The organism is Leptolyngbya sp. FACHB-8 (genome assembly GCF_014695575.1).
Lineage (GTDB): Bacteria > Cyanobacteriota > Cyanobacteriia > Elainellales > Elainellaceae > Vacuolonema.
The window spans coordinates 1-54,628 of sequence record NZ_JACJOO010000070.1 but is presented as its reverse complement, the minus strand read 5'-3'; the positions used below and the strand labels follow the sequence as shown (position 1 = coordinate 54,628).

Here is a 54,628-nt window from a genome sequence, read left to right as displayed (position 1 = left end):
TGTTACTCCAAGTCGGTCGAGATGTTAACCCTCTCAGTCCAGTTACTCATTTACTATCTCAAGCATCATCGGATTCCAGTATTTACTTAAATCATTCTCTACTGTGCAACGCCAAATTTCCAGTAATGAAATTACCCCCAGAATGTTGGTGCTTTGCCCGCTTCGCGGGCAAAGCACCAACATTCTGGGTAAATTCTTATGCAGAAACCTCCTTAGGCCGTGCCCCTTCCACTACACCTTTTATTTATACAGCCCAGCATAGTAGTGACTTAAAACGCTGGGAAAAACACAAAACCCGGTGTTTTGGAAAACACCGGGTTTCTAGTAGCTGGCAACTTTGCTTAGATCAGGGAATTATCCCTCATTGAAGGGCTCACTCTGTATCGGGCGGCAGCTCCGGTTTGGGATACTCAGGATGATCTAACAAGTTTTTCTTAGATTCCCGTAGGCGATCCCAAAGAGTACGAATCTCTTCGTAGGCTTGCTCGGGACTTAGCTTGCCACCCGTTTCAAGATTGCAGACAAACCCAACACGTTGGGCAAACTCTTGCAGATTCGCGTTGAACGTAACGTTCTCCAACGAAAATTCACCCCGGTAGTGACCGGCCGGATAAAGAAATTGATTTTTTTCAGGTTGAGACGACTGTTCCAAAACGACCACCTCCGGTACGAATCTAGCAAACTTGGCACACTCAAATGAGCGAGCCTCTGAGCTCATCCATCTCTATTCTCACCATACCTCTCTCATAGAAGTAACGGCCACACAGCCCAAGAGAGCACACCAACTTTTTGAGCGTGACTTCTACCCCAAGAATGCCGAAGAAGCGCTCTTCTGTAGGGATCGCCACAATACCCTTCAGCAACTATAGACTAACTACGAGGTAGGAGCCGAATTTCATCTAATAGAATTAAATGGTTCTGACCACCTTCATCCTTCATTGTCTTATTGCCTGACGTTAAGAAACACTCCTGTTTCTCTCATATTTCCCCGTGAGAACCCATTTCACGGTTCCCTACCGTGAGGGGCTCATGCCCTACACCTGCTCAAGCTCTGATGTTGAGTGAAGTTCAACGGTTTACTTACCTACGTCCAATTAGCCTAGTAGGTTGAGGGGAAATCCATCACCTATGTTTTTGTGTAGGGTGCTTCGCACCCTACACAAAAACATAGGTTGCGAACTTAGGCCGCAACCTACTAGATATCAAAGGCCGAGTCGTTTGCCTGGAAAATAACTTCATCCACCCCATACATTGGCTGGGTCAGCAAGGTTTCTCGGATTGCTTCAAACAGGCTGTATTGATTCGCACTGCTGAGGCTTTGGAAAACTTCGCTGCTTTGGTTAGGTTCCAGTTCAAAGTTCACTTCAGCTTCCCGTGCTTGGGGATTCACGCTGACTTCGTAGCCTGTGATGCCTACATCCTGCCCCTCGTAAGCTTCGACAATTTGCCCAACTGCCATTACTGCGGGGGTGTCAGAGGTAACCAACACTGACTGAGGTACCAGCTCTTGGGTTGCCGGATCGGGGACATAAATGATGGCAGGCTCGTATTCCCGAGTAACGGAGGTGTCAATATCAGGGGTGGCTTGGGCGATCGCTCCCGCAGCATCAGATGCTACAGGAACAGGATTTGCAGTCGCCCTTTCTGGAACCAGACCCAAACTGACTAAGGCCAACAGGGTGATGGATAACTTTGCAATAGGATTTACGGTTAATGCTTGAGGGTTTAAATGGTGGAGGGGAAAAACCATAACTGTTCCTCTTTAATGCCAATTTTTGTCTAGTGATTGGATCGCGGCCTTTAGACCTATCAGCATGCCTGGGACCTCACTTTTTAATTGGGCTTTTATAAGACCGTTGGCCCCTCAAATCAGGAAACACAGGATTTAGTTCTATTATTGCACAGGCCCCTTAAACGGAAGAAATATCACATTTTTCTATGCAATTAGTAATGCGAAAAAATGTCTTCTCAAGGGCATTTTTTGAATAAATATCAGGTTTCTTTTAAGGATTACCTGAATCTGCAGAAATTGAGCCTTAAATTACAAAGATGACCAGTGCAACACCAAGATCAGGCAATTTCTAGAATCTCCCGAATGCGTCCGATCGCTTCCTCTGGTTGGTGCACAGAATACAGGTGCTCGGTACCTAGACTATAAAAGAACGCCTCACTCTCGGCGTCTGGCTTCAGGAGGATGATAGGCTTTCCGGTTTTGAGGGCGATCGCCACTTCTGAAGCAGTACCGGCTCCCATGCCACAGGCCACTACTACCCGGCTGGACAATATATTGATGACATTGCGGGCATGGCCCATCCCTGTGTAGATAGGGATGTCCACGTACGGCGAAGTTCGCCTCTCTTCGCTATCCGGCAGGATTCCAATCGTCAGACCCTGCGCAGCCTTTGCGCCCCGGCAGGCTGCATCCATCACCCCTACATTACGCCCTCCCGTCAACACCACCCATTCTGCCTGGGCAACCTGGAAGCCTAAGTTATAGGCATCCTGGTACTGTTCTGCTGTAGCAGCATCTCCTGGCCCCATTACACCGATGAGAATGTGAGACATATACAGCCTTAGATAACCTGAGTTCGGGTTAAGGGCGTTTTCGAGTGCCGCGTGTTGCGCGGCACTCGAAAACGCTTATTTTGGCGTGCGCAAAGCACACGCCAAAATAAGCACTTCAGCTTATCCCGAACTGAAGTTAGATAATTAAGCTGGGACAGATTATTTTTGAAAAGTAGCAATGGGCTGTACTTATTTCACCTTTCAAAACCTGTTTCATACCCATTTGAACGGAACCCAGTGCAGGTGTTTGTAAGGAAATGGCTCGACGAGCCATTTCCTTACAAACATCTGCCTAGTTTGGTTTTTAAATTGGTATCACAAACTATACGAGAATGCCGGAACCCAAATTTGGCATTAACAAATGAGGTATAAAAATAGCCCATGGAACGTAAGTTTCATGGGCTATTTTTATACCTCATTTTGAGTGAGAAGCGTTAGTCAATTAATCCGGCAGGGGGCGTAATTTCCACAATGCCACGATCGATCGCCACTACAGGCACGATCGCCTCTACAAAGGGAATCAGCACATCCGTTGTTTTGTCCCGAGGCGTGTCTAGCTTTACCTGAAGCAGGTCATTACCAGCCGGGAGGACGTTGGTCACAACCCCAACTTGAGCTTGGGTTGATTGGTCAATTACCCGCAGGCCAATGAGATCAGCCACATGGAATTCGCCCTCTTCCAGGGACGGGCGATCGCTCTCAGGAACCAACAGCAGACAATCCCGTAGGGCTTCAGCATCATCGCGATCATTGATGCCTTCGAGTTTGACGACAAAATTACCCTTACCCGGTTGCAGCCAGCCCTCCTCCAGTTGAATGGGGGTTGGTGTATCGCTACCGGGGCGCTGAAGCCAACGCTGTCCTGCTTCCAAAAATCGTTCTGGAAAATCTGAGGTGGGATAAACGCGCACCTCCCCTCGTAGACCATGGGCACCGACAATGGTGCCAATTTCCAGCCAGCCCTCCGGAGGTACCGGAAGTTGTTTAACCAACGGTTTGGACTTCTTCGTAGTATCGGCCATTGTCATCCAGACATTCCCGCATGAGGGGGTTCACATTACCAGAATAGTCGTTGCTGAGGGCGTATGGCTGAAGCTGGTGCAGTGGTCCGGCCAAAATTCTGCCCAGTTCCTCCTGATAGAGCCGCTCCTCGGTTTCGTTAACTTTATAAAAGTCATTATTGCTGCGATCGCGCGATATGGATGCCGTCACCAAACGGTTGTTAGAGAAGCTTTGAAAACAGAGGCGATCGCCCTGCGACCGAATGTCAATAATGCGGTTGCGGTTACTATAGGTGCCCGCTTGCAGTGGAATAGCCAGAGCCACCTGCGGTAAAGCTACCGCAACGAGAGTTATACAGGCGATCGCGTACCGTTGGATCATAAGTTTCCTCCACGCACACCAAAAACCACCTCAACAATAAACCAAAAAAATTCCGTTATGAACAGGATTGAGCTATTGATGCGAAAAACTAACTTAACCCTGCACTGACTGCTGATAGACCCTTTCGACCACCTCTGCAAGGCGTTCCATTGCAGTCGTCAACTCGTTATCACTCGCTGTTAAGCTGATACGGAAACACTCCCGAGTATGCTGCCAGGGTTCCTGTAAGCCAGGGAAGAAGGCACTGCCGGGAACCACTATCACACCCGCCTGCTTCAATTCCTGGTAAAAATCCCAGTCGCTGATAGGCAAATCCTTCAACCACAACCAGGCAAAGATAGCCCCCTCGCCACGGTGCAAGAACCAGGGCAACGATTCTGGCATAGCTGCATCCAGAGCATTCTCAAGTAAATGAAATTTGTTCTGATAGTGGGGACGGATGACCCGCTCAGAAATCTCAGCTAAGCGGCCCGAGCGAATAGCACGAGCCGCGATCGCCTGCCCATAGCGTGAAGAATGCAGACAAAGATTTGTCAAAAAACCCTCTAATACCTGAATCACAGCCGCATCTCCCAGCGCAATGCCCACCCGCTCACCGGGCAACCCTACCTTAGAAAGGCTGAGGCAGTGCACGATGTTGGGGCCAAAAATGGGAGTCATCTCAGTAAAGTTGAGGCTGGGAAAGGGGGGTGCGTAGGCCGAATCTACGAATACGGGCACGTTATGAGCAGCAGCGAGGTGGGCGATCGCCTTCACATCCTCATCCGACACCACATTTCCCGTCGGGTTACAGGGCCGCGAAAACAGCACAAATCCCGTTTGCTCACCAATCGTTAAATGATCGAGATCAGGCCGATACTTAAAGCGATGAGCAGCGGCATCAATGTTCAATTGTGGCTTACAAGCCGACAGGGATTCGGGAATTAGCGTTACGCCACCATAGCCTGTGTAATCCGGGCAGAGGGGCAGCAGGATCTTTTTCAACACACCCGTCTTGGTATAGCCACCTAAAGCGTTCGCTACGAGAAAGTAAAGCGATTGGCTCCCCGGTGTCACCAAAATATTGCGCTCCGTCAGGTTCAACCCATAACGCTGGTTGTAATCGGCCAGAACCGCCTCCATCAGCGGTTCATAACCCCGACTGGAACCATAACGGCACACCACCTCGCTAAACTCGGTACTGGCCAGAAGCTCTTGAGTACAATCCCGCCACAGTTGGTCTACCTCCGGTAGAATCACCGGATTGCCAGCGCTCAAGTTAATAAATTCCTGCCCCGCTGCTTCACCCAAGGTCTCTCGAATGTCTTTCATGATGGCACGAACGCCTGTCAAGCAAGACATCTGCTCACCAAACTGAGTCAGAGAAGGAATCATAAGCAGCTCCGGCAACGAGGACTAGATAAGAGCAAGAGGATAGCGATCGCTCCTATCACATTCTTCCTACCGTTGGGTGAACTTGCCCACGGAACGGCTTCCGGGTGCTGATGTTGCACGGCAATCGGAAACACCTTTAAGCCAAACGATAGCGCTGTGCACATTGATTAAGTACAGTGGTGTGGCGCACTTCGGGCTCCACACCACTGTACTTAATCAATGTGCACAGCGCTATAACGTCAAAAAAAAGGGAGCTGAAGCTCCCCTTAAGTACGTTGGAAATCTGTTACAGAGCTATAATTCCAAGATTTTTTGCACCCTCTTTAGTTTGCAAAAAAACCTGAATATACCATTTACACAGCCGCGAAGAACTCTTTAGACTTCACAGGGTCAGGGTTCATAGTCTTATCACCGGGCTGCCAACCAGCGGGGCACACCTCATCGGGGTGAGACTGTACATACTGGATAGCTTGCAGTACCCGCAGAGTTTCATCAACGCTACGACCGAAGGCCAGGTTGTTAATGGTGGCATGCTGAATCACACCATCTTTGTCGATGATGAACAGACCACGCAGGGCAATACCAGCTTCGGGATCGAGAACGTTATAGGCAGAGCTAACTTCTTTCTTGATGTCAGCTACTAGAGGATAGGCCAAGTCACCCACGCCACCACTCTTGCGGTCGGTCTGAATCCAAGCCAGGTGAGAGAAAACACTATCCACAGAAACACCCAGAACTTCGGTGTTGATAGCCTTAAACTCTTCGTAGCGATCGCTAAAGGCAGTAATCTCTGTGGGGCACACAAAGGTGAAGTCTAGCGGGTAGAAGAACAGCACCACATACTTGCCACGGTAGTCCGACAGCTTAATAGTCTTGAATTCTTGATCCACAACGGCTTCAGCGGTAAATTCGGGAGCCGCTTGCCCAACGCGCAGGCAATCGTGATGAGTCATAAAATCTACACTCCTAAAGGGTCTGCAAAGCTGCAACAACTGTGTCAATGTGGAACACTGGCAATCGCCCAGAACCTTGCACAGCAAAGCTCCGGCAACTACGACCAGAATTCTTACGAACTGTTACGACTATATCACAGGAAGACACTCTTTGTAGTCGTTATGACTTTAATATTCCTCTCCGATGGGGGAGCTGTCATCAGAAATGGTGTGGCCTTTAGCACCATGCCATCCCCCCTGGGTATAGCCCTTCGATTGGAGGCCCTATAACTTGATTGAGCGCAGCTCTGTGAGAGGTTAGGTATGCCCGCATGACATCAACCCTTACACAAAACGAGTCAATTACGCGGTATACGAGTAACACCATTAGCCAGGAGTTGTGCTGTTCCCATAACTACTGCTTCTATAGCCTTTGTTGTGTTAGTTAGCCTCAATTTTGGATAAGCCCAAGAGCCCATTTCGGCGTGTGCAGAGAGCACGCCAAAAGTTTTTTTGAGGGGCGCTTTGCGCGTCCCTCAAAAAAACTTCAGGACATCAGGAGCGAGTTGCGTTAGCCCAAGGTAAAGATCCATCCTGCTGTAGATGTGGGCTGTTATACCTCTGAGCAATGCTTAGACATCCAAATTTCTTAGACATGATATAGCTATCATTCCTAAAAGATTACGGATGAGTCGGCTAGGTCTTGTAAGGGAGGGGGAAATGCCGATAGCGATCGCACGGCGACGGCGACGGCAGGCGTGGAAAGCCGAAGCGGAAGACCTGGTACGCGGAGCATGTGGGGGTTTTCTGTTTGGGATTCCACTGCTCTACACCATGGAGATGTGGTGGATCGGGTCATTCGTAAGCCCGCCCATGATACTGGGTGCCCTGGTCGTAACCTATATCGTGGTATTTCTGCTCAACCGCACAGAAGGTTTTCGACATGTGCAGGGCAATGGCTCTCGGCAGGCTGCTATCGATAGTGTGGAGGCGATCGCTCTAGGCCTGCTTTGTACGGCATTAATTCTGGTGCTACTGCAGGAGATTACCCTGCGAACCCCAATGGACGAGGCATTAGGGAAATTGGTCTATGAAAGCCTACCCTTCACCTTGGGAATAGCCCTGGCCAATCAATTTTTGCGGGGCGATCGTAATACTGAATCTAACTCCAACACCCCGGCTAGCACCGCTCAACCTTCCGGTGAACTGTATGCAACCTTCTCAGACATTGGTGCAACTCTGATTGGCAGTACCATCATTGCCTTTAACATTGCTCCCACCGATGAAGTACCGATGCTAGCAGCCGCAATACCAATCCCCTGGTTGTTGGGCATTATTGTCATTTCGCTGCTGATCTCCTACGGCATCGTGTTTGAAGCGGGCTTTGCCAAGCAGCAACAACGGATGCAGCAGAAAGGAATCTTTCAACGCCCCTTAGGCGAAACCATCGCGGCTTATCTGATCTCCTTGGCCGCCGCCGCCGTTATGCTGTGGTTCTTTCAACAACTGCAGTTTAGCGACCCCTGGAGTGTATGGCTACGCTATACCCTTGTTTTAGGACTGCCTGCCACCATCGGCGGCGCTGCCGGGAGGCTAGCAATATGAGCCAGACAACGGAGACAACTCAGGCAGAACAGAAAAACACGCAGGGCGATCGCTCTCTCCCTGAGCGGGTGAGCTTCGGCATTGCTCTCACCATTCTGGCCAGCATCGTCGGCCTGGTGATTTACCTCTGGGTTAATAAGGAAGGCGATCGCCCTCCCGAACTCTCATTAGAACGTCCCGAAGATATTCGAGAAGCCAACGGCCAGTATTATGTCCCTTTCGAACTCACCAATACAGGCGGCGGCACTGCTGAGTCTGTGCGAGTTCTGGCCGAGCTGCGCATCAATGGTCAGGTCGCTGAGTCTGGCGAACAAGAATTTGACTTTCTCTCTGGCAATGAGAGTGAAGAAGGGGCGTTTGTATTTTCTAAGAATCCGCGATCAGGGGAGTTAACGTTGCGAGTGACAGGGTACAAATTGCCTTAAGCTCTTAGACCCCTTGCCAGTTCATAGGACTTACGCCTGTGTGTAGTACACCACACACAGGCGTAAGTCCTGCCTAAAGAGTAGAGGTATGGGAGAGGGGTGTGAATCGTTGTCCCACACTCCTCTCCCATGCCTCACTAAGGAGGTTTCTGCATAAGAATCTACCCAGGATGTTGGTGCTTTGCCCGCTTCGCGGGCAAAGCACCAACATCCTGGGGGTAATTTCATTGTTGGAAATCTCCTAAATTAGAAGATATTGTATTAACTCTTCTTCTCAACCCTCGCCTTTCGCTGCTGCGTTTGCGCTTGATTCGGATCGCGCTTCACAGTCTTGGTGTAATTGACGCGGCGAAAACGCAGAGCTGACCAATCGGCGTCGAGCGCCACTTGGCGTACACCTTCGAAACCCAATTCACCGAGGGCGGCCCAGCCGGTGTCGCGGTCAAAGTCACAGCGATAGCGTTTTGAAGTGATTTTGGGATAGGCAAACCAGATAATGGCATCTGCCTGGGCTTTGGGGGCGATCGCCTCAGCAGCAGCTTCCACCTGGGCCTCCGACATCACAAAGACTAGGGCGAAAGCAATCTCATCGATATCTCGCACATCATCGTAGACAGGAACGTCATCCAGAGCCTCCACTTCAGCCTCAAAGCTGTCGGGGGCATCGAGAACCAGAACCTCGGTTTGCTCCTTCAGGTTAAGCCTTTTGAAAAGGGCGGTAACAGGCATGATTGGGTCTCCGTGGCAAATAGAGGAAGCCTGATGGGTGTAGCACTAAGGCGATATCGAAAGAGAATGCACCCGGCATCCGTTCTCTATTCTCGCAGAGGCTGCCATTCTCTGCCGACTCATATGTAACGTCAGTTTGGATCAACTCGTATTCGACGGCCTAAGATCTGTTTTAAGAGTTATTTTTTGTGCATTTAGCGCAAAAAAATAACTCTTTCAGCTAGTTTTAAAACACGGCCTAAGTCAGTTCACTTTTAAACATAAGTTGATCTCTTGTGTTAACCTTGGGCGATCGCAGCGCATTCAGAAACTTGATTCACATTCATACAATTTTAAGTAATTACTAATACAGACCATATAACAAACAACAATTGAATTTACATAAATAGATTCCGTACAAAATATTGTGTCTCATGCTTAACTCATGCAACGTATACAGCACAACAAATAAACAATTCAACAGGTTCTACAGATTTCAATACCTTAAACGATCCTTTTGAAGTGGGAAAAGGTACAAGTGTCTTTTCTCTGTGCATACAGATTTAGCGCGCTCCCAACATCTGGAAAGACGGATCAGTGGGAATCGAAAGGAGTTCACTTCAACTCACCGAAGGAACTCCAAAAAGGTTTTAGAACAACGGTTTTGGATGTGGGAAAAATAGCTTGAGAAGATTTTGTAATGTTTTGTGTGGCTGATCTACCACCTAAGAGAGAGCGCCTAGACTGAGATGGATGAAATCGCCATGTCTATTTGTAACGTATGACCTCTGACCCCTCTGATCTAAACCCTATAGCGGCAACGAGTGATTCCCCTGGAGATGGCACCCGCCCCCTTCTGATCGAACTTTCTTCACGACGACGCTTTGTCCTTGGGTATGTGGCCGTCACAATTATTTCGTGGCTAATTGCCCGTTATCTCTGGCCTCTTCCGCTTCGGGCAATTCCCCTGAGTGACGACATGGTGAAGGGGTTAGTTCAGGGGTTGCTGACAGGAGCAACAGTCGGACTGGGACAATGGCTGGTGTTACGCCGCTACATCCCTACCTGGCATTGGATTGCAGCCAATGCCCTAGGGCAAATAGTCATTAATTTGGGGAATGAGCTGTGGACCAATTACTTGATTGCTCAATCCCAGAAAGACCCCACAGCTTTTCTAGAAACTTTTGGGGGAAACTATGCCATGCCGCTGCCCCTGGCAATCGCGGGAACGTTACCCCTGCTGTTTTTTCAATGGCTTGTGCTACGCCGCTATCTTCAAAGAGCGTATGCCTGGGTGCTGACTCCGTTTGCAGTAACCCTCCTCTCTATAGTGTTTTACATCTTCACGGGATTGTTGGGTTCTAAGACCAACTTGCCCATTCGCTTCGCAACCCCTATTTTGATTCCGGGCTTAGGTGGAATAGTGCAAGCGATCGCCTTCTGCCTGTTTCGCAGCAAGCGTGGGGTTTCTCTCAGCGAACTGGCAGAAGATGCGCGTCCAAATGGCAAGGGTAACCGGGATCTTCTACCGCTGCTTCGTCTAGCCCTGATTACACTGCTAATCCTGGCCGGGATCGCTGCCTTGGTGGGCAGTGCGGGAATAATAATCGAGAAAATCCAATTGCGCAGCTAACTTTTTGCCCAAACACCCACATTTTGTACATTTCCCAAAACCCTTGTTGAGTACACAAAATGCTCGCAATTAGGGGTTTCAGAACATTGCAGGATTCACGTATTAACGTCAGGTGTAAAAACGTAAACCCGCCACACCTGACATTCATGCTTCATATAGGAACTTACACAAGCTGCATTCATAAAAAAAGGGGATGAATTGCCAGCGATTGACCCCCACTGACCTTCTCTTCCCCTAGATCTACACTAACGCATTATTTGCCTAAAACTTTTTAGGGTTACAAATATTTGTACTCCAGCCTCTGGAACGTCGGCTCCTTATGCTTTTGAGCAGAATATTTAATTTAGTTACAAGTGGCCTCGTCTCTACCTAATTATTGAGGTCAATTTGGGAAAGATAGGCTAGAGCATGCAAAAATTGGCTATTTACTCCCCTGATCCACACCGCGATGAAAAGTACGTTGCTGGCAATCCTCCACGAGAACCTGCCCGAATCCCTTCATTACCTGCTGGATGGCCGCCGCATTGAGCGATGGGGTCGATCGCTCACCATTACTGCTAATACTGCCAAACTGGCTAAGCGCACCTGCCGCCTGGCTCGCTGGGTTGCTCCAGCCCTGGAGGCTTTGTGTTGCGATCGCCTGGAGATTACTGATGGACGCTCGTACAGCCGGGATTACTCCCGGCGTTGTTGTCAGCGCTTACAGGATGATCTATTGAAGCGTGAGGATGAGCGCCTACGGTTTAATCTAGTGCTATCAACGTTGCCCGAAGCGATTCAGGAATCGCTTGCCGCTTCTCGGGTGTTGACGGTACAGGGGCAAATTTACATTTATGTCAGCAACCCAGACGACTTTGAACGAGCGACTGGGATTGCGCTCTGGTTCAGCGAATTGGGAGACTATGGGTTTAAGGCGCTTGTAATCTCGGAACTGGGTCAACGCAGAACTCGCTTAACCGCTGAAGTACTGCAAAATTCCTGGGACATTGAGCGTAAAACCTGGAGCTTGAAAAATCCAGGATGATGGTGATGCTTTGGTATTTTATTTGACACTTACCTGTACCAAAACTTGGAACCCTAATTGTACCGCGGCAAAGCAGTGACACAATTAGGGTTCTAAGTTTTGCTTAGTGCCTGTTCTAAATTCCATCCTCACAAAATCCTCACATTTTTTTGTTCCAATACAATTAAGAGAATTTCAATTGACCCCACTGGCTGAATCCGCTATCCCCTTGACACCCAACCTATGAATAACCTCTTCCTGTCCTATCAAGACGCAGCCCTACTGATTGCCGCTTTAGATGAACTGGCATTGCACATTAAACCTGGGCCAGAGTTTTATTACCAGTACGACAGAATTGAGACGGTACAAAGCCAGATTGAATTGGCGATGGGTATTAATCGGGCACAGATTCGGGAAATGGAATGGGGGCGATCGCCCTCTCCTGAAGTTGAGGCTGCTTTAAGTGCAATCGAACAAGACCTAGCCATGGAATAATCTTTCCCTTGAGATGCGCCCCCTTAAGGTGAACAAAAAATAACTCTATTACGAACTGCTCTGACTGTGCGCTAACAGAAACTCTAGTGCCTCATCCAGGGTTTTGCAGATAGCGATAGGCTGTTCTGCATTCAGGTGCGCTAGAGCATATCCACCTCGACTACTAGAAACTCCTCCCAGAAACTGGTAACCAGCACTGGCAGCAACTTCTAATACTTTCTCTACGGTGATCATGGTTTTCACTCCCAACAACTTGCCTGAATGAGATAGATCAAAACCTTTTCAGAACAGATTTTGAATATCTATTGAGATATATTTCTTGAGCGGGAGTCTGGGAATGGCAAAATGCCACTTTTAAAGCTCTGAAATGCTTTGACAGCAAACAATACAGGTATTGCATGGGCGTGTCTATACCAGTTATTTACACGCTCCTCTGTCCCTAAGTGGGCCTGTAGTTCTATCAAAGGTTTGAAGACGAGGGGAATGGTACTCCTCCTTTCGTACTATGCCGCCAGTCGTAATTCTCTATAAATGATTTTTTTAGGGGGCCAATCTTAAGAGATACCCCTTAAGTCATAGACTCTAGACACTATGGAGTTGACCAGCCCTGACGATGGGAGGCCAACTCCATGCGATGAATTCGGTTTAGCGATCGCCTACTTACTCCTGCACCCCCTGCTTGCTTTCGTACCATTGCATCAAAGGAGTAGCGCTAATACCATGTAGCACAACGGAAACCAGAATAACGCTATAAACAATCCAGGCTGTTTTTTCGGCTAGCGGGCCTTCAAACCCTTTCCCCATGGCGTAGGCCAAATAGTAAATAGAACCCACACCACGGATGCCAAACCAACCCATGAGCCATTGGCTGGTGCGAGGCAATCCACTGCCGAGAAGACTGAGCCACGTGCCCAGGGGTCGCACAATAAACAGCACCGCCACAACCATCACAAATTCGGCCCAAAAATTTTCTGCAATGGACGTAAATTGAAGCATCGCCCCCAGGATTAGGATGGTGCCCACTTCTAGAAGTTTTTCAATTTGCTCCGTGAAATAGAGCTGAGCCATGCGTTTTTCTGAGTCGTAGGAGTAGCTCTTGCGAATGGTAACCCCTGCAACGAATACAGCCAAAAATCCATATCCATTAACAATTTCGGTCAGCGTATAGGTGATGAACACAATGCTGAGGGCCAGCAGTTCCATTTCCCCTTCCTCCTGCTGGTGGCGGGGCAGGCGTCTGTTTAACCATAAAATTCCTTGGGCAACGATGTAGCCCATCACGAGACCAGCGGCGATCGCCCACAGAAGGTCCACCGCGACCCATTCCCGAAACCAGTTGTCCCACGACCCTTTGGTTAGGGCGTACAGCCCAAAGTAAACAAAGGGAAAGGCCAGAGCATCATTCAGCCCCCCTTCAGAGGTCAGGCCAAAGCGAACTTCATCATTGTCATGGGGGTGGTAGAGTTGAACTTCCGATGCTAACACTGGGTCTGTGGGCGACAAAATTGCACCCAATAGAACAGAGGTTCCCCAGTCGAGCCCCACGAGCCAATGAGCGACTGCGGCGATCGCCAGAATCGACAATGGCATCAGAAAGCCGATCAACCGAATGGTGGTTTGCCAGGCTCCCAGTTTTAGAGGGCGATGCATTTTGAGACCGCAGCTAAAGACTGAGATAATCACCACCAATTCGGCCAGACGTTCCACAAACTCGGCATTCGGTCGGAGTTGAATCCAACTCATCCCATGGGGACCCAAGGCGATCCCCACAATCAAATTAATCAGTGCATAGGATAGGGGTAACCGCACAATCCACCCCGAACCCAGGGTAATTAAGAGGAGGAGTAACCCCACGGTCAGGAGTAAAGGAATGTATTGCACAGGCTTTAACTGGAAAATGACATCCCAGTCTAGGCTTCAGATTCAGCCCAATTCATCCCCTCAAAGCCAGAGCAGTCTTCAATCACATGGCATATAGCCACGCCAGTGTTCTACACTCATAACCCCATATAACGGCGCACAAAACTCTCCAGGCTTTCTAGCTTGAAACCATAGACCGACTCTAGCCGCTCTACTTCAGCAGGGGTGGTATAAAACTCATGGGCGAGTAGAGTGCGGAAGGTGCCGAGAGCAGCTTTCGCTCCTGGATTGAAGACACCGACAAGAGAACGAATGCCATCTACAGCCAGGAGAGGCGGATTGAGCAGAATGGGCTCTTTTTTGAAAATGCGCCCAAATATTTTAGGAATCTCACCCCGCTCTAAAACTTCAGGCCCACCGACAGCAAATACTTGATTGCGCGCCCCTTCGGTCGTTGGAGAAGCCGCCGCAATGCGGGCCAAATCATCGGTACTAACAATAGACGAGCGGGAAAGGGGATCGCCAATTAGCACGTAAATTCCGGTTTGCTGAAAGCGTTCTGCTAGAGGCAGTAGATTAGAAGCAAAACCAGAGGGCCGCAAAATTGTATAAGGAACGCCGCTATTTTCGAGATACCGCTCTACAGCTCGCTTTGCCTTAAAAACCGGGGCATCTTCATAGTTGCGATCGGCCCCCAGCACAGAGATGAACACGAAGTGCTTCACACCGTTCGCTTTCGCTTGATCAATCAATTCAATGTTGGCGCGATAATCAAGGGCTTGCGCACTACCACTCACTTCATTAGAGCCGTGAGCACTGATGATGTAATCTACACCCTGGCAAGCTTTTTGAAGATCTCGCTCTTGTTGTAGATCGCCAATAAAGACTTCGGCTCCGCGCTGTTCCAGGCTGCTGTATTTCGAGGTAAGCCGCACAAAGGCTCGCACGGAGCTACCTTGTTCTCGCAGCACCTGCACAATGCGCCGCCCCAGTCCTCCGGTTGCTCCTGTGACGAGATACATAGGCTACTCCTCATCTATAAAGATCAACAGTTTAGAGTCCCAAATCAAACGCCAGAACGTCGGTTTGTGAACGGTCACAGTACATTAGACTAACGGTTTGGGCCGTCCTTGGGTTCATCCTAACGAATCCTTAGAAGTTGTGACGGAAGGCTCACGACACCCGATTTATCAGCAGAAGGCGTATGAATCATCAGGCATCATCAACGCATCAGTGGCTGGCAGGGCAAGTGGTTGCCATCACGGGCGCATCCGGTACTCTGGGGCGATCGCTCACCCGTACCCTCCTCCAAGAAGGAGCGAAGGTGCTTGCCCTGACGACATCTCAGAACAGTAGTTTCCAGGAGGGAGTCGAGGTGGTGTGCTGGCAAGCCGGGCAGGAGGAGGAACTGCGCGATCGCCTGCAATCCATCAACATTCTCATCATTAATCATGGAATTAATGTGCATGGCGATCGCTCCCCTGCTGCCATCCAAAAATCGTTCCAGGTCAATACCTTTTCGGCATGGAACCTAGCAGAGCTTTTTCTCAGCACGGTCGATCCGGCTGATTCCGACACATTAAAGGAATTGTGGATTAATACGTCTGAAGCGGAAGTAGGCCCAGCCATTAGCCCCCTCTATGAACTCTCCAAGCGGACTCTGGGTCATCTCATCACCCTGCGCCGCCTGGATGCCCCTTGCGTTATCCGAAAGCTGATTTTGGGCCCCTTTAAAAGTAATCTCAACCCCATTGGGGTGATGTCAGCGGACTGGGTGGGACGGGCGATCGTATTCCTGGCAAAGCGTGGATTTCGCAACATTATTGTGACGATTAATCCGCTCACGTATCTCGCTTTTCCACTGAAAGAAGTATCTCAGTCGCTCTACTTCCAGTTATTCTCAAAATCTGGTGTTCCGTCTTGAACGATGCGTCCGATTCCCTATTGCCCACCCTGGGCTATTCGCCAGGGGTTACCCATGACTCTCTACACCGCCCTATGGGCCAGCCGGAGTTGGGAGAAAACCCTTGCAGAACCAGAGCCTGACTACCACCCTCACATTTTCTCGGGTGCGGGAGGTGTACCGTTATATGGCCTAGTTGCCATACCCGATCGCCCGAAGGCAACACTGGTAGGTACTTATGGCATCACAGGCAACCTGGAAAATCAGTGGTATCTCAAACTGCTGGGGCGTAAGGCAGTCGCTCAGGGATTTGCCGTAGTACTCTTCGACTGGCGGGCTCATGGCAAAACGGCGGAGCTATCCCCTACACTCACCTCCGATGGGTTGTACGAAGGGGAAGATTTTGTCCATATTGCAGCGATCGCCAAGGATTTGGGATGCCCCGCTCCCTTCTGGTTCACTGGTTTTTCTCTGGGGGGGCAGCTAGCGCTGTGGGGCATCAAGGCAGGGCAATCACCGCCGGATACTTTAAGGCTAGCTGAGGCTGACATCGGAGGTGGGGCGGTAATCTGCCCCAGCTTGGATTCGGTGCGATCGCTCACCTATCTAACGACCCATCCCTTCGGTCGCCGCCTGGAGCAATCCATCACTCAACAACTGAAGCAGTTAGCCTGGCAGCTTCATACCTATTACCCGGAGGCGATCGATCGGGCCGCCATCGAACGGGTGGATAGCATCTGGGCTTTCGACCGGGAATTGGTGATCGGTCGCCTGGGCTTCCCCTCAGTCGAGGCCTACTATAAAGCCAGCAGTCCCCTACCGCTGTTACCCCAACTGACGAAACCAACTCTTATTCTTTACGCTGCTGACGATCCTTTATTCGACCCTACTCTCGTATCCGATTTAAAGGCTGCCTGCACGGGTAATACGGCCATCGATCTCATGCTGACTCCCCACGGTGGCCATGTGGGGTACTTCAGCAGCAAAGCTGGCCAGCGCCAGGCCCAAGATCCCGATCCCTGGTGGGCCTGGAACCGCATTCTGGAATGGATCAATTACCAATGCCATTCGCTATAAGGCATAGCTTACGCAATTTCAGGACTTACGCAAGTCCGCTATCCGTATATTTGTGTTGTGGGTGGGGTGCTAAGCACCCCACCCACAACACAAATGCGTAAGTCCAGAATTTATAACTCTTTCGGATCTAGTGAGAAACGAGAGATGGGTGTGGGACTGCGTCTCACATCCGTCTCCCGTCCCTTACCGGATTGGCCTACCACGGGCTACTAATTAAGGAGAAACCAGCCCAGTAAATGGGGTGAGATAAATCCCTTTCCGTACGAAAGGCAAGGGGCTTGGGAAGAGGAATGGCCCCCCGAGACATCAGAAGTTGGTCTCCCTCAAATCGTACATCCCCTCGTAGCAGGCGCAGTTGGGCTTGGCGTAGGGCTTCGGCACGGGTGGGGGCGATCGCCAATTGTCGATAAAACTCCGTCATCAAAGCCAACGTTCCGGCATCGCTGACATACCACAAGCTGGCAAGGGCACTTTTCACATTCGATTGCAAGGCCAACCCTGCAAAGCCTAACTCTGCTTGAGCATCTCCCACAGCCGTACGACAGGCACTTAGCACCAGCAATTCCAGTTGATCTGTATGCCAATCCATGACGCCCATCTGCTCCAGGGTCAGTCGAGCATCCCAAAATTGGATGAAGGAGCGATCGGGCTTACCAGGCTGAAACTCCGCATGGGTCGCCAGGTGCACAATATCATAGGGTCGCTCTGCCAACTTGGCCTGGAAATTATCCAGAGTGAATTCCTCATTCAAGAAAGTTTGGGCATCCCAGGTGATGTTAGTCCCGGGCACAGACTCCATTTGCGCTGTAATTGTCGAGAGCTCGACCGGAACCGCTGGCAACGGATTGAGCTGCTGAAATTCGGAAGCTCCCATCGCCAGCAACTCGCCCTGCTGGATATTGGTGACATTTGTATGGATTAGATTAAAAGCCGGAATACGCGTCAGCGCGTACTTTTCAAGTAAAAACTGCTGTCCATCATGGAGAGCCGCCAGCGTTAACCCTCGAGCTCCATCACTCAAACAAAACAGCAAGCTATCAATGCCCTGGGGCCGCAGATATTCCGATTCAAACGGCTCAATGATCCAGCGGTGCAGTTGCTGGGCATTGTCCAGGGAAACACGACGGTTCCCCCGAGTCATGTCTCGTTGAAAAGACCGCACCGTCTCCTGAAGCAGGGCTTGTGGTACTTCACTGGATTCCACCACAACGGGACGGTGCCCAGAAGTAATCAGTACCAAACGCAGGCTATCAGGCTTGGGCGTTACCCAGAGCACGGCCGGGTGGGTTCCCGTCTCCTGCCCGATGCGTGTCAGAGTAGCTGCAATTTGATCAGGATTCTGTTGATCAGCTGGAAGATCCCGATCAAAGTACTGTTCAAACTCTCCTTCCAGTCGTCGCTCCATGTCGATAATGCTTGCATCGACAGCCATCTCGTCGGTTTGCGCCTGGAGGGATGGGGCGATCGCTAACATCACACCCAACAGAACGCACACCCCTAAGACAAGGAGCGATGACCATCGCCGCCATCGAGGAATCCAGGTTTTCCAGCGGGCCCCACGGTTGACCAACATAGGCGGTATCCTCAGGTTTTTACAAGGAAAATGCTGTTTTACGGTTCTCGAACCTGACCTGGTAGCTCACGCCTGTCTGTTAGGCTTCAGTTTAGAGGAGTTCTATTCCAGATAGCCTGTGCTGGCAATCTCCTACTGTCCTAACAAAATGAATAAATGAATATGAGATGATTGAAGGAAGATTAAGCACTGCTTGGTATTCATTGCTTTCCCCTGCTCCATGTTGACGATTGTTGTGCTGGCGAACATTGTCCTGTCTCTGCTATGTCTCTATGCGGCCTGGCGGATTTGGCGGTTTAGCCAGGTTCTATCCCATGCAGCCAACGTGCTGAGCAACGCTGAGCAAAATACCCACCAGGTGCTATATGGAGCACCTGAGGCAATTTTTCAGGGGCAACTGGGCGTGGCTCAGTTACGGCAACGTTATCAACAACTGATTCCGCAACTTCAGCAAGTACGCCAGGCACTAACCGTTGTCAATCTAGGGCTGACGCTCTGGCGGGGTGGCTTACCTTGGCAGCGGGAGACTGGGGGAAAGGGGGTTCGCCAGAAGAGACGCGATCGCCGTTTCTCAAAACGGTCTTGATAGCAGGTCAATAGTAGGGGACAAAATCATAAGTTCTACCCACCAAAATGAGTGATACTGCAACACAAAAATGAGAATTAATGGCCCAGGGCGCTGCTTTCAGTCATTTGGAGCCAGTGAATGTTAAGCTTAAAGCGCAAGGCCGCCTGACTGGCCCAACCATTGGCAGGAGCAAGATAGCGAGGCATGGCAGACAATCGTTCAGGAGCAAGCGGAGCATTTGTCGTGGGTATGTTATTAGGTGCGGCAGCGGGTGCCGTAACCGGGCTGATGCTAGCCCCCCGTTCGGGTCGTGAAACCCGAAAACTGCTCAAAAAGTCAGCGGATGCACTGCCTGAACTGGCAGAGGATCTCTCCTCTTCCGTCCAACTTCAGGCGGGTCGATTGTCGGGCAAAGCCGTTCAGAACTGGGATGGCACCTTAACACGTCTGAAGCAGGCGATCGCCGTTGGGGTTGAAGCCAGCCAACGTGAACGCCCTCAGGCTGAGGCAACTGAGGTTGCCTCCCATCCCCGTGACCCTGCGTAATTGAGCAAGCGCCGTGGTTGACCCCCTATTTTGGCTGGGACTATCACTCCTCCTGGTGGCCGTTTCCCTCACTGCAGTGTTGATGGCGGCCCTTCCGGCCTTGAGAGAATTGGCACGGGCCGCCCGTAGTGCCGAAAAATTGTTTGACACACTCAACCGCGAACTGCCCCCAACGCTGGAGGCGATTCGCTTAACGGGGTTAGAAATTACGGACCTGACGGATGAAGTCAGCGAAGGTGTTCAGAGTGCCGGACGTATTGTTCGGCAGGTCGATCGTAGCGTCACCTCGGTACGGCAAAGAGCCCAAAAAGCCCAAAAGACAACACGCAGCTTTATGGTCGGCTTTCGCGCGGCTTGGCAGTCGTTTACCCAATCTCCCAATGGCAACACTGCCTGGAACGAAGAAGCGGAACGGGTTTATGATCAGCTTCCTGCCAGTACGACCCATGCCATTGAGGATTTGTCAGACGACTACGACTACGAAGACTATGACGCCGAAGAGCTCGCCGCCTACGATGAAGACTTCGAGGAGCCATCTTATGGCAACCCAGAACGACCTGGGCATCGAGGGCGATCGCAGAACGCCGACTCTGTATAACAGCGCAGGGCTTTTGTAAGAACAGACAATATGGCATCAGCCTTCGCAAAGGCGAGCCGTATAAAGTGTTGAAGGTCAAATGGTCATGGCCCACCCCAGGAACAAAGTACCATTTTCCAAGAAACACGGCCGCTACTAATGTTTCAGAACTGGGCTTGCGATCGCTGGCATTCGAGAGGCGATCGCAAGCCCAGATTTTTTCATAAGGCCATACCATAACCCAAATGGGGTACTACAGCAGTGCACAAATGGGTTCAGTACATAAGGTATAGAATATTTCACACCTAATGCCTTGTGTACGGTTGGAAACCTAGCCCTAAAGTTTAACGAACGTTAAGTACGAGATTTACAAAAATCTCGTAGCCCTTGGTACAGAGGAACTTTGGCCTTAATTCATGCTCAACAAGGGCCATTTGACCCCATGAAGATGCTTGCCCCATAGCCATAAACCTCGATTTTATATTAAATTAGAGTTACGAATTGTAAATAACTGGCATTTCTTCTTCATGATTTGTCGTGACTTAGAATTCGGGTTTAGTATATCGATCCAATAGTTCGAGGCCGGGTTGAATATGATATCGGTGCGATCGCAGTTCAACAAAGTGCTTAAAGGTGTGGTGATAGTTGCTTTGGTAGCGTTGAGTTGGGCGATCGCTCCCGCTGCCTGGGCCTACGATAACCCTGAGTTGTTACCTGACAATCCCACCAACATCATCGACCTGGCGGACTCCTTAACTTCTATTCAGCAGGAAGATCTCGACCGCCATCTGGATGAGTTTGAGCAGGAAACGGGCTGGAAGCTACGCGTGCTAACCCAGTTCGATCGCACGCCGGGTCGTGCTGTTAAGGATTTTTGGAAGCTTGACGAAAAAAGCTTACTCCTCGTTGCCGACCCACGGGGTGGTAATTTGCTGAATTTCAGTGTGGGAGACGCGTTTTACGAGTTACTTCCCCGCACCTTTTGGATTGAGCTTCAAACCCGCTACGGCAATCAGTTCTTTGTCCGGGAGCAAGGGGAAGACGGTTCTATTCTTGGCGCATTAACGTCAGTCGAGGAGTGCCTTCGACAGGGTGGCTGTAATGTTGTTCCTGGCCTTCCCAAAGAGCAGTGGATTTTAACGCTAATCACCTCAGTGCTAGGCGGTATCATTTGCGGCTTCGCGGCGCAGCCTCGTGAGTCAGGCCAGATTGTCGCGTGGCAATGGGCACTGATTTTCTCACCTCTCTGGGGCATTCTGTTCATTGCGTTTGGAATTGCTCCTGTGATTACCCGAACTTCTGATTGGCTTCCTCTAGCGCGTAACGTGGCCGGCTTCTTGATGGGTTTTCTGGTTGCTTACCTGTCTCCCATGCTGAATCCATCGGCTTCGTCCGAAAATTAGAGAATTCCCCTATTGCTCAAACATAAAAATTGCGTAGCGCAGTGCTACGCAATTTTTATGTTCAATTTTTCCCATGAAATGGGATGTAGAAACGCAGTTCCACATCCCATTTCATAGCTTCACTCAGCAAGTAAAAATTAGGAGCGTTAGTCTATCAAACGTAGCTGAAATCATTATTTGCGGTTGCAAGGCAGCAGTCAATGTAAATTTTAGATTTTCCTGCTCAGGTCCCAGCAGCCATACAAAATTCATAGTTTTGTAGAAACTCGCCAGGCTCTGCCTCAAAACTATGTAACATTGAAGGTCAATATGCCTTCATTGACCCATCACCTGAGTACCTGAGTTTTATCATGGAGTGGCACGTCACGGACGCTCAAAGCCTTCAGATCATCGATCGCGAGATTGGAGCCCATACCTTTTCCCCGTCGGAGTACGAAATTGTTCGACGGGTAATTTATGCCACTGCAGATTTTGATTACAAAAACTTGATCCGATTCTCTGACAGTGCCCTTCAAGCGGGTGCTGCTGCTCTTGCAGCCCGTAGCACCATTGTTGTCGACGTTCCTATGGTGCAGGTCGGGATTACGCCGACGACGCAAAGCACCTTTGCAAATCCTGTCTACTGTAGCCTCGATGCCCTAACCCGTCCCCAGAGAGAAAAAGCCCGTGCCGCGTGGGGCATCGAAACCCTGGCACGGCGCTACCCAGAAGCCATTTTCGTAGTAGGGCAGGCGCAAACCGCCCTCACGACCCTGGTGGAACTGATCGAAACGGAAGAAATCAAACCCGCACTCGTGATTGGGACTCCGGCTGGATTTGTTGGTGTGGATGCAGCTTTAGAGCGCCTAACTAACTCTCTCATTCCCCACATTCGAATTGAAGGCCGTAAGGGCAACTCAGTCGTAGCGGCTGCCATTGTCAACGGTCTAGTCGATTTGGCCTGGCAAGCCTATGGGAAGGAAGCGAGTAATGTGCTGTAGGCAGCTGGCCCAAGCAACAACCTTAAACATTCAAAGCCACATCGGATGCCATAAGTCTTAGGAATCTAGCAGTTCACCCTATCAATTTTGACAGGCTGCCAAATTCTGGCAGGTAGGATGTTGCGGTTTCACCTGAGCAATACTCTGGACAGTTTTTCCGAAACCCTTGATTTTGCGTGCGCGAAGCGCACGCAAAATCAAGGGTTTCAGAAAAACTGTCCGAACTAATGCTGAGTTAAAACTGATTATTTCTGAAAAGCTTTACTCCAAAGGCTCTTCAGAAATAATCAGTGCTGTAAACGCAGAATGCTCTGGCGGTTACCACGCACTTGTGTTGAAAGGAGAAGAACCGTGTTGTCCGCTACCTCTCTCCTTTCGGTAAGCGGCCCACCTCAAATCACCATAAAACCTAAGATGCTGTACCGTTCTCTGCACGAGTAGCTCAGCATTTTGGCTCCATATTGAATTATGTCGCCTACTGATCAATCAACGTCGTTATAGCGTTCTTGTTTAGTTTGTAAATGTTGTCTGGAGAAAAGGACAGACGCATTTCACTTCATCTGCCAAAGAATACTAAAGATTGCGATGTAATAGAAAGGCCTATTCCGATCGACCTAAATAGTTGAATGAAAGGAAAGGAAAACTTTGCTTCCCTCTCCCCTTTTGTTACAAGCTTTACAGCTATAGCCGTACTTCTAATACTTTTCTAACTCTCAAGGTTGATTTGAAGAGTGCTTTTCTATCACTTTTAGTTTTTCAACTATAGACAATGGATTATATAAAATGGCAGACAAGCTAGTTACTGAAAGGCCTACTACTAGGGCTCTTCGGAGCTTACCCTGAATGGGTGATCGCCACATATCCCCGCAGGAAGAGGTTATTCAACTGAATTAAGTACAAGATTCTTAATAACAGGGTTATATTTTTTTTCGCATTCACCGAACTCTGTTTTTTTCGCTTCCAAAGAAGTGTTAATTAAGTTCCCTAATTCACTTCTTTTAGCTCTTAACTACGCATCAAAAAGCAAGGCAAGGACATCATGGGCAGCGAGCAGACTGTAGAGATTCTTGGATTTTGGGAATCTCTCAGACGGGACATTGAACAGCTAAATGAAACCTTAGAATCCTATGGAAAAGGTGTAAAAGCTTATCTTGTTTTAGCAGTCACTGCAATTCCCTTTTCCTTGTTTCTTGTGGGTGTTGCGATTGGCCAAAATGAGGCAATGGGCTTTTTCCTATGGGTGCAGGTTGCTTGTTTAGTCGCGGGCTTGCCTTTCGCTGCTGTAGTGACTGAGCGAGGTGAGCTAGAGCAATGGGTCGCTGAGTTGAATAACAACACGAATGAGTTTTCTGATGCTGTTGGGCAGCTCTCTGATATACGGCCAAACACTATCACCATTACCGAAGAAGTCGTTCTAGAACCTTTGGAAGGATGGAAACAACAGCAGAGTTTGACCTGGCAAGGCTGGAATATTCACCATGCGGCTGTGCTGAATGAACAGAGCGAAGTGCCTATGATTCTGATTCATGGCTTTGGTGGGTCAATTGGACACTGGCGGCAAAACATGTCGGTTTTAGGTCAACACCATAGTGTCTATGCAATTGATCTGCTGGGCTTTGGTGCATCGGACAAACCGGATGTTTCCTACTCGCTCGATTTGTGGGCCGAGCAAGTTTATGAGTTTTGGAAATCAGTCGTTAAGGTCCCTGTGGTTCTGGTAGGTAACTCTTTGGGGTCTCTAACCTGTCTGGCACTGGCTTCTAAGTATCCAGAAATGGTGCGTGGGATTGCCATGATTAGCCTGCCTGACACCTCCTTACAACAAGAATCCATTCCGCAGCTGGTGCAGTGGGCGATCGCCAAGATTCACCAGTGCATTCTCTCCCCTGTTATTCTGGAACCCCTCTTTCATGTTCTGCGGCAACCCTGGATCGTGCGCCAATGGGCCAAGGTTGCCTATGCCTGTGGGGAAGCTATCACCGATGAATTGCTAGAGATTCTGCTCAAACCTGCACGAGAAAAGGATTCTGCCCGAGCCTTTTGCGCCATTCTCAAAGCGATTTTGAGCCCCCAATGTCATCTCAACATTCCCGTGATTCTGAGTCAGCTCAAGATTCCATCACTCCTACTGTGGGGCAAGTGCGATCGCATGGTTCCTAGCCAGCTGGCCCGCCGCTATCTGCAATACAACCCCACCTTGAAACTCATTGAATTGGAAGACGCCGGGCACTGTGCTCATGACGAGTGCCCTGAACGGGTTAACGGCGAACTACTGAACTGGATTCGGCAAGAAGTCATGCTAGCCACCGTCTCCTGAAGTTTTCAAACCGGTAACTGTTGCGAGCAGCGCTCGTAAGATTACCACTCTCTTTTCAACGCATCCATCTCGTATCTAAATCACTCTGGAGTACCACCATGGTTGGAATTGTTGTTAGCCCCAATAAGCTAAGCGATCGCACCACTGATGAGCTAAAGCAAGAGGTGCTGGAGTTAATCAACGGTCGAGATGCTGAGCCTCTGAAGGAGAAAGTCGCTTTCTTCAAAGATGTACTGACGCCCTATGCCGAAGAGTTGCAGCGGCGCAATCCATTCCCCGTTCCTGAAGATCAAATTCCAGTGGTATTGGGCGTCTGGTCGCCTGTATGGTCTACCATTCCGTTCCACGATACGCTGCCTGGCCGAGTTCACCACCAGTCGTATCAAATCTTCCGAGAGCATGGTTATTACGCTAATATTGCCCGCTACGCCCCCGGTAACCAGTTCTCGTTCCTTAATCGCTTCTCGGCATTGCTAGCAGCCTATGATTTTATGGTGATGCAATCCTTCGCCGTGGAAGATGGACAGTGGTGCATCAAAAACATCGGAATTGAGCAGGCATTCCGCCGCCGCATTATTCCCCTCACTATTGACCGGGCTGAAGAGTGGTTTGACAACGTCGTCGAAACACGTCTGCAAGAGATTCTAGAGAAGGCTGAGTCTGATGGAGAGTTGGAACTGCAAAAACTAGATTCCAATGCTCGCAAACGTTTTGAAAAGACTTACCGAGCAACTCCGCTGTTTGAGCACGTGTATGTGGATCATGACTTCCGTCTAGTGAAGACCCAGCGGGAAGCCAAGCAGCGTCCCTCTTACACCATTGCAGTTCGCCGCCGATAGGCACAGACTGCAGTCCTATAGCGCTGTGCACGTTGATTAAGTAAGGTGGTGTGGGGCACTTCGTGCCCCACACCACCATTGCTATGCTTAACGCACTTGCACATTGCTATAAGCACTTACATGAGGCCCAAAGACAAGGGTTGGAGTGAAACTCCAACCCTTGCTTCTATAGTGCTGTACGCTCAGAATCAGACTACGTCAGGCTATACCCAAATACTCGACGGCTTAATCCTATATTTGAAAGAGGGTGAGTGCTTCGCACCCACTCTCTTTCAAAGGGGTTGATTTCGGTCACGTAGGACTAGCATCAGCGGCGACTTTGGCTACGGCGACGACGGCGGGGCGGTGGCGGTGGTGGTGCGTACTCCTGATCGAGACGATGGCTGACTTCAACGAACATGTCACGCCGGACATAAGGATAATCGCTAACCCACAAACTGTAATCCGACAGATAAACATCTGACACCATCTCAATACGGCTCAGGTCAGGGCGGTAGGACACTACAAGCAGTTCAGCGCGATCGCCCGGTCGAATAGCTCGATGCGCCTGTTGTAGAGGGACCTGCAAAAAGGTTGTAAACCCCTCCTCATCTCCAATTTCTAAATTGAGCCGCCGTTCTCGGTTCTCGATAACAACCAACTCCCCCCGTTTGTTCACTGTCTCCTCAGTACCAATCACTTCCTCGCTTGGGAAAGCATCCAGCACCTCTCCTTGCAAAAATCCTGCGTAGGGATAACGGCGTATCTCAGCATTGCGACGGCTGGCCCAGTAGATAGGACTCCAGAGCCAATAGAGGCCCGTCGTAATTCCCAACAAAAACTCCAAAATGGCAAAGCTTTCAGGTAGGATGGCCCGGAAAAAAAATGCCACCAGTAACCCCACCACGGAAATGAGTAAGCGTCTCAGGAAGTCTGGTAGTTTCCCGGATGCGTAGCGATATTGCTCTCCTGTAGCGAAACGGGGAACGAGTTCCTCAAATTTAGCGCGGGTTAGCGGAATTAGCATAGGATTAGGGTAAAAAGCGCATTAGCACGTCCTTTGAGACTAACACTCCAAAACGTCCTCGCCAAATGGTAGAGCCACTCATCAGCAATTCTCAGTATGGGCATCAAAGCCAAGAGTTCATGCCCGTAGGGCATGAACTCTTGGCTTTGATGCCCAAAAACCGTGAGCCAAAGGCTCGCGGTTTTTGGGCCTGATTTCAAAATAAGAATTGCTGGCCACTCATCCTGATTAACGCTTAGATTTGTCACTAGCCGTAACAGGAAGACTCCAGCTTGAGTTTGCTGAAATAGTGGAGACTACGGGAATCACGGAGTGGGTTCAGGGATTGCTGGAGGTAAAAGTTACAAATTCCGTATATGTCTGGACGTGAAAAAGCTGCTAAACCATGCACAATGAGATCACTTCTGGAGAACGCATTCAGAAAGGTCGTGAAGACTAGGGGGCAATCAAGTCGATCGGCTTTTCTGGTTAGGAAAGCGTCCTTACAGGTGAAATGTCTGACCTTTGGGGGCTTATGAGGTCAGACATTTTTCTTTTTAAACCAACTGAATAAAGGTCTGATTCAAACCAAAAGAGTAGGGCTAAGCCCTACTCTTTTGGTTTGAACTTCAGAGTTTAACCTGGGACAGGTGCAGGGTGCACGTTCAGCACTGACAGGCTACCGGCGGAATCGCACCTTAAACAATCGAAAGATTTCTCCCGGCCGCTGCTTTAGCACCTCGGCATTCTGGCTTTCCAACAGTTGCCGCCAATGGTTCTGGCTTTCTAGAAAAACCTCGGCTCCCAGATAGGTTTCCAAAATAGCCCAGTTCTCAGCTGTGGGTAGTTCTGTATCCACCACATCAAACACAAACAGACCATCGGGTTTCAGAACCCGTCGCACTTCTGCCAGCACGGCCGACCAGTAGTCCAGAGGGTAGTAGCAACTGAAGCCAGTGGCGATCGCCAGATCAAACTGGTCCCCCTCGTACTGCAACTCGTGCGCTCCCCCCAGCTTCACCCCCTTAAACAGCTTGGAGTTGAGCTGAGGGCCACGGGAGTTAAGAGTTTCACAAGCAAATGTGCTAATGTCCTGCCCGAAGAAGAGAGACTGCCAGTCACGCCAGGGGTAAATCAGGAAACTCACCCCGCAACCAATATCAAGACAGCGTTGTTGCTTGCGAGGTTGAGCCAACTCCCAGAAAGGCGATACGGTTTTATCTGCCAATAACCCAGCTTTCCATTCCTGGTAAACGGGCATCTCTTTGACCTCGTCAGGCACCTCAAAGGGGTGACGCTGATATTCTCGGTTGAACCGTTGGGCGATCGCCGCCATCATCGGTTGCCAACCATCGGTCCGGTGATGCTTCGCTTGGGCATTCGCTAGAAAGTTTGTCAAATTTTGAGAGGCTGAAGAACGGTCAGACGAGCTAGACATGGGGAGGCTCGGCAAAAAACAGAGGATTGAACGATAAACACCAGAAATAGTTAATGATTGGGGCGCTAAGCCCCACAATCATTAACCTTTTAGAGCCCGAGTAAAGTTTTGCCGGTAGGACGGGTTAAAAATAAACACAGGCCAACACAAAGTCAGCATTAAACGATTCTGGCTAAAGTTGGTGCGATTGAAGCCTTTCCAAAATTTGTACATTCCGCCGCTATAGACTCCCAGGACGAGAATAGTAATAAGTACTGCCACAATTCATCTCCTTAATTCAGGGATAACCCATGAAAATGTCTCTACCCCTCAGTGTAAAGGAGGGCTCTCAAAATGGTCTTTCGTCAACCGATTCTGTAACTCCGATGTAACGTTCCTGCAGCATTTTCCAATCAAGTCAGCTACAGCAGTCGAAAGATTGCTTATGCAGCAATTCTCATTTTGGAATCCAACCCGAAAATAGCCCGCCTTCGGCGGGCTATTTTCGGGCTTCAAAGCTGAGAATTGCTGTTGCTTATGGCAAAGACTTGAGGGTGGGAACATTGCATGCTAAGGTTCCTACTCTCAGTCTTTGCCATAATTGCTATATGGGCTATATGGGAAGGGACTGCGGGAGATCTCACACTCCCCTCCCATACCTCATTGGATGGGAAAGGAATGTAAGGGCGTAGACGTTATTTCTGGCACGTTCAACTTGGCACAAATAACACCCTGCATCATTCTGTATCTGTAGATTTTGATTTCAAAGCTACAAAATTGATGCATGGAACCATTTGCCATGCAAAAAAAAATTACAACCCTGTCGAGATCGGGGATTTCTGTCACAGTTGAAGTAGATTCACGGGTCGACCTGTGGCGTAGCCATTCCCCTTCTCGAATGGCTAGATTGGAACAAGAACCAGGGATTTTCCGATTGAGAACATCCCTCTTTTTAAGGTGTATGCAGCGTGATAGTTGAACCAAACACAGGCAAAGGGGAGGGCGTATGCGAGCAGTGCTAATGGCCGGAGGGTCGGGGACGCGGCTAAGACCCTTGACCTGTGACCTGCCCAAGCCGATGGTGCCGATTCTCAATCGCCCCATTGCTCAACACATTATCGATCTGCTGAAACGTCACCATATCACCGAAATCATTGCAACGCTGCACTATCTACCTGACGTGATGCGTGACTACTTTCACGATGGGGCAGAATTTGGCGTGCAGCTGACCTATGCCGTGGAGGAGGAACAACCTCTGGGTACGGCAGGTTGTGTTCGCAACGTTGCGGAGTTATTGGATGAGACGTTTCTAGTCATTAGTGGCGACAGCATTACCGATATTAATCTGACTGACGCCATCCGCTTCCATCGGGAAAAGGGCGGGAAAGCTACCCTGGTGCTGGCCTCTGTGCCGAACCCGCTAGATTTCGGCGTTGTGATTATGGATGAGCAACAGCGCATCCGTCGCTTCCTTGAAAAACCTTCTAGCAGCGAAATCTTCTCTGACACGGTGAATACAGGCACCTACATTCTGGAAGCGGATGTCCTGTCTCTACTACTGCCCAATCGGGAAGCCGACTTTTCCAAGGATCTCTTTCCACTGATGCTGGAGAAGAACATGCCCATCTATGGCTATGTAGCCAATGGGTATTGGTGCGATGTGGGTCACCTGGATGCCTACCGTGATGCCCAGTATGCGGCCCTGCAACGCAAGGTGAAGCTAGATGTGGCCTACGAGGAGCGATCGCCCGGCCTCTGGATTGGACAAAACACCTATATTGACCCTAGCGTACGGATCTCGGCTCCGGCCCTGATCGGCAGTAATTGCCGGATTGGCCCCCGAGTCGAAATCGAAGCAGGCACCGTCATTGGTGACAACGTCACGATTGGCAGCGATGCCGACCTGAAGCGGCCCATCATCTGGAATGGGGGCACCATTGGCGATGAAGCCCACTTGAGAGCCTGTGTGGCAGCACGAGGCACACGCATCGATCGGCGCGCCCATGTATTGGAAGGGGCGATCGTTGGCTCTCTCTCCGTGGTGGGAGAGGAATCTGTCATCAACCCGGATGTGCGAATTTGGCCGAGCAAACGCATTGATCCGGGGGCCATCGTCAACATGAACCTGATTTGGGGCCATGCGGCCCACCGTAACCTATTTGGGCAACGGGGTGTTTCGGGTTTGGCCAATGTGGACATCACCCCCGAATTTGCTGTGCGCCTGGGAGCGGCCTTTGGCTCAACTCTCAAGCCCGGCTCTTATGTCAGTGTGTCACGCGACCAGCGTAATATTTCGCGTATGGTGTCGCGATCGCTCATTTCGGGCCTGATGTCTGTGGGCGTCCATATCTACAATCTGGAAGCCACTGCTATCCCAGTCGCTCGAACTGTGGCTCCTTCCCGAGGTGTGGCTGGCGGTATCCACGTCCGGGTACACCCTGAGCGCTCTGACCACATCTTGATCGAGTTTTTCGACTCTAAAGGGATAAACCTAACCAAATCCCGCGAGAAGAAGATTGAAGGCGCTTTCTTCAAAGAAGACTTCCGGCGGGCTCAGGTGCAGGAAATTGGCAACATTACCTACGTGACCCAGGCCAACGAAATCTACTGCACCAGCTTTGAACGTCTGCTGCATGTTGATGCGATTCGTCATAGCAGCCCGAAACTTGTCATCGACTACGCCTATGCGGTGTCGGGAGCTGTGTTGCCCCAGATGCTGGCCAAGTTCGGCTGCGATGCTGTAGTGTTAAACGCTAGTCTCACTCCAACGGCCCCAACAATGGCTGACCGTGAGGCCCTGTTGAGCCAGTTGGGCCATGTCGTCGAAGCCCTCAAAGCAACCTTTGGCGTGCAGGTATCTGCCAATGGTGAACAACTGGTGCTGGTCGATGAATCGGGCAGCCCCATCCGTGGCGAAGTACTAACAGCCTTAATGGTTCACATGATCTTGGCCCAGCATACGGGTGGAACCGTGGTAGTACCCGTCAACGCTGCCAGTGCTGTCGAGCATATTGCTCGTCGCCACGGAGGCCACGTGGTTCGCACCAAGGCCAACCCCACCGCCTTAATGGAGGCCTGTCATACCATTCCTGGCGTCGTGCTAGGCGGCAGTGGCGAAATGGGCTTCATTTTACCCCAACTGCACCCTGGCTTTGATGCCATGTTCTGCATCGCAAAGCTGGTGGAAATGCTCTCGTTACAAGAGCAGCCACCCTATCGTCACGATCGCCGCACCCTCGCTCAAATTCGGACAGAGTTGCCTCGGGTTTGCCATCGAGCACTGACGGTGCGATGCCCCTGGACCGTCAAGGGCGGCCTGATGCGGCATCTGGTAGAAACCCACAATACAGAATCCCTGGAATTGATTGACGGGGTGAAAATTTTCAGCCCTGCCCGGGATAGCTGGATTCTGATTCTGCCCGATGCGGGCGAACCTCTGGTGCATCTTTACGCCGACAGCCACGATCGCGGCTGGGTCGATGAGACCTTGCGGGAGTACCGCAGCTTTGTTCAGGAGTTTGTCGAGCAGGAGTTAGGGCTGGAGGATATAGCTCTAGCAGCGGATTTTGCTTGAGATATCCCCCTACGTAGGGCATTCGCGGTAGAGTCCTGTACATTGGAGTACTGGGTTGTCCCAGCCTCCAGAGGTGGGCTTTACCGTTCCTGCGGAAAGTGCCCAATGGTTTGCCGACAAATTTTGATTTAGAGTAAACCCAACCCCCTGTTAGTATAGAACTGGATGGTTCATGCGTACTATTATTTTTGAACGCGCCATCCCCAGCAGCCAGGAGACAGTCAGATGAACAGTTTTATTGTGATGGCCGAGATCGTTCAGGATCCGCAGCTACGATATACCTCCGACACCCAAACACCCATCGCTGAGATGATGGTACAGTTCCCAGGAATTCGTGAGGAAGACCGACCGGCTGTAGTAAAGGTAGTGGGCTGGGGCAATCTCGCTCAGGAAATTCAAGATCAATATCGGGTAGGCGATCGCGTCATTATTGAAGGCCGCCTTGGCATGAACTCCGTTGATCGCCCTGAAGGCTTCAAGGAAAAGCGGGCCGAGTTGACAGCAGCCCGTATCCACAAAGTAACTGCTGAAGGTGGCCTCACCAGCAGTACTGTTGCACAGCCTGCTGCTGCTGCCCCTCGCACCGCTGAGGCTCCCGCCCCTCGGGCTACTACTGCCCCTCGTACCGCAGCTCCCGCTGCCAAGAGCAAACCCGCCCCACAACCTGTAGCAGCGGCTAACGACATCGACTACGACGACATCCCGTTTTAAGGCAAATTCAGTCAGTCGCAGGTTCCCATAGGGTTAAGGAGACCGAGTGTTGAACACTCAGCCTCCTCAACTCTATGGGAACCTGCGAACGTTTAGCCATGGGTGGCTACTGCTTGAATATCGTCAGTGTTAAGACCGTAAATCTGATAAACAAGCGCATCAATTTCGGCCTCAACGGCCTGCAACTCAGCAGGGCTACCAGGCAAATGCTGAGCCAGGGCGATTCGTTGCCGTACCAGGTTTGTCAGGCGATCGCCCAACTTCCCCTCAGGTAATCGGATGGGAATCTGTCGCACTTGAGCTGCGCCCACCCGCAAGTACCCGCCATGGAGACGATGCCCGCCAAAGGTTTGCTGAAACCAGACATGGATTAGCTGACTATTGAGCAAGCCCAACAACCAGTAAGGGTTGAGGCGCGGCAGAATAACCGTTGTAGACTTACCTGCCAAAATGCCCCCCGTCTCATCCAGAAAGGCTTCCAGGTGGCGAGTCATGCTGGCGACCAGAATCTTCGGTTGTTGAGCCTGGTATAACCGTCGAGATGGCAGTTGCTCCCAGAATGCCGCAGGAATAACCGGACGATTATAAGTAGTACCCAAATAACGTAGAGGCTTTTTGCCCCAGAGCATATGGTAGCGGTCGAGAGTGCCACTGTTCACGAACGAAAAGCCGGGTTCTCCCTCCTGAGCTTCCTGGACAAGGGATTGAATGGCATAGGCTTCAGCAACGGTGGCAGCATCCGTCACAGTGGCCCATTGGCTAAGAGGACTGAGGTCTTGCAAGGAGGCGATCGCCTTCTGCTGCCCCGTACTCTGAAACACCTGCCAGGGGCGATCGCCCCGCTGAAATGTCGAGTACGCTAGCCAGGTCTGTCGTTCTATACGCTCTAAACTAGCCATGTGTTCATAGCATAGAGGCGTTGTGGTGGTCTTAGGAGGTATATGTTGAACCCGGTAAGTAATGGGATATACCGCTGCCGAAAACAGCGGGATGCGGGAGTAGTCGCGTATGTGAACTAGGCGATTTTCAGTAGCTAAGAGCGATCGCACCGCTGCCCCATAGGGCACCGACAGGAGTTTGTTTGGCACGATAAAGCTGTGCCACCCCCCAACACGACATAATGACAGCGCCCGTTCAATAAAGACACAGAACAAATCCCAATTACCCTTGGCAGTACGATAATGTTCTGTGCAATACCGGCGTAGTAGGGTCTGATGACGAGTCATTCCCTCCGCATCCAGGTAAGGTGGGTTACCGATTACTCCATCAAATCCACCCCGGTCCAAGATGACCGAAAAGCGCCTTTGCCAATACTGCCCCTTTAAGCGATAGGCCCTGGAGGAACCGTCAAGTTCCACCAGGCTATTACCACAGTGAATGGATTGTCGTAAATCCGGGGCTGCCAGGCCAGAACCCCAGCCTCCCTGCCGCAACTTCAGTAGCAGGGAAAGCCGTGTGACGGCTACCGCTAGAGGGTCCCAATCAATGCCAAAAATATGTTGCTCTAGAAACCGGCAACGCTCTACATCATCGAGTGGCCCTTCGCGTTGCAGCAGTTGCTCATAGGCTGCCAGCAAAAAGGCACCTCCTCCACAAGCCGGATCGAGAATCGTAGCCCCTTTATCAGGCAAAGGTTCTAAGATCTGGTGCACCATCGAGCAGGTCAACTTCCAGGGGGTAAAGTAAGCTCCCTGAATCTTACGGGCTTGGGCTCCCTCGTTCCCAATCGCCATCAGCAGTTCGTAAGCTGTGCCCAATTCTTCAATCAAAATAGGGGCAGTCTTCAGTTTTCGATGCAGTTCCTCCATAGCAGCAACCGAGAGAGGAAGGGATACTGGCAAGTGTTTTAGCGGAAAACCCAGATGATAGCGTTGGTTCAGGCTGTGCAATAGCGATCGCACCTTCCCGCAGAGCCTGTCACCCCGGTCTGATTCTGCTTCCCAGATCTCCAGTACCGATGAATCCAGTAGCCCCCCATCCACACAGAGGGGCAGGCTCATCATCACCAGGGCCAATAGACATAGCCCTCGCTCAAGCCGAACAGGAGGAATTTCAGGCGCGGCCTCTTGGAGCTGAGGGGCGATCGCCCGATACCAATGCTGAATTGCTTTTAGCGATTGCGGTAATGCCAATTCCCTAATGTCTTCTCACCCAGAGTGTAGGATTATGTGTCATTTGTAATTCGGTTTTCATGAATTGGCACAACGCATTTTGCCCCAGTAGACTTTGCAGCTGTTAAATGCAGTGCGCCCAAAAGCTGCAAAAGGAATCAGGGCATATGTATTTTTGTTAGGTGCGTGAAACACATCTAACAAAAACACATATGCCCTGTTCATACTCAGGTTTGATGCCTTCAAAATATTAGGGGTGAACGTATGAGCGGTCCCTACACGTTCACCCCTAAATTTACGAGGTTTTACTTGGAATTCAATACCAGCAATTCAGGACTATCATTTCGGGGGCTATTGACCTCAGGACCAACCGGAAATTCTGCCATCGCATCATCTGCGTAGGGGCGTAGCAAGGATAACAAAATATCCTCTTTCTGGTTGGGTTGAAGCCATGCCTCGTAAGCATCAGAAGGCAAAATAACAGGCATCCGCTCATGAATGGGACGTAGAGCCTCGTTGGCTTCGGTGGTGAGGATAGTACAGGAGCGAATCACATCGCCATCAGGGGACTCCCAATGTTCCCAGAGCCCCGCAAAGGCAAAGGGCGATCGCTCTCCCTCCCCATCGGGTAGGTAGAAGAAGTGAGCTTGCTTGCTCCCGTTAGTGCGCTGCCATTCGTAAAAGCCGTCGGCCACTACCAAACATCGCCGCTTACGAAACGCCGTGCGGAAGGAAGGTTTTTCGGTGACGGTCTCAGAACGAGCATTGATCATCCGACTTCCCATCTTTGGGTCTTTTGACCAGGAAGGAATCAGTCCCCAATACAACTGGGCGAACTGCCGCTCTTGTGATGAACCTAGAACAACAGGCACATCTTGAGTCGGGGCAATATTGTAACGGGCTGGCAAGGTTGGTACCGTCTCCAACCCAAACTGACGGGCAATCTTTTCTGCGGGTTGGCTCTGGGTGAATCGACCACACATAGTTCGGTATCCGAGAAGGGGCGTCCGGCCTCAGCCCTCGGCTAATTCCACAATAACGGGGGCATGATCGCTCGGTTTCTCCAGTTTACGAGGTGTCTTATCGATAGTGCAGGCGATCGCTCGTTCATACACCGTTGGAGAGAGATAGTGCAAATCAATGCGCCAGCCCAAGTTCCGCCGGAAGGCCGCAGCCCGATAATCCCACCAGCTAAACTGTCCATCCTCCTGATTAAATTTACGGAAGGCATCATCAAAACCCAGATCTAAGACAGCCTGAAGTGCTTGCCGTTCAGCATCCGTTGCCATCACTTCCTTTTCGCGCCCCTTCGGGTCGTGAATATCTCGATCTTCTGGAGCAATGTTGAAGTCACCGCAAACCAGCACTTGAGGTGTTTGCGCTAAAAGACCGGCCAGATATTGTTGCAAAACGCCCAACCAACGGAGCTTGTAAGCATATTTATCACTGCTGACAGAAGAGCCATTGGGAACGTACAGATTAACAATCCGCACTCCCCGACAGGTACCCGCGATGACCCGTTTTTGTTCTTCCAGGTCAGCGTCGACGGAGGGCAAGATGGCTCCAAAGCCTGTGGCCACATCTTCTAAAGGTTCCCGGCTGAGGAGTGCCACTCCGTTGTACGATTTCTGGCCGTAGATATAGCTGTGATATCCCAAATCAGTAAACGGAGCCAGTGGAAAGTCTGCATCCACGACTTTTGTTTCTTGCAGACATAGCACATCAACCGGGTTGTCCGTCAGCCACTGCGTGACGTGAGCGAGTCGAGTGCGGACAGAGTTGACATTCCAGGTGGCAATTTTCATAGCAGCCGTTCTTCAAGGGTTCGTGCAGGGAAAAAGGCGGTTCCACGGGAGACCTTCAACCCGTTCTCTAGAATAGGCGATCGCGATTCCCCTAAACTCACAGTTCCCTACGCACAAATGGCTGAGTAGCATCGAATTATAGAATATAGCCCATCTATAGACGATCCTCAGATGGGGGAGCAACCACCAATGCAGCCAAGGAGGGTGGTTGCGACAAATTGATTGGGGCCGTCAGAACCGGAGCCATCAATTGCAGGCAAATATCGGTAAAGCCAAACTGTTCCTGCAATGCAGATTGCAATTGCAATAGAAGGCGATCGCGATCGGCTCCGTGCAGTAGGTTCACGACCAAATAAGCGTTGAGGTTATCATGGCCAGGGGCGATCGCCCACACCCGCAGCTTCTCCACCCGTAACACCCCCTCCTGACTGAGCAAAAAAGTCTCCAGTTCATCCAGGTCACGATAGGCCGGAGTTTGCTCAAGTAAAATGCTCAGACTGTCTCGAATTAAGGGGATAGCACCAAAACCAATGAGCACCGCGACCCCCAAACTAATTACCCCATCCGCCCAATTCCACTGAAACGCCCAAACCGCCAGTGCTGCCAGCATGACTCCCACAGCACTCAGGGCATCGGCCACCATGTGGAGAAAGGCTCCCCGCAAATTCAAATCGTGATGACTATGGTCATGGAGCAAGGTTGCATTCAGGGCACTCACTGCAAACCCTGCTATGGCCGTAATCAACATGGGAATACCCAGAATGTCGACTGCGGGACTTTGTAGCCGCTCAATCGCCTCCCAGGCGACCCAGAGGGCGATCGCGACCAACCCCAAGCCCTGCACCAATGCCGCCAGAATTTCCAAACGGCCATACCCAAAGGGAGCTCGTTCTGAGGCAGGCTTACGGGCCAGCACCGTTGCCAGTAAAGCCACTCCTAGAGCCATTCCATCAGAAAGTAAGTGCCCTGCTTCGGCTAACAGCGCCAGGCTATGGCTACTCACGCTGACTGCAAACTCAACTACTGAAAACCCACACAGCAAAAGTAACGCGGTCCAGAGTAATCGCTGTTTGGTCGCTGAGTCCGCTTTGACACGGCAGTGCCGAGGGTCACAGCTGCGGTGAGTTGTTAGCAACATGGTCATGGGAAAGCCAATGAATCGAAACCTGTATCTATTCTCTAGTCTCTGAGCCTTCGGACGCAAAAAGAGAGATCGAGTTCCACCGCGCTTTCCAGCACCGTCCGCTGCAACAGGACTGACTTATGACTGGCGATCGCCCCCTCTTCTCGCCAACATGGCCTCGTAGCCTGATCGGAGGAATCGTGCTTCTCTACAACCTGATATGATGCCCTTCGCACTATTCACAACTCATTAATTGCGTGACTTTTGATCTGTGGGCAAAGACTAGCGGCACCTGGATTAACATTTTTACGATTTGCTTGGGGACTTTGGTGGGAGTTGTATTGCGCGATCGCCTTCCACTTCCCATGCAACGCATTATCACTCAGGGCTTAGGGCTAACCACCCTGTTCATTGGTGTTCAAATGGCTCAAAGCCTGACTCGCTCCAGTGCTGGGGTTGTCGATGGCGTCATTCTTGGTCTGATGACTCTGGTGTTAGGAGGGCTTCTAGGAGAATGGCTGCAGCTTGAGGATAAACTGACCGTTCTAGGTAATTGGTTGAAATATCGCTTTAAGGGTCAGGGAAAGTTTACAGAAGGTTTTGTAGCAGCCAGTCTCCTATTTTGTGTTGGCCCCTTAGCGTTATTGGGTAGCCTCAACAACGGTCTGCTGCAAGATAACACTTTGCTGGTGCTAAAGGCGGCCATGGATGGTCTGGCCTCCATTGCCCTTACGAGCAGTTATGGAATCGGCGTAGGCTTTTCCAGTCTTTCAATTTTGGTGTATCAGGGAGGCCTGTCCCTGGCCGCTGGAGGGCTAGCGCAGTCGCTGCCCGACCCAGCTAGCTCTCCACCCGTTTTGTTGATGACAGGAGTTGGAGGGCTGATGATTCTCTCTATCGGTCTAAACCTATTAGAGATTAGTAAAATTCGGGTGGCATCTTTTTTACCTGCTCCCCTTATTGCCCCATTGGTCTATCAATTAGCCTTGCTTCTGAGCCCTTAGGTACGTTGTTAGAAAGTAATGGAAAGCCTATTCAAATGGCAGCAACATGCCGCAGCTTGATGTGGGCGAAGATACGAAATTTGCGTAACATCTCACTCGTTCAATCAGTTGTAAGGAGGTTTCTGCATAAGAATTTACCCAGAATGTTGGTGCTTTGCCCGCTTCGCGGGCAAAGCACCAACATTCTGGGGGTAATTTCATTACTGGAAATCTCCTAAGTTGAGATAGGGTTGAGCAGGCTGAGCACTTAGCCTGCTCAACCCTATCTCAACTTACAACCCAAGATACTCACGCGTGCTTTAAAGCAAGCATTAGACATCAAACCTAAGATATTGTATTGCTCGCGAGGCTAACGGCAAAACATCTTGGGTCTTGTGTTTAATCATGCTCACCGATCCATCACAAACGCAGTTTGTATGAGTTGACGTCAGACGTGTAATACGCATCTTCGGCTATGTTCTTATTCATCAGGACTTACGCATTTGTGTTGTGGGTGGGGTGCAAAGCACCCCACCCACAACACAAATGCGTAAGTCCTGTTCATATGTATGACATGCAAACACAGGTGAACACTTTGGGTCGTACTGCCTAACGTTGGCTTCATAAAAATAGTTGTGAGGAAAAATCATTGGGATAGACTGACAAGTCCTTCAGCACAAGCGTTCTACCCAGAAGCCCCCTCCCCCTATTCCTTCTACCCTAGACGCCCCCTATCCTGTTCTGCGTTCTGACTCTACAATCAAAACTGGTTTCTGTCTGCTCTTTAGGGGAGTACATAATGAGCGATTCGGCCCAGGTTCTCCGAGTTTTAATTGTTGAAGATGACCCAATGATGCAATTGGGCCTGGAGCAATCCCTCACAAGCCAGCCCCATTTAGAGGTCGTTGGTCGTGCTGATGATGGCTACCTGGCCGTAGAAGAAGCCAAAAAACTGAAGCCTGACATTGTGGTAATGGACATCGGCTTACCCCGTTTGGATGGCATCGCCGCCACTGAGCGGATTAAAGCTGAACTGCCCAACACCCGAGTAGTTATGCTGACGTCTCATACAACAGAGAATGAAGTAATTGCAGCTCTCTCCAGTGGAGCTGACGCTTATTGCGTCAAAGGCACAACGGTAGAACGTCTGCTAACAGCCATTGATGCCGCTCGAGATGGTGCCAGTTATCTCGACCCGGCCGTTGCCCGTTTGGTGGTTGAGCACCTGAAAACTCCGAGCCAGGAAGTGGATTCAGCGGCGATCGCCCAACTTTCTCAACGGGAAGTGGAAGTGCTCAAGCTGATGGTTGAAGGGCGTAGCAACCCTGAAATCGCTGCCGAACTTTATCTCAGCCCTAACACTGTAAAAACCCATGTGCGTGGCATCATGAATAAATTAGCCGTAGACGATCGCGTTCAGGCAGCTGTTGTTGCATTACGCGCCGGGTTGGTTTAAAGCCCTTCTACTGAATGTTTTAAGAAATAGCGATGAGCACGTCACGTTTTAGGACTCTCATTCGTAGTATTTCATGAGCAAATGCTCACCCTTATCTTTGCTATTAGGCCTGCATCAGTTATGTCAAGGACAGAGCAGTTCGTTCACTTAAGCGACACTGAAGAAATTGTCACACTATAAATCCTTTTGTCAAAGATTTACTTTAATATGAGGGTTCGCGTGTTACCAGCCGTTTCCCAGTTCGAAAATCTGACAGAAGCCAGAAAATATGCCTTGGGTTTGACAGACGAAAATTTGTCCAGGGATTAGAATCGAAATGAATGCTAGTCGGCGTCATCCCGGAAAACGACTTAAACGTGTTTTCCTAGTCGAGTGTTCTAATTCACCTGATGAGGGGATGTAATCGCCTCGTAGAGCCAGTAATCAATACGGCCACCCTGTGAAAACCACTGGTTTGTGAATTTCACACGGTACGCAGTTGTAGGCTTTAAGTTACTACAATGACATCTGTTTGAGCCTAAGGCTTCAGGAAGCCCCCACCCTGTAAGCGCTACCTAAGGTCTTTCTCCTTAGTATCTCCCTTCGTCGTTGATCTTCAACGGCAAAATCCCATTTTCAAAATGCCCCCTTGGGACTGTCAATTCTGAGTGAGCCATCCTGGACACATTGGTTATGACTACATTGGATCAAATCTATCGATTCTTCCAAAACCCACCGCCGTTCTACCTCAATAAAGAACTTGCTGTGTGTTATGTTCTCGCTGTATTGCTGGAGCATGACTCTTATGGGACAGAACTGATTCAGTTACTGGAGACAGAGTATCCTAGTTACCGTCTTTCGGATACTGTTCTCTACAGCGCATTAAAGTTCCTTGAAGACGCTGACGCCATCACGGGTTACTGGAAAAAGGTTGAAGGTCGAGGACGACCTCGGCGGATGTACCAAATCACATCCAGTTGGAGACAAAAAGCTCAAGAGTTGGCGTCACTATGGAGTGATTACGCCAAAAAAAAAGATAACCAACTCGTCAGCTCATAAACCGTCGGAGTAACTCAACTTTTCTTGAGAATCAAGGCAAAAGATAAAACAGCTCTTCGTGGATATCTTTATGACCACGGGCTCATTGTCTATTAAAGTCATGCCGTTCTTAAACCAACAGGATGGCGAAAGTCTACCGAAAGATAGATAAAAATCGCCGCTCTTAATGCTGACTTCAAAAAACTGAACGGCACACTTGTAGCAATGTGTGACTTATTCCGGGGGTAGAGAGGCGAACATAGTCTCTACCCCCTTACTATTGCCAATTTGAATTCAAAAAGCATGCATTTTACGCATGCATTTAATCAAGGTTGTTCTCAAAGACGAATGTACTGATTCATATCGAAGCATTCGAACCAGACAATCCCAGGAATGCTTAACTTCCATTTCAGAAATAGAAGTTAAACAACAGCAATATATGCAAAATTACCATACTCCATAAACAAAAGTATACAACTTGAGACAGAAATCTCCCTTAAGAGAGATGCAAGCGCCTAGAATGTAGAATGACTTCTGGATTTAAAGGAGAAATATCTTAGCTTTATCATCGAGCTGCCTTTTACTTTATTGGCATAAAATAAAAGGCTGAGGACATGAGGAAGTTGGCAAAATCTCGTAAAGTAGGGATGTGCGGTAAAGAGAACTAGCCTCAAGTTAGGCCAGATTATTACCAAATACCTTTAGTGCCTCGGCTTCCTACCAATGGATATTCCTGTCCTTGCCTCAACAGTACTGCTAACCCTGCTGCTTGCCGTAGGGCTATTCTTTTTCATTCGGGCTTCAGTCAAAGACCGAACAGAAGTGGTCAAGCTCATAGCCGAAGGGGAGCAAACTTCTTTTCTAGAAACCTTACAGCAGTATTTCACGGAGCGGGCCTATCAGATTGCCACAGTAGATGCAGCTACGAATCAAGTGATTTACGAAGGAACCGTACGCCCCAGTTGGTTTCTAGCGATTTTCCTGAGTGCCTTAGCAGGAGTGGGGTTGCTTTGTCTGACGCTTGTTCTGGCCATTCTATTTCCGTCAGCACGGTTAGTGTTGCCAGGGCTCACGTTATTAGCGCCAGTAGCAGGAGTATTTTACTGGAAACAGGCCGGGCGGCGGGAACGGGTAGCCCTTCAGGTAGAAGCAGTTCAGACAGATGCCTCCTCTCTGGTGAATGTTTTGACCGTTAAAGCGCACCGAGATGAGTTGATACAACTTCAGCGATCGCTCAACCTATCACCTTATCCAGAACCACCCCAGGCCTAATGAAGCTCAAGGAGGGCGGGGGTTGAAACCCTACCCCTTTAAACGTCGAGAACCACCCCAAGGCTAATGAAAATGACGGAAGCAGGGATAGTTATTTTTTTCTATTGATTCTGGATCAGCTATCGCTATTGTAAAGACAGGTTCATCCCTGTTCTTCTAAAACTGCGGAAGGGTACTCGTGAAGGTAAAACCGTTGATTCAACGAATTCGGGTGCTCTGGGAACAGGCCATGAAAATGCTGTTTCCTGTGGAACAGAAGGACTACGTAATTTGGCGACAGCAGTTTCTTCGACGGCGGCTGGGGTTAACGTTAAAAATTGCCATCACAGCCTACCTTACCTTTATTATGCTGCGGTTAGTCCCCAGCAACTTTCGTCCAGACGAGGGGCTGGCCTGGTTGATCATGGCAACGGCATCTCTTGGGTGCCTATCAGGGTTGCTGGCTTTCCATAACAGTCGCTTGGGGTGGAGTTATCCGGCTGTCACCTTTCTGGGAGCTTCCTGGTCAATCACCCTGACTGAGCAGCTGTGGGCCACCTTGCAAGGAGTAGCCTTTCCAGGGATTTTTTCGTGGACGTTAGTATTTCTTACGCAGGCGACGTTGATGCCAGTGCGCTGGCCGCTGCATCTACTCGCTCAGCTAGGGGTGCTGACTTACTATGTGGTAGTCAATGGAGTACTGAATTTCAAGCAGATAAGCGGTTCTGACTGGAATATTTCACTCTGGTTATATCTGTTTTGGTTCTGTAGTATCTGCAATATTTCGGTTTTTCTCTATGAACGACTACAACGTGCTGAGTTTCGTGCTCTCAAAGAGCTGGAAGCTGAGCGGGAAAAGTCTGAGCGGTTGCTGCTCAACATCCTGCCTGAAGCCGTCGCGCAACAACTGAAGCAGGACCAACGCACCATCGCAGAGCAATTTTCCGAAGTCTCCGTACTGTTTGCAGACATTGTAGGGTTCACAGAAATGTCAGCGGGTCGTCCGCCTGTCGAGATTGTCAATCTACTCAATCAGATTTTTTCGGAGTTTGACTTTCTGGCAGAGACCCATGGCTTAGAAAAAATCAAAACCATTGGAGACTCCTACATGGTCGTAGGAGGGTTACCCATTGAGCGGGCAGATCACTTAGAGGCGATCGCCGATATGGCTCTGGATATGCAGCAGGCGATCGTTCGTTTCAGCGAGATCACGGACCGTCCTTTTCAGATGCGGATTGGGATCAACTCGGGGCCTGTGGTTGCTGGAGTTATTGGGGTCAAAAAGTTTATCTATGACCTGTGGGGTGATACTGTGAACACCGCCAGCCGCATGGAAGCCTACAGTGTGCCCGGCGGTATCCAGGTCACAGAGTCTGTCTATCAGCGGCTTAAGAAGCGCTATGACCTGGAAGAACGGGGAGAAATCAGCGTTAAGGGAAAGGGCAGCATGCGAGTCTATCTGCTGAAAGGGAAGACCCAAAATCGCAACTCCGCGATCTTTCGGCGTAATTGAGCGATCGCAGAACGGGAAATTGATGGCCTATCCCTGAAAAGTTTTTTCGTGGGCCTCGCGTACGAAGAAAAGGCCCTTCCAGCAAGCTTTAAAGCGCGCTCTATAGTTAGTTAGGACGTTAGAAGCTATGGTAGGCAATGCATTCAATAGCCTCTAACGTCCTAACTAACCCGGTCATAGCAATAGTCAATGGCATGGGAATAAAAGGGGCGATCGCTCCATTACAATACGTAAAGAATCTGAAAGGGACAATTGATTCGATGCGTGTTGCAATCGTAGGCGCGGGGTTGGCGGGGTTGGCCGCAGCGGTAGAACTATCCGATGCAGGCCATGAGGTCGAGATTTTTGAGGCTCGCACCTTCATTGGCGGTAAGGTGGGCAGTTGGGTTGATGGAGACGGCAACCATATTGAAATGGGGCTGCATGTCTTTTTCAACAACTACTACAACCTGTTTGCTCTGATGCAGCGGGTCGGTGCTTTTGAAAACCTGCTGCCCAAGGAGCATGTCCACACCTTTATTAATCGTGGCGGTGATATTGGCACCCTCGATTTTCGCTTCCTGATTGGGGCTCCTTTCCACGGCCTGAAAGCCTTCTTCACCACAGGCCAGTTAACTCTTCAAGACAAGATTCAGAATGCGATCGCCCTCGGGACCAGTCCCATCGTTCCAGGCCTGCTCAACTATGACCTGGCCATGAAACTGATCCGGGCGCTGGACGATATTAGCTTTGCTGACTGGTTCCGGCAGCATGGAGGATCTCAGCACAGCCTCAAGCGCATGTGGGATCCCATTGCCCTTGCTCTCGGATTTATTGATACCGAGAACATTTCTGCCCGGTGTATGCTCACCATTTTTATGATGTTTGCTGCCAAAACAGAAGCATCCCGGCTGAATATGCTGGCAGGTTCCCCGGATGAGTATTTGCACAAGCCCATCCTGAACTACATTCAAGAACGGGGCGCGAAAGTTCATACCCGCCGCCAAACCCGACGCATCCTGTTTGAGGAGCAGAACGGTGAGACGCGGGTGACAGGGTTGGCGATCGCCAACGGTGACTCTGAAGAAATTGTCACCGCTGACGCTTACCTGGCAGCCTGTGACGTACCGGGCATTCATCGGCTCCTCCCTTCGGAGTGGCGACAGTGGCCTCAATTTGACAACATTTATAAGTTAGAAGCCGTTCCTGTGGTAACTGTTCAGCTACGCTTTGATGGCTGGGTGACTGAAATGGAGGACGATGAGCAGCGCAAGCAAGTGAACCATGCGGCAGGGATTGATAACCTGCTCTATAGTGCTGATGCAGATTTCTCCTGTTTCTCCGATTTGGCGCTCTCTAGCCCGAAGAACTATTACCGCGAGGGACAGGGTTCACTGATGCAGGTCGTGCTAACCCCCGGCGATCCCTTCATCAAAATGAGTAATGAGGACATTGCTCAGCATGCGCTCAAGCAGATTCATGATCTATTCCCCTCATCCCGTGAGCTCACCATGACCTGGTTCAATGTGGTGAAGCTGGCCCAATCCCTTTACCGGGAACAACCCGGGATGGAGCCTTACCGCCCATCTCAAAAAACACCGATCCCCAACTTTTTCCTGGCGGGAAGTTACACAGCTCAGGACTACATCGATAGTATGGAGGGGGCCACAATCTCCGGTAAGCAGGCAGCAGCGGCTATTTTGGAGCCGACTGGTTACCAGGTTCAGGGAGAAGGGCTGTTCCGATATTAGGATTTAAGTTGCCATTTCAGCGCTCCATGCAGGAAGTGGCAACCTCCCTTTACTTTAGAGGTTAATTTTTCAGGTGTTTTTTCCAGACATTACCTTCATTCATCCACCTCTACCCGCTGTTTCCCATGACTGACTGGCTCGAACACACCGTACAGATCGAAGTGGAAACTCCTGTGCAGCAAGTCTGGGAGTTGTGGTCAGATCTGGAGCAGATGCCCCGTTGGATGAAGTGGATTGACTCGGTCAAAGTGTTAGAAGAGGACCCCAGCCTTTCCCGGTGGAAGCTGGCCTCGGGCGGATTTGAGTTTAGTTGGCTCTCTCGCATTACTAAACTGACAAAGTATCAAATCATTCAATGGGAATCCGTAGATGGCTTGCCTAATCGAGGAGCCATTCGCTTCTATGACCGGGGAAGCGATCGCAGCATCGTTAAGCTCACCATTTCGTATGGTATTCCCGGCATCCTGGGCAAGCTGATGGATAACCTGTTTTTAGGACGGGTAGTCGAATCCACCATCCATGCAGACCTGGAGCGCTTCCGCACTTACGCACAGAGCGCTTATGAAAATGCGCAACCTTAGGTTATCCCGCATATCTCAATACATCACAAAAGCTGGGTTTTGAAGTTCTCTTACAAAAAAGCAGCAATTCTCATTTTGGAATCCAACCCGAAAATAGCCTGCCTTCGGCGGGCTATTTTCGGGTTTCAAAGCTGAGAATTGCTGACAAAAAAGAAGGTGGATGCAAAGCATCCACCTTCTTTTTATATAAACAGTTGATTAGTCTTCGCTAGGTTGCTGCTGGGTACGGCTTTCTAGCCAAATGGGAAGCGCGATCGCCGCCACCAGCACAACGGCTGCTACAAGCCCAAATTGGGTCATTAATGCGAGCAACCTCTGCAGAGGCACCATTTGCCCAACGAAGTAAGACACGGAGATAGTAACAAACCCCCAGATCATGGCTCCCGCTAAATTGCAGAAGAAGAACTCAACATAGGGCATACCCGTGATGCCTGCTAGAGGACCCGCGAAAATCCGCAGCAAAGCAATGAACCGCCCAAGAAAAACTGCTTTTGCAGCATTTTCGCTAAATTTTGTCTTGGCTTCTAATAACTTTTCGTCACTGATACGAAATAGGTGACCGATGCGCATTACCAGGGGCCAGCCACCTGCTACCCCCAGCCAATAGCCAAAGTTATCTCCCAAAACGGCTCCGGCGATCGCACAGAGCAGTACACCCCGGTAGGTTAAATCCCCATTGCCTGCTAAAAAACCGCCTACGACGGTAATAGTTTCACCAGGGATTGGAAGCCCTGTATTTTCTAGCAGAATTCCGACAAAAACTGTCCAGTAACCGTATTCGTGGACCAACTCCTGGACGGTCTCCAGGGAAATAAGCTCAAATGCCATGGGGTGCCGTGACCACAAAAGTTAAGGAACGTAACCCGATCATCCCTCTATTCTAAGAATTGTGTCAACGGATTGCTATGAGCGTCCCATAAAGATGATCCCCAAGGATCTGACACGTAGAAAGAAGTTTCCTATTACTATCCTACAGCGATCGCCAGATCTATTGATGAGCCACTGGATAGAAGGTTGAGCCCGGATGGCAATGATGGTGCTAGAGAAAGCCTGTACCTAACCTCAGTTCGGGATAAGCTGCAGTGCTTATTTTGGCGTGCGCAAAGCGCACGCCAAAATAAGCGTTTTCGAGTGCCGCGCGTTGCGCGGCACTCGAAAACGCCCTTAACCCAAACTCAGGTTACCTAATGGAGAACATGTGGGGGGAGAGACGAATTCGATCCATCTCTCCCCCCACATATTGGAGTAATTTTTCGTGGGGCAAACCCACGAAAAATTTTGGGTTAGGAGGGGTCACGAACTAGCAGCACCGGGCAGTTGGCATAGACCCGCACATAGTCTGAGAGGGATTGGCCCAAGAGCCGATCCAGGTCAGGTAGACCTTTAGCAATAGAAGGGCGGCGATCAGGAGAACCCAGCACCAGCAGGTCTACATTCAATTCTTCGGCAATCTGACAAATACGCTCACCAGGCTTGCCTTCGGGAGCAACCGCTTTATAGCTCACGCCCAAACGTTTGGCTTCGGCGATCGCCGGAAGCAATACCGGGTCCTGTTCGGGGTTGGGGAGGATATCGCCTGTCTTCTTCATTTCTGGGTTCGTGTGAACCAGCACCAACTGTCCGCCTTTGGTGTCTTTAATTAGATTGAGTGCGACTTTGAAGGTGTCCTTAGAGGAGTCAGATTTATCCAGGGCGACCATGATCCGGTTGATCTTTTTAACATAAATGTCGTCCTTCACCAGCAGCATGGGGCGAGAGGCCAACTGGAATACATACTGGCTCACAGAGTTTTCCAGAATGGACTGAATCCGCTTGAGACCTCGAGATCCCATAATGATCAGATCAGCTCCAATTTCATCAGCAACCCGCACCACAATATCTTTAGGGTCACCCTGGCGAAGAACGGGATCCACACGCTGAGGATCTAAACCCAAATTCTGAACAGCGCTGGAGAGGATCTTGCCTCCTTCCTCAAGCCGATTGGTCATTCCCTCGGTGGTTACCTGAGGAGGAACCACATGCAAAACGGTTACGGATGCCGCCTGCACACTGGGGATTTCCATTAGCATCTTGAGCACTTCTTCCGTCTGGCCCGTCCCTGAATCGGCCAACAAGATCTTTTCAATCCGCTCTAGCATAATTCCTCTCGCAAATAAGTATCTTGGAAAAGCCTTAAGCCGTAAGGTCTAAAACGTTTTGCTAATCGCAAAGGAACCGCGTGGGAGTAAAGGAGATGATTCTGGCACTCTGAGCCACCGTTAAACGGCAGAGCCCGCACCAAAACATTACTCAACACGCATGAAAGCCTTCATAGGCACGATTTCCAGCTTACGCGAAGACCCTGAGGTGACGCACAAATGATGTAAAAATTGATGTGGAAAATCCACCCCTTGCAACGTTTAGTAATATTTCAGGTCATTTTATGGAGCCGACACTCAACTCCACTGCGGCCATCCAACGGGCGTTTCAGGTCACAGACGACGGTTGGTTCGAATATCCCATCCACGTCTACCCCCACCACACAGACTACGGAGGCATTGCCTGGCACGGAGCCTATGTTGCCTGGATGGAAGAGGCTCGGGTTGCCTATCTACAAACCCTGGGTATTCAATATGCCGATCTAGTGGCTCTAGGTTGCGAGTTACCCGTTGTCGATTTGTCTATTCGCTATCATCGCTCTCTACGCATGGGTGACTCCGCTGTTTTGAAAGCGCGAACCAGTGGTGTAGAAGGGGTACGTCTGGTGTGGGATTATCAAGTTCTTTCCCTGGATGCTCAGGATCTCTATGTCAGTGCCCAGGTAACACTCGTAGCTGTTGATCGTGAGAAGGGCAAGATTATGCGTCAGTTGCCCCCAAGCGTCAAAAATGCGCTAATGCGGTTAGCAACCTGATCCGCTTGACCTTGAGTTCGGGTAAGGTCATTTTCGAGGGCTACAGGTTGTATGTCCAAACAATGGCCTGCCCCCGACAGGGGTTATTGAGGATATTGAATGCCAACGCTCAGCCGTCCTACCCCCAGAACCCGCTGGCAAATTCCGGGTGTTCTTGCCATCACGATTTTTGTCAACTATTTAGATCGTAATAATTTAGCGCTAGCTATTCCGCGTATAGCTCAGGATTTTGGATGGAGCGATCGCGAAATTGGCTCCAAGGGCGAACTCTTATTAGCCGCTTTTTTTCTCTCCTACGCCGTCTCAAATATGCTGCTCAGCCCGTTAGCAGAGCGATTCGGGCCTAAACGAAGTGTGATGGGGGCGATCGCAGCCTTCTCTCTCGTCACACTTTTGAGTGGGCCGTTGGGATACTCCTTCGGCGCATTGGTACTCCTGCGATTGCTTTTAGGGTTAGGAGAAGGCGTACATATCCCCATGTCGAGTGCGATTACCAGCCGCTGGTTCATGCCGGAAGAGCGATCACGCGCCAATGCTATTTGGGGAAGCGGCATTCTGGTGTCTACGGCGATCGCCCCGCTACTTGTGGTTCCCCTCATTCAATTTTGGGGATGGCGATCCACCTTTACGGTTCTGGGTTTTGGAGGAATGCTCCTCTCCATTCCCCTGGTTTACTTCCTCATTCCCAATGATGTAGCTGAAGAGACGGATTCCTCAGAGACCATCACCACCCTTGAGCCGAAAGTCACAGCTTCCCCTAGATATCGTCGCGATTTTCGTTTTTGGCTAACCGTTGCCGGGGGCAGCCTGAATGCTTTTTGCGCATTCGGGCTCCTGAACTGGTTGCCAACGTATTTCAACCGGGCTAGAGGAATTGATTTTGAACAGTTGGGATGGCCTTTAGCTCTGGTATTTGCGGCAGGAATCATGGGTATGGCATTGATGGCTTATCTCGGTGACCTGTTACAACGGCGCACTCAGGTGGCTGGAGTTGGGTTCTTGATGGCAGGAGCCATGGTTTATTTAGCATCCACCACAACCCAGATAGGGCTGGTCGTGCTGTGTTTTGCGATCGCCGTCTTCTGCCAAAGTGCCTACGGGGCCCAAGAATATGCCATCGTACAACACCTTCTTCCTGTGGAGCGGGTGGGAGCAGGAACAGGCTTTTATAACGGGTTATCCGTACTGTTGGGTGGAGTAGGCGGATCGCTCATCCCAGGCTCGATTGTGGCTGTAACGGGCAGCTTCGATGCGGGTATCTTGAGCATTGTGGTGGGCGCGTGGCTAGCAGCTGCCATCATGCTTGTATTATCCCGAATGCTTCGATACTAAATTTTGGTGTTGCTAAATAACCTCAGTTCGGGATAAGCCCAAAAGCTCATTGTTGCGTGCGCGAAGCGCACGCAACAATGAGCTTTTTCGAGTGCCGCGCGTTGCGCGGCACTCGAAAAAGCCCTTAACCCAAACTGAGGTTAAATAGGGAATGAAATGAGTGTAGGCAATGCCTCTTGCTTACACTCATTTCATTTTTCCTTAAACAATTATTCTGAATAGAACTTACGCATTTTTGTTGTGTGTAATGGGCTTCGTACAGCACGCACAACAAAAATGCTCATGCGGGTTGGCCCACAGCAGTACCGTCTTCGGGGCCTGATATTTCCTTATTTTCTTCAGTGATATTGCTGTTGCATAAGACTTTCGGCAAAAAACATCACCTCTTCAGCACGTAAATTCCGTATTTTTTATTTTGGAAGTTGTTTCTTCTTATATGAATTTCGGCTTCAGAGTTCACCCGTGTTATGGATCCCTCGTCCGCTTACTGACCGGATATCTGAACAATAGAGACAATCGTATGACTGATGATCGCTATAAGCTATTTCCGTAAAATAACGTTTTCTAAACATTCTTTTAGAAAAATTGTGGGAAATTTCGGGTTTGCAATTTCGTCTGAGACAATTATGATCATTTCACGCTCTTTCAAAATACCTACTTAGATGGATGATTTAAGCTGGCTAATTGCCCTGCATCCAGCAGGACGGGAAGCTGTCGGATTTACAGACTATGACTTCATGCCGGCTCCCCGGCTAGCATACGATGACGCTTATATGAAGGGGTGGAATGACGCCCATAGTATGGCTACTAAGATACAGAAAAACAAAAGCTGCTCCATGAGCCGTTCTTAAGTCCTAAGGCCTTTAGAAAACACGATTTTTGTATCCAATCAAAAAATTCAACTCGCTCTAAACAATTTCAAACAGCTTCTTTGTTTTTCCTCGCTATGCGATTGCCAGTTTAAAAGAAGGGTGAAGGCTATACCTTCACCCTTTCTCGTTTTTCAGCCAAAGTTAGGGCAGTGCATTGTACTGCCCTAACTTTGGCTGTAGATCGTAGAACTTAAGCAAGCCCGTTATATTTCGCGTGCTTCACTGTATATGGCATTCGAAGCACACCACCAACAAGAATGCGTCAGTCCTGGATAAGCTATCTCGTCTGCTGCTCAATCTGCCGAACAACGGTAAGAGCTGAATAACTTACCCCAGCGGTTCCTTCCCCAGGGTGAGTCGAGTCACCCACCAACCATACTCCTGGAACCGGTGTTCGATTGGCAAAACCAAAAGGACCAAAGGTAGAAACCCGTTGTCCAATCCCTCCAACAATGCCGCGATCGCGCGCCGTAAAGCGAGCAAACGTACGTGGGGTAGCGGCCTCTTGATAGCAGATTGTTTCGGGCGTGAGGCGAAAATACCGGGAAAGACGGGCGATCGCCACCTCCGTATATTCCTGCTTTAAGCCCTCGTAGTCTGACGTTTTCCCCCAGGCATCTGGGTCCGTAAAGGAGGAAGCAATGACCGTAGCACAGCCCTGGGGTGCGCGCCCGTCTCCCGGATGGCTAACGGATACAAAGAGGGAGTTATTTTCGCCGATGGGGCCGTCGTAGTCATAGAGAAATTGCAGATGAGGCGGGCAGTCTTCTGGGATTGCATCCTGTGTGACCCCCAGGTATACGACAAACGCCCCGGAAGACGGGGGTAGCTTTTCTACCCGCTGCCCGTAGCCCTGAGGGGCTGCATCTCCGAGCAACCGCACCAAATCCTGTGCCGTAACATTGGCGACTACGTGATCAGCGGATTCAACCCAGGTGTTTCCTGTTTTTTGATTCCTGACAGTAACCCCTGTAGGGCGGCCGTTCTCAACGTGGATTTGTTCAACGGTATGGCGGAGATGGAGTTGCCCTCCGTCCCGTTCCAAAGAGGTCACGAGGCGATCGCTCAATACCTGCATGCTGCCCTGTAAATGAAACAGGCCGTGAGGCTCCTGCGAAACGGCTAAAGCCGTCGCCGCGTAGAGGAGCGCTGTTTCCTCAGCATCGACCTGCGAATACAGCTTGAGTTGTAGATCGAGGAACGTGCGAAGACGGCGATCGCTCCCTAAGCCATACCAGCGTAGGACTTGCCCAACCGTGGAAAACGTATGGGGCACCGTTACCAATGTTCCTGGCCGTAGCGCTTGCACCAGTTGCCCTAGATCCCACAGGTTGCGAGGTGGTAGCACCGGATCGCGCGATTGAAAAGCCCAGCTCGCCTGAAACAGATCGGCCATGAGTTGCCAGAAGGGTTCGCTGCCTGGAAACTGCCGTTGCCGCTCGGCCTGCCATTTTACAGGGTCGCGCCAAACCCGAATAGGTTCTGACTCATCTGGGAGATAGACGGCACAGGCGGGGTCACAGGGTACCGCTGGCGGCAGGTCTATACCCAGCTCCGAAAAGATGCGATGGTGAATACCTCCAGGCTCTAACCCTGCTACCTGAGTTGCCCCTACATCAAAGGTAAAGCCCCGCCGCCGGAAGGTTGAAGCACATCCCCCCGGCACCAGCGCCTGATCAAACAACTGCACACGATAGCCCCGGTGAGCCAGCAAAGCTGCCGCCGTTAAACCACCGATACCCGCACCAACTACGACAACCCTGCAAGGGTCAGCCCCATGGACCATGGGTTTACTCACACTACTTAATAAAGCTTAATACTTCTATCTTAAGCGGAGTCATTACGAAATCACAATGATATGTATGAATAGAATGATGGTTGGGCACTCTGAGCCTAGAATGCTAGAAAAAACTGCTCCCCAGGGTTCTGTAAAAGAACGTCAGGTTTCCCTGATATTGCGGCTGGATCATGAAGATACGGAGATAGATCCGGCCAGCTTCCTGGATTGACCATTAAGATAGTTTAAAAGCGCGTGTCTGTTTTCATGGCCCAAACTCTTCTAGAACCGACCCTCCCCCGTCGCCTTAACGCTCCTCACGTCCATCGCCTCCCCAACGGACTGACCATCATTGCAGAGCAGCTGCCCATTGATGCGGTAAACCTGAGCCTCTGGTTAGGGGTTGGGTCTGCTGCCGAGGCCAACTCCATCAATGGTATGGCTCATTTCTTAGAACACATGATTTTCAAAGGCACCGAGCACCTTCAAAGCGGTGAATTTGAACGGTATGTGGAACAAAGGGGAGCTGTAACCAATGCAGCAACCAGTCAAGATTACACCCAGTACTACATCACCACAGCCCCGCAAGATTTTGCGGCACTAGCTCCTCATCAGATTGAAGTGGTATTGAATGCAGCCATTCCTGATGAAGCTTTTGAACGGGAACGGCTCGTGGTTATGGAGGAGATCCGGCGATCGCAGGATAGCCCCCAACGCCGCACATTCTACCGCTCTATGGAACTGGCCTTTGATGAGCTGCCCTATCGGCGAGCTGTCTTAGGACCAATCGAAAATATTCAAAACTTCACTCCCCATCAGATGCGGCAGTTTCATCGCACCTGGTACAACCCCCAATCTATTACAGCTGTAGTAGTGGGGAATCTACCTGTGGAGCAATTGATTCAGGTCGTCACTGAGGGATTTGATCAGGCGATCGCCCGTCGCTGCTTTGAATTTGAAGTGGATTCCCTGCCCCTTCAACCCCTGTCTTATCAACCAGAAGCTCAGTTCTCTGGGATTGAGCGTCGCAGCTACGTCGACCCTACCCTTCAGCAGGCTCGCTTGGTGATGCTGTGGCGGGTGCCTGGTCTGTTGCAGTTAGAGCAAACCCATTCTTTAGATGTGCTGGCTTCGGTATTGGGCCGTGGACGGACATCTCGCCTGGTGCGGGATTTAAGGGAAAATCGGCAGCTGGTCAACAGCATTTCGGTCAGCAATGTGACCTATCGCCACCAGGGGTTGTTCTACCTGTCGGCAACACTGCCTGCGGAGAATTTGGAGATTGTGGAGGAGGCGATCACTCAACATATCGAGCAACTTCACTCCTCTCCAGCAACGGAAGCTGAACTTCAGCGGATTCGGACGCTGGTGGCAAATCGCTTTGTCTTTGCCAATGAGACACCGAGCGATCGCGCTGGTTTGTATGGCTACTATCAGTCAGTTGTGGGGGATTTGAAAGCTGCAATTACCTACCCTGACCTGATTCAGTCCATCGAACTAGAAGATCTTCAGGTAGCAGCCCAGCAATACCTGACGCCCGGTGCCTACGGCATTGTCACCCTGCGTCCTGAATAGGACGATTGCCCAAAAAATAGGCGTAGTGCAATGCATTACGTCTATTTCTGTCTTTCATGTTTCAAATAGGTGGATGGGTGTGGTGAAAGAGGCACTTCGTGCCTCTTTCACCACACCCATCCACCTATTTGATGACTTCAACAGTTTTGATTTGGG

At 50.3% G+C, this 54,628-nt stretch carries 49 protein-coding genes; 27 read left to right on the top strand and 22 right to left on the bottom strand.

The annotated features are described in order from the left end of the window. Nucleotides 1-373 precede the first annotated feature (373 nt). The 7 genes from H6F91_RS19000 to H6F91_RS18970 form a co-directional block, all read right to left on the bottom strand. Nucleotides 374-652: a hypothetical protein gene (locus H6F91_RS19000; protein ID WP_190773673.1), complete on the bottom strand. Its 279-nt coding sequence runs from the start codon at nt 650-652 to the stop codon at nt 374-376. 543 nt (nt 653-1,195) lie between these two features. Then, nucleotides 1,196-1,750, bottom strand: coding sequence for a hypothetical protein (locus tag H6F91_RS18995; protein WP_190773672.1), 555 nt, complete (start codon nt 1,748-1,750; stop codon nt 1,196-1,198). Between the two features lie 320 nt (nt 1,751-2,070). Next, nucleotides 2,071-2,565: a TIGR00725 family protein gene (locus tag H6F91_RS18990; protein ID WP_190773671.1), complete on the bottom strand. Its 495-nt coding sequence runs from the start codon at nt 2,563-2,565 to the stop codon at nt 2,071-2,073. A 434-nt stretch (nt 2,566-2,999) separates the two neighbouring features. Beyond that, nucleotides 3,000-3,587 carry a ribosome maturation factor RimM gene (gene rimM, locus H6F91_RS18985; RefSeq protein WP_190773670.1) on the bottom strand — a complete coding sequence of 196 codons (588 nt, stop codon included), beginning with the start codon at nt 3,585-3,587 and terminating at the stop codon, nt 3,000-3,002. After that, nucleotides 3,550-3,948, bottom strand: a complete 399-nt coding sequence (locus tag H6F91_RS18980) for a hypothetical protein (protein WP_190773669.1) — start codon at nt 3,946-3,948, stop codon at nt 3,550-3,552. Before H6F91_RS18980 ends, rimM begins: the two co-directional genes overlap by 38 nt. Before the next feature lie 93 nt (nt 3,949-4,041). Then, complete coding sequence (locus tag H6F91_RS18975) at nt 4,042-5,322, bottom strand: valine--pyruvate transaminase (protein WP_190789432.1); 1,281 nt, start codon at nt 5,320-5,322, stop codon at nt 4,042-4,044. A gap of 353 nt (nt 5,323-5,675) precedes the next feature. Continuing rightward, on the bottom strand, nt 5,676-6,275 hold the full coding sequence (locus H6F91_RS18970; protein ID WP_190773667.1) for a peroxiredoxin: 600 nt from the start codon (nt 6,273-6,275) through the stop codon (nt 5,676-5,678). 699 nt (nt 6,276-6,974) lie between these two features. Here H6F91_RS18970 and H6F91_RS18965 point away from each other — a divergent pair. Then, nucleotides 6,975-7,859, top strand: coding sequence for a TIGR02587 family membrane protein (locus tag H6F91_RS18965; protein WP_190773678.1), 885 nt, complete (start codon nt 6,975-6,977; stop codon nt 7,857-7,859). Next, nucleotides 7,856-8,284: a TIGR02588 family protein gene (locus tag H6F91_RS18960; protein WP_190773665.1), complete on the top strand. Its 429-nt coding sequence runs from the start codon at nt 7,856-7,858 to the stop codon at nt 8,282-8,284. Before H6F91_RS18965 ends, H6F91_RS18960 begins: the two co-directional genes overlap by 4 nt. A 261-nt stretch (nt 8,285-8,545) precedes the next feature. Here the strand turns inward: H6F91_RS18960 and H6F91_RS18950 are convergent, their stop codons facing one another. After that, nucleotides 8,546-9,013: a hypothetical protein gene (locus H6F91_RS18950; protein WP_190773663.1), complete on the bottom strand. Its 468-nt coding sequence runs from the start codon at nt 9,011-9,013 to the stop codon at nt 8,546-8,548. Nucleotides 9,014-9,773: 760 nt separating this feature from the next. Between H6F91_RS18950 and H6F91_RS18945 the strand changes: the two genes are divergently transcribed. From H6F91_RS18945 to H6F91_RS18935, 3 genes are all read left to right on the top strand, one after another. Beyond that, nucleotides 9,774-10,625, top strand: a complete 852-nt coding sequence (locus tag H6F91_RS18945) for a hypothetical protein (protein ID WP_190773662.1) — start codon at nt 9,774-9,776, stop codon at nt 10,623-10,625. A gap of 448 nt (nt 10,626-11,073) precedes the next feature. After that, entirely contained in the window at nt 11,074-11,649 is a 576-nt protein-coding gene (locus tag H6F91_RS18940; protein ID WP_190773661.1) for a hypothetical protein, read from the top strand. 222 nt (nt 11,650-11,871) lie between these two features. Next, nucleotides 11,872-12,123 carry a hypothetical protein gene (locus tag H6F91_RS18935; protein ID WP_190773660.1) on the top strand — a complete coding sequence of 84 codons (252 nt, stop codon included), beginning with the start codon at nt 11,872-11,874 and terminating at the stop codon, nt 12,121-12,123. A 48-nt stretch (nt 12,124-12,171) separates the two neighbouring features. Here the strand turns inward: H6F91_RS18935 and H6F91_RS18930 are convergent, their stop codons facing one another. The 3 genes from H6F91_RS18930 to H6F91_RS18920 all read right to left on the bottom strand — a co-directional run bounded on the left by H6F91_RS18930 (nt 12,172) and on the right by H6F91_RS18920 (nt 15,005). Then, the gene (locus H6F91_RS18930) at nt 12,172-12,357 is read right to left on the bottom strand and encodes a hypothetical protein (RefSeq protein WP_190773659.1); all 186 of its coding nucleotides are present in this window, start codon (nt 12,355-12,357) and stop codon (nt 12,172-12,174) included. A gap of 426 nt (nt 12,358-12,783) precedes the next feature. After that, the gene (locus H6F91_RS18925; protein WP_190773658.1) at nt 12,784-14,004 is read right to left on the bottom strand and encodes a cation:proton antiporter; all 1,221 of its coding nucleotides are present in this window, start codon (nt 14,002-14,004) and stop codon (nt 12,784-12,786) included. Between the two features lie 116 nt (nt 14,005-14,120). Next, entirely contained in the window at nt 14,121-15,005 is an 885-nt protein-coding gene (locus tag H6F91_RS18920) for an SDR family oxidoreductase (protein WP_190773657.1), read from the bottom strand. A gap of 182 nt (nt 15,006-15,187) precedes the next feature. Here H6F91_RS18920 and H6F91_RS18915 point away from each other — a divergent pair, with 182 nt between their 5' ends. Then, entirely contained in the window at nt 15,188-15,907 is a 720-nt protein-coding gene (locus H6F91_RS18915) for a bifunctional sterol desaturase/short chain dehydrogenase (protein WP_190773656.1), read from the top strand. A gap of 3 nt (nt 15,908-15,910) precedes the next feature. Next, a complete protein-coding gene (locus H6F91_RS18910; protein WP_190773655.1) occupies nt 15,911-16,963 on the top strand; it encodes an alpha/beta fold hydrolase in 1,053 nt (350 codons plus the stop codon). 196 nt (nt 16,964-17,159) lie between these two features. On the opposite strand, the gene H6F91_RS18905 is transcribed toward H6F91_RS18910, so the two are convergent. Continuing rightward, the gene (locus H6F91_RS18905; protein WP_190773654.1) at nt 17,160-18,536 is read right to left on the bottom strand and encodes a CHAT domain-containing protein; all 1,377 of its coding nucleotides are present in this window, start codon (nt 18,534-18,536) and stop codon (nt 17,160-17,162) included. A 220-nt stretch (nt 18,537-18,756) separates the two neighbouring features. Here H6F91_RS18905 and H6F91_RS18900 point away from each other — a divergent pair, with 220 nt between their 5' ends. From H6F91_RS18900 to H6F91_RS18870, 7 genes are all read left to right on the top strand, one after another. After that, nucleotides 18,757-19,122, top strand: a complete 366-nt coding sequence (locus H6F91_RS18900) for a hypothetical protein (RefSeq protein ID WP_190773653.1) — start codon at nt 18,757-18,759, stop codon at nt 19,120-19,122. A 186-nt stretch (nt 19,123-19,308) separates the two neighbouring features. Beyond that, nucleotides 19,309-19,650: a YtxH domain-containing protein gene (locus tag H6F91_RS18895; protein WP_190773652.1), complete on the top strand. Its 342-nt coding sequence runs from the start codon at nt 19,309-19,311 to the stop codon at nt 19,648-19,650. A gap of 13 nt (nt 19,651-19,663) precedes the next feature. After that, a complete protein-coding gene (locus tag H6F91_RS27985) occupies nt 19,664-20,248 on the top strand; it encodes a DUF948 domain-containing protein (protein ID WP_242035870.1) in 585 nt (194 codons plus the stop codon). Between the two features lie 572 nt (nt 20,249-20,820). Then, nucleotides 20,821-21,630: a TPM domain-containing protein gene (locus H6F91_RS18885; protein ID WP_190773677.1), complete on the top strand. Its 810-nt coding sequence runs from the start codon at nt 20,821-20,823 to the stop codon at nt 21,628-21,630. Nucleotides 21,631-21,980: 350 nt separating this feature from the next. Next, the gene (locus tag H6F91_RS18880; RefSeq protein WP_190773651.1) at nt 21,981-22,610 is read left to right on the top strand and encodes a precorrin-8X methylmutase; all 630 of its coding nucleotides are present in this window, start codon (nt 21,981-21,983) and stop codon (nt 22,608-22,610) included. Between the two features lie 1,039 nt (nt 22,611-23,649). Beyond that, entirely contained in the window at nt 23,650-24,927 is a 1,278-nt protein-coding gene (locus H6F91_RS18875) for an alpha/beta fold hydrolase (RefSeq protein ID WP_242035869.1), read from the top strand. Between the two features lie 98 nt (nt 24,928-25,025). Continuing rightward, complete coding sequence (locus H6F91_RS18870; protein WP_190773650.1) at nt 25,026-25,766, top strand: hypothetical protein; 741 nt, start codon at nt 25,026-25,028, stop codon at nt 25,764-25,766. A 307-nt stretch (nt 25,767-26,073) separates the two neighbouring features. On the opposite strand, the gene H6F91_RS18865 is transcribed toward H6F91_RS18870, so the two are convergent. From H6F91_RS18865 to H6F91_RS18855, 3 genes are all read right to left on the bottom strand, one after another. Beyond that, the gene (locus H6F91_RS18865) at nt 26,074-26,772 is read right to left on the bottom strand and encodes a phosphate ABC transporter permease (protein ID WP_190773649.1); all 699 of its coding nucleotides are present in this window, start codon (nt 26,770-26,772) and stop codon (nt 26,074-26,076) included. Between the two features lie 658 nt (nt 26,773-27,430). After that, complete coding sequence (locus tag H6F91_RS18860) at nt 27,431-28,090, bottom strand: class I SAM-dependent methyltransferase (RefSeq protein WP_199307922.1); 660 nt, start codon at nt 28,088-28,090, stop codon at nt 27,431-27,433. Nucleotides 28,091-28,270: 180 nt separating this feature from the next. Then, the gene (locus H6F91_RS18855; protein WP_190773647.1) at nt 28,271-28,450 is read right to left on the bottom strand and encodes a hypothetical protein; all 180 of its coding nucleotides are present in this window, start codon (nt 28,448-28,450) and stop codon (nt 28,271-28,273) included. A gap of 724 nt (nt 28,451-29,174) precedes the next feature. On the opposite strand from H6F91_RS18855, the gene H6F91_RS18850 reads away from it, so the two are divergent. Both H6F91_RS18850 and H6F91_RS18845 read left to right on the top strand, forming a co-directional pair. Beyond that, the gene (locus H6F91_RS18850; protein ID WP_190773646.1) at nt 29,175-31,742 is read left to right on the top strand and encodes a mannose-1-phosphate guanyltransferase; all 2,568 of its coding nucleotides are present in this window, start codon (nt 29,175-29,177) and stop codon (nt 31,740-31,742) included. 225 nt (nt 31,743-31,967) lie between these two features. After that, complete coding sequence (locus tag H6F91_RS18845; protein ID WP_190773645.1) at nt 31,968-32,453, top strand: single-stranded DNA-binding protein; 486 nt, start codon at nt 31,968-31,970, stop codon at nt 32,451-32,453. A gap of 92 nt (nt 32,454-32,545) precedes the next feature. On the opposite strand, the gene H6F91_RS18840 is transcribed toward H6F91_RS18845, so the two are convergent. From H6F91_RS18840 to H6F91_RS18825, 4 genes are all read right to left on the bottom strand, one after another. Further along, nucleotides 32,546-34,585: an N-6 DNA methylase gene (locus tag H6F91_RS18840; protein ID WP_190789431.1), complete on the bottom strand. Its 2,040-nt coding sequence runs from the start codon at nt 34,583-34,585 to the stop codon at nt 32,546-32,548. Between the two features lie 284 nt (nt 34,586-34,869). Next, entirely contained in the window at nt 34,870-35,547 is a 678-nt protein-coding gene (locus H6F91_RS18835) for an SOS response-associated peptidase (protein WP_190773643.1), read from the bottom strand. Between the two features lie 30 nt (nt 35,548-35,577). Beyond that, a complete protein-coding gene (xth, locus tag H6F91_RS18830) occupies nt 35,578-36,369 on the bottom strand; it encodes an exodeoxyribonuclease III (RefSeq protein WP_190773642.1) in 792 nt (263 codons plus the stop codon). 154 nt (nt 36,370-36,523) lie between these two features. Next, nucleotides 36,524-37,507 carry a cation diffusion facilitator family transporter gene (locus tag H6F91_RS18825; protein ID WP_242035872.1) on the bottom strand — a complete coding sequence of 328 codons (984 nt, stop codon included), beginning with the start codon at nt 37,505-37,507 and terminating at the stop codon, nt 36,524-36,526. Between the two features lie 242 nt (nt 37,508-37,749). Between H6F91_RS18825 and H6F91_RS18820 the strand changes: the two genes are divergently transcribed. The 7 genes from H6F91_RS18820 to H6F91_RS18785 all read left to right on the top strand — a co-directional run bounded on the left by H6F91_RS18820 (nt 37,750) and on the right by H6F91_RS18785 (nt 46,023). Continuing rightward, nucleotides 37,750-38,496 carry a DUF554 family protein gene (locus tag H6F91_RS18820; protein ID WP_190773640.1) on the top strand — a complete coding sequence of 249 codons (747 nt, stop codon included), beginning with the start codon at nt 37,750-37,752 and terminating at the stop codon, nt 38,494-38,496. Nucleotides 38,497-39,274: 778 nt separating this feature from the next. Next, on the top strand, nt 39,275-39,931 hold the full coding sequence (locus H6F91_RS18810; RefSeq protein ID WP_190789429.1) for a response regulator transcription factor: 657 nt from the start codon (nt 39,275-39,277) through the stop codon (nt 39,929-39,931). A 672-nt stretch (nt 39,932-40,603) separates the two neighbouring features. Continuing rightward, a complete protein-coding gene (locus H6F91_RS18805) occupies nt 40,604-40,969 on the top strand; it encodes a PadR family transcriptional regulator (protein WP_190773637.1) in 366 nt (121 codons plus the stop codon). 702 nt (nt 40,970-41,671) lie between these two features. Then, entirely contained in the window at nt 41,672-42,220 is a 549-nt protein-coding gene (locus H6F91_RS18800) for a cofactor assembly of complex C subunit B (RefSeq protein ID WP_190773636.1), read from the top strand. A gap of 178 nt (nt 42,221-42,398) precedes the next feature. Beyond that, nucleotides 42,399-43,712, top strand: a complete 1,314-nt coding sequence (locus H6F91_RS18795; protein WP_347280061.1) for an adenylate/guanylate cyclase domain-containing protein — start codon at nt 42,399-42,401, stop codon at nt 43,710-43,712. A 260-nt stretch (nt 43,713-43,972) separates the two neighbouring features. Next, nucleotides 43,973-45,442, top strand: a complete 1,470-nt coding sequence (gene zds / locus H6F91_RS18790) for a 9,9'-di-cis-zeta-carotene desaturase (RefSeq protein ID WP_190773634.1) — start codon at nt 43,973-43,975, stop codon at nt 45,440-45,442. A 125-nt stretch (nt 45,443-45,567) separates the two neighbouring features. After that, entirely contained in the window at nt 45,568-46,023 is a 456-nt protein-coding gene (locus H6F91_RS18785; RefSeq protein WP_190773633.1) for an SRPBCC family protein, read from the top strand. 198 nt (nt 46,024-46,221) lie between these two features. On the opposite strand, the gene H6F91_RS18780 is transcribed toward H6F91_RS18785, so the two are convergent. Further along, nucleotides 46,222-46,851: a DedA family protein gene (locus H6F91_RS18780; RefSeq protein WP_190773632.1), complete on the bottom strand. Its 630-nt coding sequence runs from the start codon at nt 46,849-46,851 to the stop codon at nt 46,222-46,224. 455 nt (nt 46,852-47,306) lie between these two features. Then, nucleotides 47,307-48,161, bottom strand: coding sequence for a universal stress protein (locus H6F91_RS18775; RefSeq protein WP_190773631.1), 855 nt, complete (start codon nt 48,159-48,161; stop codon nt 47,307-47,309). Nucleotides 48,162-48,445: 284 nt separating this feature from the next. Between H6F91_RS18775 and H6F91_RS18770 the strand changes: the two genes are divergently transcribed. The 3 genes from H6F91_RS18770 to H6F91_RS18760 all read left to right on the top strand — a co-directional run bounded on the left by H6F91_RS18770 (nt 48,446) and on the right by H6F91_RS18760 (nt 51,099). Then, entirely contained in the window at nt 48,446-48,916 is a 471-nt protein-coding gene (locus tag H6F91_RS18770; protein WP_190773630.1) for a thioesterase family protein, read from the top strand. Between the two features lie 99 nt (nt 48,917-49,015). After that, nucleotides 49,016-50,248 carry an MFS transporter gene (locus tag H6F91_RS18765; protein ID WP_190773629.1) on the top strand — a complete coding sequence of 411 codons (1,233 nt, stop codon included), beginning with the start codon at nt 49,016-49,018 and terminating at the stop codon, nt 50,246-50,248. Between the two features lie 662 nt (nt 50,249-50,910). Further along, entirely contained in the window at nt 50,911-51,099 is a 189-nt protein-coding gene (locus H6F91_RS18760; RefSeq protein ID WP_190789428.1) for a hypothetical protein, read from the top strand. Between the two features lie 298 nt (nt 51,100-51,397). On the opposite strand, the gene crtD is transcribed toward H6F91_RS18760, so the two are convergent. Further along, nucleotides 51,398-52,906: a C-3',4' desaturase CrtD gene (gene crtD / locus H6F91_RS18755; protein ID WP_190773675.1), complete on the bottom strand. Its 1,509-nt coding sequence runs from the start codon at nt 52,904-52,906 to the stop codon at nt 51,398-51,400. 258 nt (nt 52,907-53,164) lie between these two features. Here crtD and H6F91_RS18750 point away from each other — a divergent pair, with 258 nt between their 5' ends. Continuing rightward, nucleotides 53,165-54,472 (top strand): pitrilysin family protein, encoded by a 1,308-nt coding sequence (locus H6F91_RS18750; RefSeq protein ID WP_190773628.1) that lies wholly within the window; start codon nt 53,165-53,167, stop codon nt 54,470-54,472. Nucleotides 54,473-54,628 lie beyond the last annotated feature (156 nt).

What these genes read in the sequence shown, in the direction of transcription:
- H6F91_RS18995 (WP_190773672.1), bottom strand. Translation starts at nt 1,750, where the DNA reads ATGGTTTTTCCCCTCCACCATTTAAACCCTCAAGCATTAACCGTAAAT.
- H6F91_RS18990 (WP_190773671.1), bottom strand. Translation starts at nt 2,565, where the DNA reads ATGTCTCACATTCTCATCGGTGTAATGGGGCCAGGAGATGCTGCTACA.
- rimM (WP_190773670.1), bottom strand. Translation starts at nt 3,587, where the DNA reads ATGGCCGATACTACGAAGAAGTCCAAACCGTTGGTTAAACAACTTCCG.
- H6F91_RS18980 (WP_190773669.1), bottom strand. Translation starts at nt 3,948, where the DNA reads ATGATCCAACGGTACGCGATCGCCTGTATAACTCTCGTTGCGGTAGCT.
- H6F91_RS18975 (WP_190789432.1), bottom strand. Translation starts at nt 5,322, where the DNA reads ATGATTCCTTCTCTGACTCAGTTTGGTGAGCAGATGTCTTGCTTGACA.
- H6F91_RS18970 (WP_190773667.1), bottom strand. Translation starts at nt 6,275, where the DNA reads ATGACTCATCACGATTGCCTGCGCGTTGGGCAAGCGGCTCCCGAATTT.
- H6F91_RS18965 (WP_190773678.1), top strand. Translation starts at nt 6,975, where the DNA reads ATGCCGATAGCGATCGCACGGCGACGGCGACGGCAGGCGTGGAAAGCC.
- H6F91_RS18960 (WP_190773665.1), top strand. Translation starts at nt 7,856, where the DNA reads ATGAGCCAGACAACGGAGACAACTCAGGCAGAACAGAAAAACACGCAG.
- H6F91_RS18950 (WP_190773663.1), bottom strand. Translation starts at nt 9,013, where the DNA reads ATGCCTGTTACCGCCCTTTTCAAAAGGCTTAACCTGAAGGAGCAAACC.
- H6F91_RS18945 (WP_190773662.1), top strand. Translation starts at nt 9,774, where the DNA reads ATGACCTCTGACCCCTCTGATCTAAACCCTATAGCGGCAACGAGTGAT.
- H6F91_RS18940 (WP_190773661.1), top strand. Translation starts at nt 11,074, where the DNA reads ATGAAAAGTACGTTGCTGGCAATCCTCCACGAGAACCTGCCCGAATCC.
- H6F91_RS18935 (WP_190773660.1), top strand. Translation starts at nt 11,872, where the DNA reads ATGAATAACCTCTTCCTGTCCTATCAAGACGCAGCCCTACTGATTGCC.
- H6F91_RS18930 (WP_190773659.1), bottom strand. Translation starts at nt 12,357, where the DNA reads ATGATCACCGTAGAGAAAGTATTAGAAGTTGCTGCCAGTGCTGGTTAC.
- H6F91_RS18920 (WP_190773657.1), bottom strand. Translation starts at nt 15,005, where the DNA reads ATGTATCTCGTCACAGGAGCAACCGGAGGACTGGGGCGGCGCATTGTG.
- H6F91_RS18915 (WP_190773656.1), top strand. Translation starts at nt 15,188, where the DNA reads ATGAATCATCAGGCATCATCAACGCATCAGTGGCTGGCAGGGCAAGTG.
- H6F91_RS18910 (WP_190773655.1), top strand. Translation starts at nt 15,911, where the DNA reads ATGCGTCCGATTCCCTATTGCCCACCCTGGGCTATTCGCCAGGGGTTA.
- H6F91_RS18905 (WP_190773654.1), bottom strand. Translation starts at nt 18,536, where the DNA reads ATGTTGGTCAACCGTGGGGCCCGCTGGAAAACCTGGATTCCTCGATGG.
- H6F91_RS18900 (WP_190773653.1), top strand. Translation starts at nt 18,757, where the DNA reads ATGTTGACGATTGTTGTGCTGGCGAACATTGTCCTGTCTCTGCTATGT.
- H6F91_RS18895 (WP_190773652.1), top strand. Translation starts at nt 19,309, where the DNA reads ATGGCAGACAATCGTTCAGGAGCAAGCGGAGCATTTGTCGTGGGTATG.
- H6F91_RS18885 (WP_190773677.1), top strand. Translation starts at nt 20,821, where the DNA reads ATGATATCGGTGCGATCGCAGTTCAACAAAGTGCTTAAAGGTGTGGTG.
- H6F91_RS18880 (WP_190773651.1), top strand. Translation starts at nt 21,981, where the DNA reads ATGGAGTGGCACGTCACGGACGCTCAAAGCCTTCAGATCATCGATCGC.
- H6F91_RS18875 (WP_242035869.1), top strand. Translation starts at nt 23,650, where the DNA reads ATGGGCAGCGAGCAGACTGTAGAGATTCTTGGATTTTGGGAATCTCTC.
- H6F91_RS18870 (WP_190773650.1), top strand. Translation starts at nt 25,026, where the DNA reads ATGGTTGGAATTGTTGTTAGCCCCAATAAGCTAAGCGATCGCACCACT.
- H6F91_RS18865 (WP_190773649.1), bottom strand. Translation starts at nt 26,772, where the DNA reads ATGCTAATTCCGCTAACCCGCGCTAAATTTGAGGAACTCGTTCCCCGT.
- H6F91_RS18860 (WP_199307922.1), bottom strand. Translation starts at nt 28,090, where the DNA reads ATGATGGCGGCGATCGCCCAACGGTTCAACCGAGAATATCAGCGTCAC.
- H6F91_RS18850 (WP_190773646.1), top strand. Translation starts at nt 29,175, where the DNA reads ATGCGAGCAGTGCTAATGGCCGGAGGGTCGGGGACGCGGCTAAGACCC.
- H6F91_RS18845 (WP_190773645.1), top strand. Translation starts at nt 31,968, where the DNA reads ATGAACAGTTTTATTGTGATGGCCGAGATCGTTCAGGATCCGCAGCTA.
- H6F91_RS18835 (WP_190773643.1), bottom strand. Translation starts at nt 35,547, where the DNA reads ATGTGTGGTCGATTCACCCAGAGCCAACCCGCAGAAAAGATTGCCCGT.
- xth (WP_190773642.1), bottom strand. Translation starts at nt 36,369, where the DNA reads ATGAAAATTGCCACCTGGAATGTCAACTCTGTCCGCACTCGACTCGCT.
- H6F91_RS18825 (WP_242035872.1), bottom strand. Translation starts at nt 37,507, where the DNA reads ATGTTGCTAACAACTCACCGCAGCTGTGACCCTCGGCACTGCCGTGTC.
- H6F91_RS18810 (WP_190789429.1), top strand. Translation starts at nt 39,275, where the DNA reads ATGAGCGATTCGGCCCAGGTTCTCCGAGTTTTAATTGTTGAAGATGAC.
- H6F91_RS18805 (WP_190773637.1), top strand. Translation starts at nt 40,604, where the DNA reads ATGACTACATTGGATCAAATCTATCGATTCTTCCAAAACCCACCGCCG.
- H6F91_RS18800 (WP_190773636.1), top strand. Translation starts at nt 41,672, where the DNA reads ATGGATATTCCTGTCCTTGCCTCAACAGTACTGCTAACCCTGCTGCTT.
- zds (WP_190773634.1), top strand. Translation starts at nt 43,973, where the DNA reads ATGCGTGTTGCAATCGTAGGCGCGGGGTTGGCGGGGTTGGCCGCAGCG.
- H6F91_RS18785 (WP_190773633.1), top strand. Translation starts at nt 45,568, where the DNA reads ATGACTGACTGGCTCGAACACACCGTACAGATCGAAGTGGAAACTCCT.
- H6F91_RS18780 (WP_190773632.1), bottom strand. Translation starts at nt 46,851, where the DNA reads ATGGCATTTGAGCTTATTTCCCTGGAGACCGTCCAGGAGTTGGTCCAC.
- H6F91_RS18775 (WP_190773631.1), bottom strand. Translation starts at nt 48,161, where the DNA reads ATGCTAGAGCGGATTGAAAAGATCTTGTTGGCCGATTCAGGGACGGGC.
- H6F91_RS18770 (WP_190773630.1), top strand. Translation starts at nt 48,446, where the DNA reads ATGGAGCCGACACTCAACTCCACTGCGGCCATCCAACGGGCGTTTCAG.
- H6F91_RS18765 (WP_190773629.1), top strand. Translation starts at nt 49,016, where the DNA reads ATGCCAACGCTCAGCCGTCCTACCCCCAGAACCCGCTGGCAAATTCCG.
- H6F91_RS18760 (WP_190789428.1), top strand. Translation starts at nt 50,911, where the DNA reads ATGGATGATTTAAGCTGGCTAATTGCCCTGCATCCAGCAGGACGGGAA.
- crtD (WP_190773675.1), bottom strand. Translation starts at nt 52,906, where the DNA reads ATGGTCCATGGGGCTGACCCTTGCAGGGTTGTCGTAGTTGGTGCGGGT.
- H6F91_RS18750 (WP_190773628.1), top strand. Translation starts at nt 53,165, where the DNA reads ATGGCCCAAACTCTTCTAGAACCGACCCTCCCCCGTCGCCTTAACGCT.